This window comes from Microbacterium istanbulense (assembly GCF_037204145.1).
Taxonomy (GTDB): Bacteria; Actinomycetota; Actinomycetes; order Actinomycetales; family Microbacteriaceae; genus Microbacterium; species Microbacterium istanbulense.
The window spans coordinates 1-48,984 of record NZ_JBBDGN010000019.1 but is presented as its reverse complement, the minus strand read 5'-3'; the positions used below and the strand labels follow the sequence as shown (position 1 = coordinate 48,984).

Annotated in this window: 44 protein-coding genes and 1 tRNA gene; 27 read left to right on the top strand and 18 right to left on the bottom strand. The window is 67.3% G+C overall.

From position 1 onward, the window contains the following. Positions 1 to 44: 44 nt before the first annotated feature. From brig1 to WDU93_RS14620, 4 genes are all read right to left on the bottom strand, one after another. Complete coding sequence (gene brig1 / locus WDU93_RS14635) at positions 45 to 797, bottom strand: anti-phage DNA glycosylase Brig1 (protein ID WP_337321975.1); 753 nt, start codon at positions 795 to 797, stop codon at positions 45 to 47. Between the two features lie 60 nt (positions 798 to 857). Further along, a complete protein-coding gene (locus WDU93_RS14630) occupies positions 858 to 1,154 on the bottom strand; it encodes a hypothetical protein (protein WP_337321974.1) in 297 nt (98 codons plus the stop codon). Positions 1,155 to 1,226: 72 nt separating this feature from the next. After that, entirely contained in the window at positions 1,227 to 1,871 is a 645-nt protein-coding gene (locus tag WDU93_RS14625) for a response regulator transcription factor (protein ID WP_337321973.1), read from the bottom strand. Beyond that, positions 1,868 to 3,010: a sensor histidine kinase gene (locus WDU93_RS14620; RefSeq protein ID WP_337321972.1), complete on the bottom strand. Its 1,143-nt coding sequence runs from the start codon at positions 3,008 to 3,010 to the stop codon at positions 1,868 to 1,870. Before WDU93_RS14620 ends, WDU93_RS14625 begins: the two co-directional genes overlap by 4 nt. Before the next feature lie 132 nt (positions 3,011 to 3,142). Between WDU93_RS14620 and WDU93_RS14615 the strand changes: the two genes are divergently transcribed. Both WDU93_RS14615 and WDU93_RS14610 read left to right on the top strand, forming a co-directional pair. Continuing rightward, positions 3,143 to 3,934 carry an ABC transporter ATP-binding protein gene (locus tag WDU93_RS14615; RefSeq protein ID WP_337321971.1) on the top strand — a complete coding sequence of 264 codons (792 nt, stop codon included), beginning with the start codon at positions 3,143 to 3,145 and terminating at the stop codon, positions 3,932 to 3,934. Continuing rightward, entirely contained in the window at positions 3,934 to 5,334 is a 1,401-nt protein-coding gene (locus WDU93_RS14610; protein ID WP_337321970.1) for an FtsX-like permease family protein, read from the top strand. Before WDU93_RS14615 ends, WDU93_RS14610 begins: the two co-directional genes overlap by 1 nt. 85 nt (positions 5,335 to 5,419) lie before the next feature. Here WDU93_RS14610 and WDU93_RS14605 read toward each other — a convergent pair whose 3' ends face one another. Both WDU93_RS14605 and WDU93_RS14600 read right to left on the bottom strand, forming a co-directional pair. After that, complete coding sequence (locus tag WDU93_RS14605; protein WP_337321969.1) at positions 5,420 to 6,256, bottom strand: tryptophan-rich sensory protein; 837 nt, start codon at positions 6,254 to 6,256, stop codon at positions 5,420 to 5,422. A 2-nt stretch (positions 6,257 to 6,258) separates the two neighbouring features. Then, positions 6,259 to 8,583 carry an FdhF/YdeP family oxidoreductase gene (locus WDU93_RS14600; protein ID WP_337321968.1) on the bottom strand — a complete coding sequence of 775 codons (2,325 nt, stop codon included), beginning with the start codon at positions 8,581 to 8,583 and terminating at the stop codon, positions 6,259 to 6,261. A 125-nt stretch (positions 8,584 to 8,708) separates the two neighbouring features. Here WDU93_RS14600 and fdhD point away from each other — a divergent pair, with 125 nt between their 5' ends. From fdhD to WDU93_RS14585, 3 genes are read left to right on the top strand one after another with little or no spacing between them, the layout of a single operon-like run. Further along, positions 8,709 to 9,572: a formate dehydrogenase accessory sulfurtransferase FdhD gene (gene fdhD / locus WDU93_RS14595; protein WP_337321966.1), complete on the top strand. Its 864-nt coding sequence runs from the start codon at positions 8,709 to 8,711 to the stop codon at positions 9,570 to 9,572. Positions 9,573 to 9,581: 9 nt separating this feature from the next. After that, positions 9,582 to 10,076, top strand: a complete 495-nt coding sequence (locus tag WDU93_RS14590; protein WP_337321964.1) for a hypothetical protein — start codon at positions 9,582 to 9,584, stop codon at positions 10,074 to 10,076. 32 nt (positions 10,077 to 10,108) lie between these two features. Then, positions 10,109 to 11,446 (top strand): LssY C-terminal domain-containing protein, encoded by a 1,338-nt coding sequence (locus WDU93_RS14585; protein ID WP_337321962.1) that lies wholly within the window; start codon positions 10,109 to 10,111, stop codon positions 11,444 to 11,446. Position 11,447: 1 nt separating this feature from the next. On the opposite strand, the gene WDU93_RS14580 is transcribed toward WDU93_RS14585, so the two are convergent. After that, positions 11,448 to 11,927, bottom strand: coding sequence for an Lrp/AsnC family transcriptional regulator (locus WDU93_RS14580; protein WP_337321959.1), 480 nt, complete (start codon positions 11,925 to 11,927; stop codon positions 11,448 to 11,450). A gap of 114 nt (positions 11,928 to 12,041) precedes the next feature. On the opposite strand from WDU93_RS14580, the gene WDU93_RS14575 reads away from it, so the two are divergent. From WDU93_RS14575 to pepN, 4 genes are all read left to right on the top strand, one after another. Beyond that, positions 12,042 to 13,232 carry a trans-sulfuration enzyme family protein gene (locus WDU93_RS14575; protein ID WP_337321978.1) on the top strand — a complete coding sequence of 397 codons (1,191 nt, stop codon included), beginning with the start codon at positions 12,042 to 12,044 and terminating at the stop codon, positions 13,230 to 13,232. Between the two features lie 96 nt (positions 13,233 to 13,328). Continuing rightward, complete coding sequence (locus WDU93_RS14570; RefSeq protein WP_337321977.1) at positions 13,329 to 13,787, top strand: ion channel; 459 nt, start codon at positions 13,329 to 13,331, stop codon at positions 13,785 to 13,787. A gap of 2 nt (positions 13,788 to 13,789) precedes the next feature. Further along, positions 13,790 to 15,064 carry a chloride channel protein gene (locus tag WDU93_RS14565; protein ID WP_337321957.1) on the top strand — a complete coding sequence of 425 codons (1,275 nt, stop codon included), beginning with the start codon at positions 13,790 to 13,792 and terminating at the stop codon, positions 15,062 to 15,064. A 40-nt stretch (positions 15,065 to 15,104) separates the two neighbouring features. After that, positions 15,105 to 17,609 carry an aminopeptidase N gene (pepN, locus tag WDU93_RS14560; RefSeq protein ID WP_337321955.1) on the top strand — a complete coding sequence of 835 codons (2,505 nt, stop codon included), beginning with the start codon at positions 15,105 to 15,107 and terminating at the stop codon, positions 17,607 to 17,609. Positions 17,610 to 17,699: 90 nt separating this feature from the next. On the opposite strand, the gene WDU93_RS14555 is transcribed toward pepN, so the two are convergent. Continuing rightward, positions 17,700 to 18,338 carry an MBL fold metallo-hydrolase gene (locus WDU93_RS14555; RefSeq protein WP_337321953.1) on the bottom strand — a complete coding sequence of 213 codons (639 nt, stop codon included), beginning with the start codon at positions 18,336 to 18,338 and terminating at the stop codon, positions 17,700 to 17,702. A 143-nt stretch (positions 18,339 to 18,481) separates the two neighbouring features. On the opposite strand from WDU93_RS14555, the gene WDU93_RS14550 reads away from it, so the two are divergent. Continuing rightward, positions 18,482 to 18,557: transfer RNA gene (locus WDU93_RS14550), tRNA-Glu, on the top strand. 62 nt (positions 18,558 to 18,619) lie between these two features. Here WDU93_RS14550 and WDU93_RS14545 read toward each other — a convergent pair. After that, entirely contained in the window at positions 18,620 to 19,747 is a 1,128-nt protein-coding gene (locus tag WDU93_RS14545; protein ID WP_337321951.1) for a tyrosine-type recombinase/integrase, read from the bottom strand. A gap of 11 nt (positions 19,748 to 19,758) precedes the next feature. Continuing rightward, positions 19,759 to 19,971, bottom strand: coding sequence for a hypothetical protein (locus tag WDU93_RS14540; RefSeq protein ID WP_337321950.1), 213 nt, complete (start codon positions 19,969 to 19,971; stop codon positions 19,759 to 19,761). 120 nt (positions 19,972 to 20,091) lie between these two features. Between WDU93_RS14540 and WDU93_RS14535 the strand changes: the two genes are divergently transcribed. Then, complete coding sequence (locus WDU93_RS14535) at positions 20,092 to 20,796, top strand: hypothetical protein (RefSeq protein WP_337321948.1); 705 nt, start codon at positions 20,092 to 20,094, stop codon at positions 20,794 to 20,796. A gap of 17 nt (positions 20,797 to 20,813) precedes the next feature. Here the strand turns inward: WDU93_RS14535 and WDU93_RS14530 are convergent, their stop codons facing one another. From WDU93_RS14530 to mobF, 3 genes are read right to left on the bottom strand one after another with little or no spacing between them, the layout of a single operon-like run. Further along, the gene (locus WDU93_RS14530; protein WP_337321947.1) at positions 20,814 to 21,137 is read right to left on the bottom strand and encodes a type II toxin-antitoxin system RelE/ParE family toxin; all 324 of its coding nucleotides are present in this window, start codon (positions 21,135 to 21,137) and stop codon (positions 20,814 to 20,816) included. Continuing rightward, positions 21,134 to 21,373, bottom strand: coding sequence for an addiction module protein (locus WDU93_RS14525; RefSeq protein ID WP_337321946.1), 240 nt, complete (start codon positions 21,371 to 21,373; stop codon positions 21,134 to 21,136). The genes WDU93_RS14530 and WDU93_RS14525 overlap by 4 nt, the downstream gene beginning before the upstream one ends. A 44-nt stretch (positions 21,374 to 21,417) precedes the next feature. Continuing rightward, positions 21,418 to 24,864, bottom strand: a complete 3,447-nt coding sequence (gene mobF, locus WDU93_RS14520) for a MobF family relaxase (RefSeq protein WP_337321945.1) — start codon at positions 24,862 to 24,864, stop codon at positions 21,418 to 21,420. Between the two features lie 273 nt (positions 24,865 to 25,137). Here mobF and WDU93_RS14515 point away from each other — a divergent pair, with 273 nt between their 5' ends. Both WDU93_RS14515 and WDU93_RS14510 read left to right on the top strand, forming a co-directional pair. Continuing rightward, positions 25,138 to 29,970, top strand: coding sequence for a DUF4011 domain-containing protein (locus WDU93_RS14515; RefSeq protein WP_337321944.1), 4,833 nt, complete (start codon positions 25,138 to 25,140; stop codon positions 29,968 to 29,970). 207 nt (positions 29,971 to 30,177) lie between these two features. Then, on the top strand, positions 30,178 to 30,726 hold the full coding sequence (locus tag WDU93_RS14510; protein ID WP_337321943.1) for a hypothetical protein: 549 nt from the start codon (positions 30,178 to 30,180) through the stop codon (positions 30,724 to 30,726). Between the two features lie 514 nt (positions 30,727 to 31,240). Here WDU93_RS14510 and WDU93_RS14505 read toward each other — a convergent pair. The 3 genes from WDU93_RS14505 to WDU93_RS14495 are packed head-to-tail and all read right to left on the bottom strand — an operon-like array spanning position 31,241 to position 33,724. Further along, a complete protein-coding gene (locus tag WDU93_RS14505) occupies positions 31,241 to 32,047 on the bottom strand; it encodes an SDR family oxidoreductase (RefSeq protein ID WP_337321941.1) in 807 nt (268 codons plus the stop codon). A 16-nt stretch (positions 32,048 to 32,063) separates the two neighbouring features. Then, positions 32,064 to 33,170: a DUF4349 domain-containing protein gene (locus tag WDU93_RS14500; RefSeq protein ID WP_337321939.1), complete on the bottom strand. Its 1,107-nt coding sequence runs from the start codon at positions 33,168 to 33,170 to the stop codon at positions 32,064 to 32,066. Continuing rightward, on the bottom strand, positions 33,167 to 33,724 hold the full coding sequence (locus tag WDU93_RS14495) for an RNA polymerase sigma factor (protein WP_337321976.1): 558 nt from the start codon (positions 33,722 to 33,724) through the stop codon (positions 33,167 to 33,169). The genes WDU93_RS14500 and WDU93_RS14495 overlap by 4 nt, the downstream gene beginning before the upstream one ends. Positions 33,725 to 33,955: 231 nt before the next feature. Between WDU93_RS14495 and WDU93_RS14490 the strand changes: the two genes are divergently transcribed. The 7 genes from WDU93_RS14490 to WDU93_RS14460 all read left to right on the top strand — a co-directional run bounded on the left by WDU93_RS14490 (position 33,956) and on the right by WDU93_RS14460 (position 41,499). Further along, positions 33,956 to 34,951, top strand: a complete 996-nt coding sequence (locus WDU93_RS14490) for a TerC/Alx family metal homeostasis membrane protein (protein WP_337321937.1) — start codon at positions 33,956 to 33,958, stop codon at positions 34,949 to 34,951. A gap of 163 nt (positions 34,952 to 35,114) precedes the next feature. Further along, the gene (leuC, locus tag WDU93_RS14485; protein WP_337321935.1) at positions 35,115 to 36,536 is read left to right on the top strand and encodes a 3-isopropylmalate dehydratase large subunit; all 1,422 of its coding nucleotides are present in this window, start codon (positions 35,115 to 35,117) and stop codon (positions 36,534 to 36,536) included. A gap of 2 nt (positions 36,537 to 36,538) precedes the next feature. Further along, positions 36,539 to 37,156, top strand: coding sequence for a 3-isopropylmalate dehydratase small subunit (leuD, locus tag WDU93_RS14480; protein WP_337321932.1), 618 nt, complete (start codon positions 36,539 to 36,541; stop codon positions 37,154 to 37,156). A 104-nt stretch (positions 37,157 to 37,260) separates the two neighbouring features. Next, positions 37,261 to 38,625 carry a UDP-N-acetylglucosamine 1-carboxyvinyltransferase gene (murA, locus tag WDU93_RS14475; protein ID WP_337321930.1) on the top strand — a complete coding sequence of 455 codons (1,365 nt, stop codon included), beginning with the start codon at positions 37,261 to 37,263 and terminating at the stop codon, positions 38,623 to 38,625. Positions 38,626 to 38,629: 4 nt separating this feature from the next. Then, positions 38,630 to 39,379: a lysophospholipid acyltransferase family protein gene (locus WDU93_RS14470; RefSeq protein ID WP_337321927.1), complete on the top strand. Its 750-nt coding sequence runs from the start codon at positions 38,630 to 38,632 to the stop codon at positions 39,377 to 39,379. Next, a complete protein-coding gene (locus tag WDU93_RS14465; RefSeq protein WP_337321925.1) occupies positions 39,369 to 40,505 on the top strand; it encodes an NAD(P)H-dependent glycerol-3-phosphate dehydrogenase in 1,137 nt (378 codons plus the stop codon). The genes WDU93_RS14470 and WDU93_RS14465 overlap by 11 nt, the downstream gene beginning before the upstream one ends. Next, positions 40,411 to 41,499 carry a D-alanine--D-alanine ligase family protein gene (locus WDU93_RS14460; RefSeq protein WP_337321923.1) on the top strand — a complete coding sequence of 363 codons (1,089 nt, stop codon included), beginning with the start codon at positions 40,411 to 40,413 and terminating at the stop codon, positions 41,497 to 41,499. The genes WDU93_RS14465 and WDU93_RS14460 overlap by 95 nt, the downstream gene beginning before the upstream one ends. Before the next feature lie 28 nt (positions 41,500 to 41,527). On the opposite strand, the gene WDU93_RS14455 is transcribed toward WDU93_RS14460, so the two are convergent. Then, the gene (locus WDU93_RS14455; protein WP_337321920.1) at positions 41,528 to 42,001 is read right to left on the bottom strand and encodes a DUF3515 family protein; all 474 of its coding nucleotides are present in this window, start codon (positions 41,999 to 42,001) and stop codon (positions 41,528 to 41,530) included. A gap of 23 nt (positions 42,002 to 42,024) precedes the next feature. Here WDU93_RS14455 and thiL point away from each other — a divergent pair, with 23 nt between their 5' ends. Then, positions 42,025 to 43,017 carry a thiamine-phosphate kinase gene (thiL, locus tag WDU93_RS14450; protein ID WP_337321918.1) on the top strand — a complete coding sequence of 331 codons (993 nt, stop codon included), beginning with the start codon at positions 42,025 to 42,027 and terminating at the stop codon, positions 43,015 to 43,017. Here thiL and rsmD read toward each other — a convergent pair. After that, complete coding sequence (gene rsmD, locus WDU93_RS14445; protein ID WP_337321915.1) at positions 42,987 to 43,601, bottom strand: 16S rRNA (guanine(966)-N(2))-methyltransferase RsmD; 615 nt, start codon at positions 43,599 to 43,601, stop codon at positions 42,987 to 42,989. The two genes, thiL and rsmD, sit on opposite strands and share 31 nt — an antisense overlap. A 57-nt stretch (positions 43,602 to 43,658) precedes the next feature. On the opposite strand from rsmD, the gene WDU93_RS14440 reads away from it, so the two are divergent. The 6 genes from WDU93_RS14440 (at position 43,659) to mutM (ending at position 48,846) form a co-directional block, all read left to right on the top strand. After that, positions 43,659 to 45,830, top strand: coding sequence for an ATP-dependent DNA helicase RecG (locus WDU93_RS14440; protein ID WP_337321912.1), 2,172 nt, complete (start codon positions 43,659 to 43,661; stop codon positions 45,828 to 45,830). An 82-nt stretch (positions 45,831 to 45,912) separates the two neighbouring features. Next, positions 45,913 to 46,410, top strand: coding sequence for a pantetheine-phosphate adenylyltransferase (gene coaD, locus WDU93_RS14435; RefSeq protein WP_337321909.1), 498 nt, complete (start codon positions 45,913 to 45,915; stop codon positions 46,408 to 46,410). Between the two features lie 112 nt (positions 46,411 to 46,522). Next, complete coding sequence (locus WDU93_RS14430) at positions 46,523 to 47,017, top strand: YceD family protein (RefSeq protein ID WP_337321905.1); 495 nt, start codon at positions 46,523 to 46,525, stop codon at positions 47,015 to 47,017. A gap of 2 nt (positions 47,018 to 47,019) precedes the next feature. Continuing rightward, on the top strand, positions 47,020 to 47,229 hold the full coding sequence (rpmF, locus tag WDU93_RS14425; RefSeq protein ID WP_050721097.1) for a 50S ribosomal protein L32: 210 nt from the start codon (positions 47,020 to 47,022) through the stop codon (positions 47,227 to 47,229). Between the two features lies 1 nt (position 47,230). Next, a complete protein-coding gene (gene rnc, locus WDU93_RS14420; protein WP_420064182.1) occupies positions 47,231 to 47,932 on the top strand; it encodes a ribonuclease III in 702 nt (233 codons plus the stop codon). An 8-nt stretch (positions 47,933 to 47,940) separates the two neighbouring features. Then, on the top strand, positions 47,941 to 48,846 hold the full coding sequence (gene mutM, locus WDU93_RS14415; RefSeq protein ID WP_337321881.1) for a bifunctional DNA-formamidopyrimidine glycosylase/DNA-(apurinic or apyrimidinic site) lyase: 906 nt from the start codon (positions 47,941 to 47,943) through the stop codon (positions 48,844 to 48,846). Positions 48,847 to 48,984: the final 138 nt, after the last annotated feature.

Here is a 48,984-nt window from a genome sequence, read left to right as displayed (position 1 = left end):
GGTTTGAGGCTGAGCGGGCGCGGCGAGTCTTCCGCAAGGAGGCCTTATCGAAGACCCAACGCGCGAGCGAGCGTCAGCGTGTCCTCCGCACCAGGCGGGCCCGCGTAGCCGTTCTGTGACATAACGATGAGATCCTGCCCGCCAGGAAGGGCGTACGCGCGGGCAACCCGGCTCGGTGTTCTCCACGACGCAGCAAAGTCGCGACCGGAGCCGAGACCGAGGCGTTCAGCGACCGCAAACCACGGCTTGCCAAACGCGAAGACGTGGGACGCATCGAGGCCCGCGATTGGTTCGAACAGGTACTCCCGGACAAGACTGGCGGGAGGATTCATTGCGGCCGTAACGCCGGATGAATGCCAGGGGTACAGCTCGAAGAAGACGCCATCGGCTGACGGCCAATCGTTGTCATCGAGCAGCCGACGGGCAAAGCTGAACCGGTTTTGGTAGAAGCGGTTCGGGCCCGCGAACGACTCCCATTCGGTGCTTGCGTAGGGAACTGTGGAGGCCCACTCGTGGTAGGCGCTGGACTGAAGCTGCTGGAAGAACACGCCCCCCGGAGACTGGAAGCGAGGAACCGCGGCGCCGGGGTTCAGGCCGAGCATCACAATTGGGGCAATGTTCCCGAGGAGGCGCCCGGTATACGGCTCCGGGAACACATCAACACGGACTTCGCCGCGGCCACTGCCGCGGTACGAGTCAAACCATGGGGTCAATTCAGCCGGCACATCTGTGTCGCCATCGATCCAGCGGCGGATGTGCTGATCCCAGTACTCCACCAGTCCGCGTAAGTCGGTCATAGCTCTGACCTTAGTTCCGACCGCTCGCCTGCCCTCACGCTGTCGGCTGCTCGCCTCTGCTCAGGACGGCTTCGGAACCCACTTCCAATACGTCAGCGAGAAGCCGTACTTCTTCGTGGAGCCGAAGTAGTTGCAGTTGTCGCCGGCGTAGATGTACCCACCCGACGCAGTGATGGACTGCGCGGTCACCTTCTTGCCGTAGTCGCAGAGGGCCTTGGACGAGTAGCCGTACTTGTCGACCCTGAAACTCTGCTTCACCATCTCATACGCCTGCGCAGGCGCCGCCACGGCGATGCCGCCGCCGACAGTGAGACAAGCCGCCAACGCTGCGGCCGCGAGACGATTCTTGATGATCATGTGATCCCCCCGATTGTTTCGTGTGCGCACATTGTGGCACGGGCGCGGCCAGCCGTCACCCCCGCAGCGCCGTCACTCCGCATCCCGCACCAGCAGCGCCAATCGCACGCGATTCGCCTCGCCCAACTTCGCGAACACGTGCGTCAGGTGGGTCTTCACGGTCGCCTCTGAGCAGAACAGGCGCGCGCCGATCTCGGCGTTCGACAGGCCCTCACCAACTGCGAACGCGACCTCTCGCTCGCGGACACTCAACTGCGCCAGCAGCGCCTGCGCGGCCTCGCGCCGCACCTCGCGCCCATTATCGGCGAACCGCTCGATCAACGCCCGCGTGTGCGCGGGGCTCAGCATCGCATCGCCGGCGGCGACGATCCGTACCGCGTCGATGAGCTCGCGCGGGGGAGTGTCCTTGAGCAGAAAGCCGCTCGCGCCCGCCTCGATCGCCGCGAACACATGCTTGTCGAGATGGAATGTCGTGAGCACCAGCACGCGCGGTGCATCCGCCATCCCCGCCAGTCGCCGCGTCGCCTCGATGCCATCGACCTGCGGCATCCGAATGTCCATCACCAACACCTCGGGTCGGGTGCGCGCCACGAGGTCCGTCACTTCCGCGCCATCGGATGCCTCCCCGACGACTTCCACATCGTCCGCCGACGACAGGATGCCGCGTAGCCCCGCCCGCACCAGCGCGTCGTCGTCGACGAGTCCCACCCGGATCATGCGTTCTCCTCCCACGGCAATCGCACCCGCAGGTCGAACCGGCCCTGCAGCGCCCGCGCCTCGACTATTCCACCTAGTACCTCCACGCGGCTGCGCAGGCTTGCCAGCCCCGTGCCCGCACCACGCTCACCGCCGGGCGTCAACGGATTGCTGACCCGCACCTCAATCCCGGCCCCTGGTGCCCCCGACAGCACGATCTCCACCGGCGCGCCCGGCGCATGCCGGTGCGCATTTGTCAGCGACTCCTGCACCGCCTGATAGATCACTCGTCCGGTCGACGAGGGCACGCCGGCCCCGCCGGCATCCAGCTCGTCGCGCAGGGTCACCTCGGCACCGGCTGCGCGGCTGGCCTCGACCAGCTGCGGGATTGTGCTCAGCGCGGGCGCCGGATCGCGACGTGCATCCGCCCCCAACGCTCGCACCACCGCCCGCAGTTCAGCCAGCCCTGACCGCGCCGTCTCGCGGATCTGCTCGGCGGCCGAGACCACGGTCGCCTCCTTCGCATTCACCTCGAGCGCGCCGGCCTGCATCGTCACCAGCGCGAGTACATGTCCGAGCGAGTCGTGCATCTCCTGCGCGATGCGCTCGCGCTCGGTGTGCACGGCTCGCTGTGCCGCCAGCTCCCGTTCGACCTCGGCCCGCACCGCTTGCTCGGCCGCGGCCTCCGCGAATTCTCGTCGCCGCCGGATGTACTGACCCACGAGCGTGGGGGCCACACCCACGATCACCACGGTCAACGGCACCCCGAGCGTCACCCCTACCGGCGTCGCCCCGGCCAGCGTGTCGCGGTAGGCGATCACGGCGCTGGCGAGCAGGCCACCGACCGTGGCGATCGACCACACCCAGGCCCCGCGCCGTCGGATCGCCAGACTCATCGCGCCCACCATGAAGACGGAGAACGTGCCAGACACGATCGCGATCAGTCCCAACAGCGGCAACGCGAACGGCATCCGCACCCGCAGCACGACGGCGGCGATCACCGGAACCAGCAGCACCAGCTGCACCACCAGCTGCCATCCTTCGGCGAAACCCAGCGGACTGCTGTTGATGTACAGCAGTCCGATCGTCGCGAGATAGAGCAACAGGGCGCCCCACTGCATCCTGCGCAGCGACTTCCGAGTCTCGACGGCGGCGTCCATGCCCCGAGCATAGGTGGCCGTGCCGTGCCGCCGAATGCCACCCACGGCGCGGCGACACTACGACTTTCGTCGCAGCGCGCCGTCGCCGTCCAGGCGATGTGCGGACGGATGCTGCACCGCGAGGCTGAAGGCATGACGAATCCAGCGATGAACCCCTCCGGCGCCCTCATCGTCGCCGAGCACGTGAGCAAGTCGTACCCCGTCGGGGCGTCGACCGTCGAGATCCTGCACGACGTCTCCTTCACCGTGAGCGAAGGTGAGGTCTGCGCGATCATGGGCCCCTCCGGCTCGGGCAAGTCCACCCTGATGTACTGCCTCGCCGGCCTCGAACCCCCGACCGCAGGCGCGGTCAGCCTGCTCGGAGATGGCATCGTCGGGCGCTCCCGCACGCACCTCGCGCACCTGCGCCGCAGCGACCTGGGATTCGTGTTCCAGTCGTACAACCTCATGCCCACCCTCTCGGCGTTCGAGAACGTCGCCCTGCCCTTCCGGCTCCGCGGCGACCGCATCGACCGGGAGCGCATCGAGGCCGCCCTCGCCGCCGTCGGTCTCGCCGGCCGCGGCAGCTCGCTGCCCCCGGCGATGTCGGGCGGTGAGCAGCAGCGCGTCGCGATCGCCCGCGTGCTCGCCCAGCGCCCCCGCATCCTCTTCGCCGACGAGCCGACCGGCGCGCTCGACTCGCACTCCGGGGCCCTCGTCTTGTCCGAACTGCAACGCATCGGCTCCGCTGAAGGTCAGTGCGTGCTCGTCGTCACTCACGATCCGGGTGTCGCGGCGGCCTGCGATCGTGTCGTCTTCCTGCGTGACGGGCACCTCGTCGACCAACTGCTCGCACCCACCGCCGAGGCGGTGGCCGCACGACTCGCGAGCCTCGAGACACGCCCCGCAGCCACACCGCAGCGTGTCGCCGAGGAGGTGCAGTGATGCGCACCCTCGTCTGGGCCGAGCTCCGCGGCGCGTGGTCATCGTGGCTTGCCGTGCTCATCGCCTTCATCGCCACGAGCTTCGCGATCGTCCTCGCCCTGCTGCTGCTCGACAGCATGAACGCCACCATCGCGACCGGACAGGTGCCCGCGGTACAGGCCCCGGCCCTGCAGTTCATCCCCGCGTGGAATCTCGCCCTCGCCGCGATCGGCACCCTCAGCGTGATCGGTGCCGTGACCGGCCTGGTCGTGCAGTCCCGTCGCGGCGCGCTCGCGCGGCTCTCCCTCGCCGGAGCGACACCCGGGCAGGTATCCCGGATCGTGTTGGCGCAGCTACTCATCGTCTCGATCGGCGGTGCGGTGCTCGGCTCCCTCTTCGCCATCGCCCTGCAACCCGCCGCCATGCAGATGATCCTCGGTGACCGTGGCGTCGCAGCGGAGGCCGCCGTCATCCGCGTCAGCCCGCTCTCCATCGCGATCGGAAGCATCGGGTTCGTGCTCTTCGCGCTCCTCGCAGGACTCCGTCAGGCTCGGGTCGCCGCCGCCATCGCGCCCGTTGAGGCCCTGCGCGCAGCCTCCGGCGTGCCCAACAGGCGCCGCGGCGTCGCCCGCTGGATCGGCGCCGGTCTGCTGACGCTGGCCATCATCGGTCTCGCCGTCGGCACCACGACCCTCGCTCCCGAACTCGGCCCCGACGGTGCCGACTCGGTGCTGCAGGTCTCGGTCATCTGCATGCTGCTCAGCGGCGCCGTGCTCTCGCTGTGCGCGCCCCTCACCGTCGGCCTGCTCACCCGGGCGTGGACGGCTCTCATCCCGTCGCGCTCTGCACCCTGGGTGCTCGCCCGCGCCGCGGTCATCGCCAAGGGCGAGCGCCTCGCTCGCACCGTCACGCCGATCGCGCTTACGATCGGGCTTCTCGTCGGACTGGGCACCATCGTCGCCTCGACGGTGGCGCTGCTCGCCGCGATCGGACACCCCGGCATTGAGGGCACCACCCTCGTGTCGATGCTGGTGCTCATCGCCCTCGTGCTCATCGTGTCGATCTCGGGCGGCATCAGCGTGGTGCTGATGATGTCGCGTCAGCGCGAAGCCGAACTCGCCCTCGCCGGTGTCGCTGGGGCCACGCCGCGGCAGCAGGTGCTCATCACCGTGTTCGAAGGCGTCATCATCTCGATCACCGCGACCCTGCTCGGGCTCGTGATGACAGCCGTCGGAATGGCCGTGTTCATCAGCGGACTCGCCGCGCTGGGCCTGCAGGCACCCTTCGTCGTTCCCTGGGGCGACTTCGCCGGCGTCACCCTGGTCTGCGCGGCGATCGTCATCGCGGCCACCACGCTGCCGATCCTGCGTTCCCTGCGCCGACCGGCGCGGCAGGTCGTGGCACAGCTCGCCGCCGAGTGATGACGGATGCCGTCGCGGGAGGTCAGGACAGGCCAACCTGCGGCGGCCTCATACGCACCCGGATCGATGTCAGGCGACGCCTCGGTCAGGTGCGGCGGCGGTCGTGCCGCAGCCGAGCGACCACCGTCGCGGCGGCCACGATCGCGGCGGCGACGATAGCGGCGACGCCGGTCGTGACCGAGTACGGCTCATCTCCCAGTCGCGCGACGCCCACCCACGACAGCCCCCAGCACAGCGACAGCGCGGGAGCGATGCGCCCGCCGCCCCAGAGGGCCAGCGCGACGCCGACTCCCGCTGCGACGGCCAGCACGAGCACCGCCCAGAGCTCGGGGTCGAGGCCGAAGCCGTCGAAGCCGGCCGCGACGAGCACGGCTGTGGCGTTCGCCGCGGTCGCGACGATGACCCATCCCAGGTAGAGGCCGATCGATCCGTCGGCGACGACCGTCTCGACTCGGTTCTTCGGGGGCGTGCCGCGCAGCACGACGAAGAGCCGGCAGAGCACGGCGAGCAGAACGACGATGATCGGCAGGCTGAGTGGGAGCAGGTCGAGCTGCACGCTCGCGATCCATACCGCGTTCAATACGAGCGACGCGGTCACCCACCACCCGAGACGCCGCTGGCGCTCGTCGTGGCGTTGCGCCGGCAACACCTGCCAGATCGCGTACGCGAGCATGCCGGTGTAGATCACGCTCCAGATGCGGAACGCGCCCGTGCCCGGGGCGATCAGGGTCGAGTCGGCATCCAGCGCGCCGCCGGCCGCGTCTTGGATCGGCGTGCCGACGATGACACCGGAGCCGATGAACGCCGCCACGATCGCGAGCACCGAGCTGACGAGCACGATGATCTGGCGGGAGAGGTCACGACGCTCGCGGGAAGCGGTACCCTCGGTGCCGACCGTGGTGGGCGGGGCGGATGCGGCCATCGTCACTCCGCCGACGGTGCCACGCGCACCCGGATCGACTTCATCAGCGGCTGATCGCTCTGCGCGCTGTAGTCCTTCGCCCCGATGAGCACGTTCAGCTCGGGCATGTACCCGGCCGCACTGCCGCGAGGGATGTCGTACTCCAGCGCACGGAAGCGCTGCACCGACCGCGTCGTGCCGTCCTTCGAGTACGAGACGATGTCGACGAAGGCGCCCTCCTTGATGCCGCGCATGCGCATGTCCTTGCGGTTCATGAAGATGAGCTCGCGGATGTTGCGGATGCCGCGATACCGGTCGTTGTTCGAGTAGATCGTGGTGTTCCACTGATCGTGGGAGCGCATGGTCTGCAGCACGAGGATGTCGGCATCCTCGGGGATCACGTTCGGCAGGGGAGCCAGCGAGAACTCCGCCCGCCCGGACGGCGTGCGGAAGTCCCGCTCGCGCGCCGGCTGGGGAATGCGGAAGCCATACGGCTGTTCGACGAGCTGGTTGTACCCCTCGAAGCCGGGCAGCACCTTCGCCATCACGTCGCGGATGCGGCTGTAGTCGTCGATGTAGTCCTGCCAGGGCGTCACCGAGTTCTCGAGCGTCGCCATCGCGATGCCGGCGACGATCGCCGGCTCGCTGCGCAGGTGCTCGGATGCCGGGCGGCGCGTGCCCGTCGACAGCTGCACCGAGCTCATGGCGTCTTCCATCGAGATCGACTGCGGGCCGTTCTTCTGCAGGTCGGCCTCGGTGCGGGCGAGGCACGGCAGGATCAGCGCGTTGCGGCCGTGCACGAGGTGGCTGCGGTTGAGCTTGGTGCTCACCTGCACCGTGAGATCGCACTGGTTCAGGCCCGCGGCCGTGAACGGAGTGTCCGGTGCGGCCCGCACGAAGTTGCCACCCATGCCGACGAAGACCTTCACGGCGCCGGCGTGCATCGCGGCGACGGTGTGCACCGTGTCGAGTCCGTGCGTCCGCGGCGAGGTGATGCCGCACACCTCGTCGAGCCGGTCGAGCCAGGCGGCGGTGGGGTTGTGATTGATGCCACAGGTGCGGTTGCCCTGCACATTGCTGTGGCCGCGCACGGGCGAGGGGCCGGCACCGGGGCGCCCGATGTTGCCGCGCAGCAACAGCAGGTTCACGATCTCGCGGATCGTATCGACCGCGTGCTCGTGCTGACTGACCCCCAGACACCAGCTGATCACCGTGCGGTCGGCGGCGAGGTAGATCTCGCCGGCCCGGCGGATCTCGGGCTCGCCGAGACCGGCCTGTTCGACCAGCTCGGCCCAACTCGTCGCCTCGACGATGCGGCGGTAGGCCTCGAACTCGTGCGTGTACTCGTCGATGAACGCCTGGTCGAGCACGGAGGGATCGCTCTCGGCCGCCTCGAACACGACCTTGGCCATGCCGCGGATGAGCGCGAAGTCGCCGCCCGGTCGCACCTGCAGGTTGTCGGTGCTCGTCGGGGTGGTGTGGAACGTCGCCATGTCGATGATCTCGTGCGGCACGATCGTGCGCGTGGCGCCTGCCTCGATGAGCGGGTTCACATGCACCACCTGTGCGCCCCGATCGACTGCGGCCGCAAGGGTGGTGAGCATGCGAGGCGCGTTGGATGCCGCATTCACGCCCATCACGAACAGGGCATCGCACTGGTCCCAGTCCTCGAGGTCGGCGGTGCCCTTGCCCGTCGCGATCGAGGCGGTCAGCGCGCGCCCGGAGGCCTCGTGGCACATATTGGAGCAGTCCGGCAGGTTGTTCGTGCCGTACTCGCGGCTGAAGAGCTGGTAGAGGAAGGATGCCTCGTTGCTCAGCCGCCCAGAGGTGTAGAACGCGGCCTGATCGGGGCTCTCGAGGGCGCGCAGCTGCTCGCCGATCATGGCGAAGGCGTCGTCCCAGCTGATCGGCTCGTACCGGTCGGTGGCGGCGTTGTAGACCATCGGTTCGGTCAGGCGCCCCTGATCCTCCAGATCGAAGTCGGTCCAGTTCGCCAGTTCCGTGACGGTGTGGTTCTGGAAGAACTCGCGGCCCACCCGCTTGTGCGTCATCTCCCAGGTGACGTGTTTGATGCCGTTCTCGCAGATGTCGAGCGTGACACCCTTGTCATCCGGCCAGGCGCACCCGGGACAGTCGTAGCCGCGCCCCGGGTGGTTCATCACGAACATCGCCTTGGTGCCGGCGAACGGCTCGCGGGTGCGGATGAGCACATCGGCGACGGAGAACGCCGCACCCCAGCCAGCGGCGGGGTGGTCGTATCCGCCCTTGCTCACCCAACGTCCGTCGGTGGCGGGACCGAAGCCGCCTTGACGGGGGACATCCTGCATCAGGCCGAAAGCTTCACCCATACCTGCTCCTCGGAGATCTCGACCGCGGAGCCCTCCGCGACGAGGTGACTGGCACTTACTCGAAGCATACGCTCCAGCCGCCTGCGGGCAACGGACCCCGCCGCACGGGGGAGTAGGCTCCCGGCATGGGCCGGATCACGACACGACGATCTGTCGTGAAGATCATGGTCGGCGACGGTGCGCATCGCCGCGCCGACACTCTTGCCGTCGAAGAGCCGCTCGAGATCCGCGTCGAGGGTGAGCCGCTCGCGGTCACCATGCGCACACCGGGCCATGACGTCGAGCTCGCGGCCGGATTCCTCGTGTCGGAGGGGATCATCACCGACGGCGAGGGCTTCCGCTCGGCCATCCACTGTGGCGGCCCCGGCACCGGCGGGCAGGAGAACACGTACAACGTGCTCGACGTCGCCCTCGCGCCCGGCACACAGGTTCCGGATGCCGCGGCCCGGCGCTTCTACACGACGAGTTCCTGCGGCGTGTGCGGCAAGGCGAGCATCGACGCGGTCGAGACCGTCTCGCGCTACGACGTCGCTCCCGACGACCTCGTCGTGGATGCCGAGTGGGTCGCCGCTCTTCCCGACCGGCTGCGCGCTGAACAGGCTGCGTTCGACAAGACGGGCGGTCTGCACGCCGCGGGGTTGTTCGATGGTCGCACCGGTGAACTGCTGGTGCTGCGTGAGGACGTCGGTCGGCACAACGCCGTCGACAAGGTCGTCGGCTGGGCCGTGCTGCAAGACCGGCTTCCGCTGCGCCAGACGGTGCTGCAGGTGTCGGGGCGGGCGAGCTTCGAACTCGTGCAGAAGGCCGTCATGGCGGGCATCCCGATGCTCACCGCGGTGTCGGCGCCCTCGTCATTGGCGGCCGAACTCGCCGATCGGGCCGGTCTGACGCTGGTCGGCTTCGTCCGCGGACGCACGATGAACGTCTACGCCCACGCGCACCGGATCTCCATCGAAGGAGCGATCCGGTCGGGCGCCGGCCCCGAATAGGCTCCGAGCATGGCCCTGGAAGATCTCCTGCTCCGACTCGACGCGCTCGCCGGCGGGCGGCAATCCGGCATCCGCATCGAGGACACCGACCGCACCCATCCCGCCACCAGGCGGGCCTTCGTCTGGATCATCTGGCTGCTCGCACTGGAACTGCTCATCGGTGTGGCCGCGGTGGTCATCGCGCTCGTGCTCTTCGCCCAGGGATATGAGGTGCCATTCAGCGTTTGGATGCGCACGGTGATCGTGCTCGGCATGACCGCGACGCTGTTCTACTTCGCCTGGCGCGCCTCACTCGGGTGGCGGTGGGCGTATCAGCGTCTGCGGCTGTTCGCACAGATCTTTCCCGTCATCACGCTGGTATTGGCGGCCATCCCGGGGCTCTATCCGACCTGGATGGTCACCGAGCAGATCATCTTCAGCCTCATCATGATCGGCATCGCCGACTTCCTCACGAGCGACCACATGCGTCACGCATTCCGCAAGCCGGAGCCCACGGCGCCATGACGCACGCGCCCGACAGAAGGACCCCACCGCCGGTGACCGAGACGCGCGAGGCTCAGGCGCACCGGCGGCGACTGAGCCTGCGCATGCAGCAGCCGCTGCCGACGGCGACGCTGCTGGATCGCATCTTCTTCCTCATAGCCACGGCATCAGCGATCTGGCTCGCGGTGATCGTCGCGATCCAGGGCGTCGGCTCCTGGTGGCGCCTGCTGCTGTTCATCCCGGTGTGGGGCATCCTCGCCTACCTTGCGCTGCCGCGGCTGCACAAGATGCTGTCCGATCTCTACGTGCCCGACTACTTCTTCGGCCGCACCCGCACACCCGACGGGCTGCTCGGCGACCCGGTGAACATGGCCGTCGACGGATCGTTCGAGCAACTGGATGCCACGATGCGGCGCGCTGGCTGGCATCGCGCCGAGGAGATCACGGCGCGATCGACGTGGCTGATCATCGTCTCGACGCTCACCGGCAGGAGCTATCCGACGGCTCCGGTCTCGACCCTGATGCTGTTCGGCCGCCGCCACGATGTCGCCTATCAGCAAGAAGTCGAGGGCAACCCCAAGCAGCGTCACCACGTGCGCTTCTGGCACACACCCGAGGGGTGGCTCCTGCCCGGCGGCGCCGCAGTGGACTGGCTCGGAGCCGGCACGTACGACACGGCCGTCGGCTTCTCGTGGTTCACGCTGCAGGTGACCCATCGGATCGACGAGAACACCGACATCGAGCGGGACTACGTCGTCTCGTCGATGGTCGAGGCCGACCCCGCGGGCGGCGTCGAGAGTCTGCCGAACTTCACCACCGGTTACCACTCGCGCAACGGGGGCGGGGATCGCTTCATCACCGACGGTGCGTTGCCGATCGTCGATGTGTCGCAGGTTGTTCCGGCACCCGGCGATGAGGTCGAGATCGAGCCTCCCGCCTCCACTCGCAACGCGTACAAGCGCGCTCCACTGTCCGCGATCGCCGCCGCCGTGCTCACGATCGGCGTCGCCGTGCTCGACATCGTCGTGCTCGCCGTGGGTGTGTTCACAGCCTCGAGCGATGGCGCCGATGACAGTACCCTCGTCCTCGTCCGCGTCGTGCTGCTGACGTTTCTCGGCATCCTGCTCACCGTCGAACTGCTCCTCGTGCGCGCGTTCCTGCGGCGCGGCCGGCGAGCACGCGTGGTGCTCATGTCGCTGCTGACGCTGTCGATCCTCTCGGCAGCACTCAACTACCTCTACGGCATCTCCACGCTGCAGTTCGACTGGACCCTGCTGTCGGCGAGTCTGCAGTGCATCGCCCTCATCTCGTTCGCGACCGACTCCACCGCGCGCTGGGTGCGCAGCCGCGGAGATGAAGATGCCTCTGGCGCGTCTGCCGTGCGCGACTGATTCAGGGGCGCGGAATCACGCCCGCGCCCTCACGCAGCTCGAAGACGAGCTGCGTCTCGGTCGCGCGCACGACATCGTGCACGGTGATGCGCTCGAGCACGATGTCGCGCAGTGCGGCGGCATCCGCCACGGCCAGGTGCACCAAGAAGTCGTCGGCGCCGGCGATGTGGAACACCTGCAGCACGCCGGGGGTGGCCGCCAGATCGTCGAAGAGCGCCTCGACACCCGGCTTGCTGTGGTTGCCGAGTCGAACCCGGATCACGGCCTGCACCGGATGACCCACGGCGGCCGGATCGATCAGCAGGCGCGTACCGCGAATCACACCACGATGGCGAAGTGAGCGCAGCCGGAACGCGCAGGTGGAGGCAGGAATGCCCAGCGCGGCGGCGATCTCTTTCACCGTGGAATCGGGGCGTTCGGTCAGCGCTCCGAGGATGCGAAGGTCGAGGGCATCCGCCGTGCCGGCTTGTGCATCGGACAACGCGAGCCTCCTGTCAGCGCCAGATGTTGTGTCTTGACCAAGGTACGGCGGCAATTCATGTTGAGGCAACAGCCTCTCTGGACAATCGCTGTCGTGGAGCGCACGCTGGGCGACATGCTTGATCAGCCGCTGCATCCCGACACGCTCGCCGTCCACGCCGGCCGCTCAGACTTCGCCGCCCTCGGCGTGCACGCCGCTCCTATCGACCTGTCATCGACGAACCCGCTGCCGGACATCCTGCATGGCGGCGACTCCTACGAGTCGATGGCCACGGGCGGGCACCCATTGCCTGACGGCGGCAACGTGTACGCACGGCTCTGGAACCCCACGGTCGCCCGGTTCGAGGAGGCTCTGGCCGAGCTCGAGCACGCCGAGACGGCAGTGGCGTTCTCATCGGGGATGGCAGCGATGACCGCCGCGGTCCTGTCGCACACCACGGCGATCGGCAAGCGTCACGTCGTCGCGGTGCGTCCGCTGTACGGCGGTACCGACCATCTGCTCGATTCGGGGCTGCTCGGCGCCGAGGTCACCTTCTGCGAGCAGGATGACGTGGCCGCGGCGGTGCGCGCCGACACCGGCCTCATCGTGCTGGAGACACCGGCGAACCCCACGCTCGACCTCGTCGACATCGCATCGGTCGTCACGCAGGCGGGCGACGTACCGGTGCTGGTCGACAACACCTTCGCCACCCCGCTGCTGCAGAACCCCCTCGACCTGGGGGCTGCGATGTCGCTGCACAGCGCGACGAAGTACATCGGCGGTCACGGTGACGTCATCGCCGGGGTGATCGCGTGCGCCGAGCCGACCGCGCAAGCACTGCGCCGCGTTCGGGCGATCACCGGTGCGCTGCTGCATCCGCTGGGTGCCTACCTGCTGCACCGGGGGCTGGCGACGCTGCCCGTGCGCATGGAGCGCCAGCAGCGCAGTGCCCAGCGCCTGGCCGACTGGCTGGCGGAGCAGGATGCCGTGTCCGAGGTGTTCTATCCGGGAACACACGATCCCCGCGGACTCGTCGGCACGCAGATGCGGGGGAGCGGGGCGATGATCGCGGTGCGGCTGCGCGGTGGATACGCCGCAGCCGAGGCGCTCACTGGTGCGGTCAGCCTGTTCACGCACGCCGTCTCCCTTGGCGGCGTCGACTCGCTCATCCAGCATCCGGCCGCGCTCACCCACCGCCCCGTCGCCGCCGAGGCGCGCCCCGGCGCCGACATCGTGCGGCTGTCGGTCGGTCTCGAAGACGCCGCCGACCTCATCGCCGACCTGCAGCACGCCCTCGCGAAGGCAGAGGTGGTTGCCGCGGTGTGACGGCGAACGAGGGCCCGACGGCTGTGCGACAATTCGGTCGTGTCTGTGGAATCGCCCTCGTCTTCTACCCGCCAGCGAAGCCTCTCCCGTGACGTGATGCACACCTTGGGCGTCGCGGTCGGACTGCTCGTGCTGTACTTCACCGTGCCGCTCACGCGGCGTGATGTGACAGACGTGTGGCTGGTCCTCATCGCCTGCGCGGCCTTCGCACTGTTCGCCGTTGCCGTCATCCGGATGCTGGCTCGCGGCGCAGGACTGTTTCGACTGCTCACCCTGCTGATCACCGTGGTCATCGCCGTCTCGCTGGGCTTCTACGCGCTCGCGGTCAACAGCCCCGCCGAGATCAGCGGACTCGACACGCGCATCGACGCGTTGTACTTCACGCTCACCACGATGACCACGACCGGGTACGGAGACATCCATGCGACCGGGCAGCTCGCCCGGGTGCTGGTCTCGGTGGTGTTCGTCTTCAACATCGTCTTCATCGGCATGCTCGGGTCGCAGCTGTCCAAGAGCGGGTTGCTCGATCGCTTCCGCCGGGATCCGAAGGAGTGAGCGTGCGCCCGGCCGCCGCGCTCATCGTGCTCAAGCCCGCACTGACCGCGATCATCGCGGGAGGCCTGGCCGGGCTCGTGGCCATCCTCACCTTCCAGCTCATGATGGGCGCGCAGCACCTGATCTGGGAGACCGGAGCGCCGGTGGACGGCCCGGGGCCGGTGCGCATCGTCGTGACGATCCTGATCGGGGGAGCGCTGCTCATCCTGCTCGCGCGGATCAGCCCGTCGGAGACCGTCGATGAGCTGCTCGACGACGCCGACCAGCCGTGGGTGCAGTCCTGGAAGAAGATCCTGCTGACAGCACTAGCAGCCACTGTCGCCGTCGCCTTCGGCGGCGCGATCGGGCCCGAGGCCGGTCTGTTGGCGGTGGTCATGGGATGCGGCGCCATCGTGTCTCGGCGAATCGCGCACAGTGAGGCGCGGGCCATCGCCCAGGCCGGTGTCGCCGGTGCGCTGGGCGGGCTTTACGGATCGCCGCCCGCCGCGGCGGCCATCGACGGCAGGGGAGACCGGCTCACGCCGAGCAAGCTGATGTCGTTCGTCGCCGGCATCTCGGGCTTCCTCGTGTTCGTCTACTTCGCGACGAACGTCTTCGGCGGCCATGGTCTCGCCGGCATCCCCCTCCCGCAGGGGCGAGAGGGACAGGATTGGCTGGTCATCTTCCCGGTGATCGTCGGAGCGTTCTGCGGCATCGGGTTCCGCGCCCTGCACGGCGCCGCCGACCGTGTCACCGCACGCATCACGCGGCCCTGGCTGGTCACCGTCATCGGCACCGTACTCTTCGCTGCGCTCGCGGCGGCATTGCCCCTGGTGCGCTTCTCCGGGCACGACGAACTCGATGACATCCAGACGCTGTTCGCACAGGGGGAGGGTGGCCAGCTCTGGTTGCTCGCCGCCGCAAAGATCGTCGCCGTCGTGCTGTGCCTCTCGTCGGGCTGGCGGGGCGGTGAGATCTTCCCGCTCATCTTCGTGGGTGCTGCCGCAGGCTCGGCCACCGCGCTGCTGTTGCCAGATGTCGACCCGGCCGCGGCCGTGGCCGGGGCCCTCGCAGCGACCATCACCGTGGGCTGGCGGCGGCCGCTGGCTGCGTTGCTGCTCCTGCTGCTGCTCATCGATCTCAGTGTGGCCATGCCCCTCCTGGTCGGCGTGGGAGCGGGGGTCGCCCTGGATCGCATTGTCTTCGGCACTCCCGACGAGACCGACGAGGACGCCGCGGATGGTGCTGCGGACGACAGCGCAGAGGGGGATGATTCACGGCCTACTGCGGCGCCGTGAGCGACGTGCGGCATCCCGGCGTGCATGTCACGATGGAGGGATGACTTCCGCGAATCTCACCAGGGACGAGACCGCCGCGCGATCCGCGAGCATCACCGTCCACAGAGTGCGCGTCGAGCTCGACCTCACCGGGGCACCCGAGCACGCACGCACTGGTTTCCCCACCGTCACCACCCTCGAGTTCACCGCCGACGGCACGCAGGAGACCTGGATCGACTTCATCGGCGAGCGGGTCGAACGCGTCGTCGTCAACGGTGATGACCGCCCAGTGCAGTACGACGGCGCGCGGATCACGGTCGAGGGGCTGGCAGCCGAGAACACCGTCCGCATCGAGGCGGTCGGTGCGTACAGCCGTTCGGGAGAGGGGCTGCATCGCTTCCACGACCCTGTCGACGGCGAGACCTACCTGTACACCCAGTACGAGCCGGCTGATTCCCGGCGGGTGATGGCCTGTTTCGAACAGCCCGACATGAAGGCGAGCTACACGTTCGATGTGACGGCGCCGGCGGGGTGGCAGGTGCTGTCGAATCAGGCCCCGGCAGAGGTCTTCGAAGGCATCGGGATGCAGCGCATCGAGTTCGCGCCGACCCTGCCGATCTCGAGCTACATCACGGCGGTCGCAGCCGGTCCCTACGCGCGCATCGACGGGGAGTGGTCGCGCGGTGATCAGCACATCGCCCTCGGCGTGCTGTGTCGGGCGTCTCTGGCCGAGCACCTCGAAGCCGACGAGATCCTCGAGGTCACCCGCCAGGGGCTGGACTTCTTCACCGATGCGTTCGCCTATCCCTACCCGTGGGGCAAGTACGACCAGATCTTCGTGCCCGAGTACAACCTCGGCGCGATGGAGAACCCGGGGCTGGTGACGTTCACCGAGGCATACATCACACGCGGCGCGGCGACGGACGCGCAGCGTGGCGGCCGGGCGAACACGATCCTGCACGAGATGGCGCACATGTGGTTCGGCGATCTCGTCACCATGCGCTGGTGGGACGACCTGTGGCTGAAGGAGTCGTTCGCCGACTACATGGGCACGCACGCCTCGGCCGCGGCCACCCGGTTCACCGACGCCTGGGCGCGCTTCGCCAACCAGCGCAAGGCGTGGGCATACCAGCAGGACCAGTTGCCCTCGACGCATCCGATCGTTGCCGACATCCCCGACCTCGAGGCCGCGAAGCTGAACTTCGATGGCATCACGTACGCCAAGGGCGCCTCGGTGCTCAAACAGCTCGTCGCTTTCGTCGGGGAAGACGCGTTCTTCGAGGGCGCACGCCGATACTTCGCCGAACACGCGTTCGGCAACACCACCCTCGATGACCTGCTCACGACACTCGCCGACGTCTCGGACAGCGATCTGCGCGCCTGGGCGCAGGCATGGCTGCAGACCTCGGGGGTGTCGTCTCTGTGGCTCGAGAAGGCTGCGGACGGGCGCCGCGTGCTCGTCCAGCACGACCCCACGCAGCAGGCCCCCCGCCCGCACCGCTTGCGTATCGGACTGTACGACCTGCACGAGGGTCGGCTGGTGCTGCGCGAGAAGATCGAGTTGGGAATCGACCAGGAGCGCACCGAGGTCGACCTGCCGGATGCCGACCTCGTCCTGATCAACGACGATGACCTCACCTATGCGAAGGCGCGTCTTGATGAGACATCGCTCGCGTCTGTCACCCAGGCCCTGTCGACGCTCGATGATGCGCTGGTGCGCGGTCTGGTGTGGTCATCGCTGTGGAACGCGACGCGTGACGGCGAGCTTGCCACGACCCGTTTCCTCGACATCGTGCGGCGGCACGCGCCGGGGGAGACGAGCATCGGCCTGCTCACGGGTGTGCTCGCCAACGCGGCGTTCGCGGTTGCGCATTACACGACCGATGGCACGCGCGCGGCAGAGCGGGCCTCGTGGCTGGAGACGACCTGGAGCGCGCTGCAGGGAGCAGATCCCGGCAGTGACGCCCAGCTCGCCTGGGCGCGCGCCTTCGCCACGGCCTCGGCCTATGACGATTCCCGCGCCACCGAGGTGCGGGCGATCCTCGATGGGAACGCCCCCACGGGTCTGCCCATCGACGCCGATCTGCGCTGGATGCTGCTGACCGCGCTGGCCACGACCGGGCACGCCGATGCGGAGACCATCGCCGCCGAACATGCGCGAGATGACACCGCGACTGGGCGCACCGCCGAACTGCGCGCGCTGGCATCCCGCCCCACCGAGGCGGTCCGCGCCGAGGACTGGCACGCCGCGTGGACCGACGTCACCCTGTCGAACGACCACCTGGATGCCGTGATCGGGGGCTTCCGGGCAGGTGGACGCCGCGACCTGATCGCGGGCTTCGACGATGAGTACTTCAGTCGCATCCGCTCGGCATGGGCCGAACGCAGCATCGAACTCGCCCAGCGTCTGGTGGTCGGGTTGTTCCCCGCTGCCGACGACCTGACGGCGGTGGATGCCTGGCTCGCCGCCAACGACGACGCGCCGGCCGCGCTGCGCCGACTCGTGATTGAGCAGCGCGATCACCTCGCGCGTGACCTGCGCGTGCGGGCGGCTCAGCCGGCCTGATGCGTTCCGCCTGTTCGCACTGAGACACTGCTTCTGCATCGACGCGCCTGCGCTGAGTCGGCGCGTCGACGCAGAAGCCGCGCGTCGCCGTCAGACCTCAAGCGCGTCGCCCGGATCGAGGTCGAAGAACTCGCCGCCGCCTTTCTCCGTCGCCCAGCGGAGTCGAGCCCGGTGCATATCGCGGCCGACCTCTGACAGCGTCATGTCATGCGTGCCGAACGCTCGTCGCGGCGCGATGGCGAGGACGAAGTCCATCGCCTCACCGATCTTCAGCCACGGCGCGCCGAGCGGGGCGGCGAGAGTGTGCACCGCGACCCCGGAGGGGATCGCGTAGGAGTCGCCCGGGTAGTACAGCTCGTCGTTGACCAGCACCCCGACATTCTCGACCAGCGGTAGTGAGCGGTGGATCACCGCATGCTCGCCGCCGAAGAACCGCAGGGTGAAAGCCCCCACCTGCACGGTCTCGTCGGGCGCCACCACGGTGATGCCGAGGCCGGGTGCGACAGCTGCCGCTTGCGCCGTGCCGTAGATCGGCGCGTCGGGAGACGCTGACCGTACGCGTGCGAGGTTGTCGGGGTCGAGATGATCAGGATGCTCGTGCGTGATCACGACGGCGACGACAGCATCCAGATCGGCGGGCAGCGTGGTGAACCCACCGGGGTCGATGAGCAGGGACTGCCCCTCGTCGTCGATGCGGAGTGCGGCATGTTCGTACTTCGTGATGCGCATACGTCGAGTCAAGCGCGCCGCCCGTGTCGGGGCAAGGGGCACGCGACACGCCCGCGCTGCAGACGGTCCGGTGCCGATTTGGACGCGTGCGAATGGCCGTGTCATACTTGTACGGTTGCAAGGACGGCCTGAAAAGGCCGGACGGCCCCATCGTATAGCGGCCTAGTACGCCGCCCTCTCACGGCGGTAACGCGGGTTCGAATCCCGCTGGGGTCACCAACAAGAAAACCCCCGCTGAGGCGGGGGTTTTCGCATTGCTGCCGTAGGTCGGCGCAGGGGCGCTACGCGGCCTTTGGCAACAGATTGGCAACATCTGATTTCATCGCCGCCAGATCGAGCGCCGTGGCAACACTGTCGAGGTCGTCATCGAACATGTCGGCGTACACGTCGAGGGTGACTGCGGCCGAGGCGTGCCCGAGCATCCGTTGCACTGCCTTGACGTTGGCTCCGGCGCTCACGGCGAGCGATGCCGCCGTGTGGCGCAGCTCGTGGGGCGTCAGTCCGTCGAGGCCGACCGCCGTGGCCGCAGGATCGAACCAGCCGACCCGGTAGACGTGGTTGCGCAGCCAGGTGCCCGTGCGGATGCCGTAGAACACGGGAGCATCAGTGGGGAGTCCGGTGATTTGCGCGCGGAGCAGTCCGACGAGGAACGCCGGGATCGGGATGCTCCGGTGCTCGTAGTCCTTGGGCGGTTCGATGCGCTGATAGCCCTTGTCGGCCACGACGGTCTGCGCGACCGTCAGCCGTGGGTTCTTCGCGTCGAGGTCGAGGTCACCGACGCGAAGCCCCGATAGTTCACCCCAGCGCAGTCCGCAGTAGGCCAGCACGAGCACGACGAGGCCGTAGCCGTGTTGCCGACCTTCCTTCGCCGCGTCGATCGCCTGAGCGAGCGCGGCGACCTCGTTGTGTGACAAGTAACGCTTGCGCGTCTTCGTCGGTTTCGGGAGCTTCAGCCGTTGTGCGGCGTTCGACGGTAGCCGCCCATCTTCGACCGCGAACCGCAGCGCGCCAGAGAGCACGTTGACGATCTTCCGCACCGTCGCGGGAGCACCGGGCAGCGCCGAGGCCCACTCCTGCACCCGCAGGCGAGTGAGGTTGCCAATCGGGATCGAGCCGAGTTCGGGCACGATGTGCTTCTCTATGATGTTCTCGACCCGGCTCCGAGTCGTCGCGCGCAGATCGCCCCGAGCTTTGATCCAGGTGTCCAACCAGTCAGCCACGGTCACTCGGGCGAGAGACGGGTCGAGGTAGCGACCCTGAGCGATGTCTACCTCGGTGGTGGCCAGGAACAGCTCAGCCGCCTTCTTGGTTCTGAACCCGCGCTTCTGCGTCTGCTTCCGATCCGGCCGCCGGTACAGCGCGCGATAGCGGCGGCCTTGGGTCGTCTCGTAAGGTTCGACGCTTCCCATCGTCGCCTCGCCTACTGCCTCAACCCGGCGAGGCGTTCGACATCAACACGGCGATAGACACGCTTGTGCTGGGTGAGCCGAATCGGCTCCACCGGAGAGCGCCCCTCCAAGGCGAGAGTGCGCAGCGTCGTGCGATGGATTCCGAGTAGCGCTGCCGTCTCCACCTCGGAGTAGAACAGCGGGGCGCGCCGGTGCTTGTCTGTCGGTGCGGTGCTCTGACCCATCGTGTCCTCCGATCTAGCTCAGATGATAGCTGCGATAGCAGCGAGTATCTTAGATTAGATCACAACACGCCGATAACAGCAAGTGTTTTAGTTGCTCGTGTTGCTCGCTAGAATCGGGACATGCCCACATCCTCCGGTCAACGCCCCGGCGACCAGTCCTATGACGGACTGCTCGTGCAGGACGACCTGCCCGACGGATGGCATCTGCCCGACCGTTTTCCGGGGGAGCGGGCCGAGGATGCGAGCGCGTTCCTCGATGAAGCGCTCGGCTACAATGATCAGATCGTGACCGCCGAGGATCGGCAGGCGCAGCTCGGCTCGGAGCAGAACGAGACGATCGACGGCCGTTGGCGTTATATCGAGCACGCGGCGACTGCGACGCGCGTGTTTATTCGGCTCCAGCGTCAGCAGTTCGCCGTGCCGGAGGAAGTGAAGATCACGGGCGTCGTGTACCTTCCGTGGCGGCCGGGTGATCCCATCTCCAGTCAAGATCTGCGTGCGCTGCCGACCGCTCGGATCGAGGCGGCGATCAACGAGCGGCTGTTCGCCATGAAGCGGACGGTGACGATCACGGGCGGAAAGATCGTGCTGCCGTCTGGCCGGAAGATCAGCGAGCGTGATCTGCTCAAGCCGCTCGGGAATCCGAAGCAGACGCCGGACTTCTACGAACTCGTCGCGCTCCAGTACGGCAAGCTCACGTCACAGGGTGATGAGGCTCCGGCGGTCACCATGGCGAAGATCAATGATGTTGCTCACGCCACGGCGCAGGGCTGGCTTGTTCGCACTCGCGCTCGCGGGCTGCTGCCTCCCGGTCGCCGGGGATAGCTCGCTGCGCGGGTCGCTCAGAGATCCTTGAGTCGCCTTCTCCAGTACCCAGGGCGGCGGCGCTCGTGCGCGTACGCGACAACGATGACCTCGTCGTCGCGGACGAAGTAGATGATGCCGTAGGGGAACACATCGGTGCCCTTGCGTCGAAGACGAGGGATGCGCTGGCGACCGCGATAGAGCGGCCCGGAATCCGGCCACTCCCTGATGAAGTCCACGGCGTTGTCGAGGTCATCACCAAGACGGTTGCCGAGTCCTGCTTCCTGGTCGTCATACCAGGCGAGGGCGTCCAGATATTCTTCGCGAGCGGCCGGATGCTCGCGCCAGGGTAGCGCGCTCACTTGCGGCGGGCCGCCAGCATTGCTCGGGCCATGCGTCGGGTCTCTTCGCCGTCAACAAGTTCGACCTTGCCGGTCAGAATCTCATCCACCCGAAGGTCGACCTCTTCATCCCACGCGGCATCGACTTCTGCTTGCTCCGTGTCGCTGATCTGCTGGAGCGCGAGCGCAGCAATCTCGCGCTCATCGGCGGAGAGGGTTCGACCCTCTGCGATGTAGTCTGCGAGCTTCGGCGTCATGCTCCAAGTCTACCGCTGAGGTCTGACATTCGGGGCGAATCTCGTTACAGGCTTGGAGCGTCGCGGTGTGGAACACTGTGACCGGAGCGACGTCCAAACGGATCGTGGGAAGCGTGGAGCTGCCTTGCGCGGGCCTCTCGTTCGAGCCGTGCCCGTTCTGCCGCCTCCCGCTGGGCAGCGATCCGGGTAGCGGCATCCTGCACTGACATGCCTCGCAAAGCGGCCACTTCCTGTCGTGCTGTTGCGGCGGTGCGGTGGGCGTTGGAGGCTTCTCGGTCGGGGTGGGTGAACTCGTAGCGCAGTGGATCGCGTCGTACTCGTTCGGCTCCGAAGATGTCGGCGTGGAGCGCGCGGCGTTCGCTGCGGTGTCGCTTGTCCATCTCCTCCCCGGCAGCGCGGGTAGCTTCGGCGTGCTGTTCGGCTTCGATCACGCGCGGGTCGCGGGCGGCGGCCCGTTCTGCTGCGCGCGAGGCCCAGTCAGTGAGGGTGTCGGCGTCGCGGGGAGTGGTGCCCCAACGGTCTGCGACGCGGGCGCGGCTCTTGCCCGCGAGTGCGGTGGCGGTCTGGTGGTCTTTGCGTGCGGCGCGTCTCCCGAACCTTCCTGCCGTGTTGAGTTTTGTCTGTGCTGCTGCCTCGCGGTCGAGCGCGGCCAGGTGCTCGGTGCCTTCCTCCAAGGCGACCACCGTGAGCGGTTCCTGTACCTCGACGCGCACTCGTCCTGCCGCCTCTGTCGAGGACTGGATCACTGCGGCTTGGTCGTCCTTTTCCGCCTGCTGGTGTTCGTGCTGCTGGTTGAGGCGCGCACCGACGCGCTCCCACCATGCGGCGCGGTGCTCGGCCTTCTCCGCGTCTTGGATGAGTTGTGCGACGCGGGTGTTCACGAGCTTCACTGGGCCGTCGTCAACGAGGCCACGCACGGCCTCCGCTGCGCGCTCGGTCGCGTCTGCGAGGCCGAGGTCGGCGCGGTCGCGTTCCGTCGCGTCGATGAACAGTGCTCGTGCCTCGGCGCGGCTCTCCGCGATGATGTGCAGGGCGTTCTTGCCTCGGCCTCTCGTCATGCCGACATACACAGCCGCACCATTGATGCCGTCGCTGAGGATCGTGTTCGAAGCGGGGGCGGTGACGCCCTGCACGCCGTAGGCGGTCGCCGCATAGGACAGGTGCGCGTGCTCGTGGACGTATGCGGCGGGGAGGTGCCGCGTATGCTCCCGCTTGCGCTCGTCGTGCGCGTCGCGCACCCAGACTGAGCCGTCCGGCTCGACGCGCTGCACGATCCACTGCTGCCGGTTCGCCACCCCCAGCGCAGCGTCGTTGCGGCGGGTCTGGATCAGATCACCCGCACCGATACTCAGCCCATCACCGCCCGTCGTCGTGACGGCGTCCTCGACCAAGCCCCGAGCGATCCGCTCCTCCCGGATGCGCTCATTCAGTCGCGTCGCGTCCTCATTGGACGCGACCGTGATCGTCTCCCCATCGCGGACGCTCTGCGCAATGTGCTCTTGCAGTTCGTCGCCGTCTGCGTGCAGGCGGATGAGGCCGAGCCGTTCGAGTTGGTCGAACACGTCGCCGGGGTTGCGGCGGTCACGCATTCGCACGGTGAGGTCGGCGTAGTCGGGGTCGGTGAAGCGGTGCACCTCGGCCATGTCGAAGGTGCAACCCCGAATCTGTGCCGCCATGTCGAGGACGCCGCCGCGCCCCACCGCCGCGAGCTGCGCACGGTCGCCCGCGAGCGCGACCGTTGCACCCGCCTCCGCTGCAACAGTGAGCAACGCGAGGGCAGCGTCTTGGTCAAGCATCCCCGCCTCGTCAACCACGATCCGATCCCCGCGCCGCATCACGGCAGTGGGCGGCGGGCCGATGAACTTCGCGCCTGTCGCCGAATCAGTCGCCCCCGGTGTGAGCCGCGTCCATACGCCGTCCTCGTTCCACCGATAGCCATGCGCGTGCACGAGAGCAGCAACCGACGTGGCGGGCACGCCGAGTTCCTGGCGTGCAACGTCGGCAGCGCGCTTGGTCGGCGCGACGACGCGCACCCGTCGGCCCTGATCGTTCGCGGCGGCGATCGCCGTGGCAAGCATGGTCGTCTTGCCGCTGCCCGCTGCGCCTTCCACGATCACAAGCGGGTCGGTGGATGCGACCGCTGCGGCCGCGTTGAGTTGGCCTGCGTCGAGTTGCTGCCCGAGCCGCGCCGTGACATGCGACACGTCACGATAGCGCTGCTCCGTCTGCGGTTTGCGGGCGGTGAGCAGGTCGCGCAGCTCGGTCTCGACCTGCACCACGCGCAACGATGTGAGATGCGCCACATGCTCCGGCGCGGCTGCGCCGGTCGGCAGGATCGAGAAGCAGTCTTCGAGTGCGAGCGCCGTCGAGAGCGCGATCAGCTCCCGCAGCTCTTCGCGGTGAGCGCGTACGCCGTGTTCGGTGATGATGCGGGTGGCGTGCTCCTGCACGTCGTGGCGCGTCCACGCCGATGATCCGGCGGCGCAACGATCCAGCGCGCGCGACGCAATCTCCTGCACTGAGAGTTCGTCGGGTTGCGTCGGCGCGCTGACGGTCTTGCGGGTGAGGGTTTCGGGGTCGTAGCCGGCCTCTCGTAGTTCGGTCAGCCACTCGGCTTCTTCTCGCATCGTGGTCGGCTTCTTTGCGGGGCGCTCGTATGCCCACGCCTTCGCCGTGAGCCGGGACGACACCACTGGCCCCATCGTCTCGCCCGGATGCGCGGCCTCCCATTCGGCTTCGAGCCGTTCCAGGTTCTTCCGCACCTGTGCGCCACGCTTGCTCATCAGCGCGTTGAACGGCTCCAGCTCTGTCACCTCTCCCGTTACCGGGTCGAGAGTGAGGTCATACCTGTTGAGCACCGCCGCAAGCTCAGGGCTGGCGGCGATCACGGCAGACCCGAGCGCCCGGATTGCGCCCTGCTGCCTGAACATCGCCGCCGTATCCAACGCCCGCCACGCACCTGCCGCCCAAACCCTGGTGCCGACCTGCATATGGATGTGGCGGTGCGGGTCACCCGCGCGGGAAGTGTGGTGTGTGATGCCGACGATCTGCATGTGCTCGATAGGTACGACTTCCTGCTTCCCGCGAGGGCCGACCCGCGTCACCGAGTGCTGTGCGAGCCACCGCTGAATCTCCGACAGTGCGCCCTGCTGCGCCGCGTCCAGGGACTCGGACACTTCGGGGTGGAGGGCGGCGGCGATGGAGAGAGACTTCGGGGTGTTGATGACCATCTCTGCGAACCGCGGCGAGCCTTGACGATCCGATCCCGCAAGCCGTGGCCTGCCCATTCGTTCGCCGGTGTCGGCGTTGATCCAGTCCACCCAGCCTGCATAGTCATCAACGCTGAGCGGACGGCTGATTGCCTCGCCGGATGCGTCGAGGACGGTGTAGGAGATGCCGGTGGCGTCGCCAAGGTAGTAGTCGTCTGCTCGGGAGCGGTCGGCCTCGACATAACGCATGGCATCGGCTCCGGTGCCCCGGAACAGAACCACGCCGCCATGCATCCCGGCTCCTATCTAAGATGACTGCTGTCATCGTAGCATACGTCCATCCGTTGAGAGGCGCTGGATCGGTGACCGACGAGGGCAGGAAAGAGATAGGCACGATGAGGAAGGTTGCTATGCAAACAGGGATTGTAAGCGTCGGCGTCTGCGTGAATGAGCGTGGGCTCTCACCGTCCCGCGGTCAGTCCGCCGACGCGCGATCGAGTGTCGTGCTCCGTCGCTAGAATCGTGACCATGCTGTGAATCGACCGAATGAGGAATATGAACGCGGAGCAGGCCGGGGCAATCCAAGACGACGATGTCGTCGAGTATGACGACGCCTCGCTTCAGTCGGCAGACCCGGTCGAACGCCAGCTAGCCGCGGCACGCAAGGACCTCTTGGATATGTCCTTGCGAAATAAGATGCTCAATTATCGGGAGACCAAAGCAACGTCTCTCCGGATTCACAACCGAGACTCCGCGAGCGTCTGGCAGTCGCTCTATGAAGAGAGCGGGGATCTGCCATTCCTGGCGACGACGAAGCAAGCTGCTGCCGCTGCCGAAGGCTCCGACGTTGACGCCCCTCTCGATCTCAGCGACGACTTGGGCGGCACGTTCGACGCCGCCTCCGACCCGGAAAACGTGCATGGTCGGGCGCTGGCAACTCGCCTGGACAGCGAAGCGTTGTTCCGTCGCCTGCTTCGTATCAGTGCTACGGCCCACACGCTTCTAGAGGAACAAGGCGTCAACTCGCTGTTCTTAGCGATCGGCTTCCTAGTTTGGTACGAGAGCGACACTGCCGATACCCCGAGGCGAGCACCGCTAGTGCTCCTGCCCGTCCAGTTGGTACGCACCCGTCGTGGCGAAAGCTTCTCGCTGGCGCACGACGGCAACGACGTTACCGAGAACCTCTCGCTGCGCGAGAAGTTGCGCCTGGAGTTCGGGATCGAGTTGCCGGACTTCCCGTTCGAAGGAGATGGCGACAACACCCCAGAACTTGAGGACTACTTCGCGGACGTTGCGGCTGCTGTTTCGGTGCAGCCACGTTGGTCTGTTGACACCGAGGCAGTCCAGCTTGGCTTCTTCTCATTCACCCGCTTCCTCATGTACAAGGACTTAGACCCGAAGTCCTGGCCCGAGAACGAAAGCCCAGCCCTCCATCCGGTGCTTCGCAAGCTCCTGTCGCCGGGGGGTGGCTTCGCTAACGATCCGTCCTCAAACATTGACTTCGAGGCATTCGATGAGGAGTTCGACATTACGACCTCGGGTTTTGTCATGGATGCCGATGGCAGCCAGGCGCGTGCTGTGCTGGAGGTGGCTGCGGGAGCCAACCTCGTCATCCAGGGACCACCGGGTACAGGTAAGTCGCAGACCATCACCAACGTCATCGGCAACGCACTCGCCCAGGGCAAGCGTGTCCTCTTTGTCGCGGAGAAGCTGGCGGCCCTAAACGTCGTGAAGCAGCGCTTGGACGAGGCTGGCATCGGCGTGGCCGCCCTGGAGCTCCACAGCAGCCGAGCAACCAAGGCTGGTGTCATCGCAGAGATCGAACGCACGCTGGCGGATGCCCGCGTCGCTGGCGGCTCAACTCCGTCGAGCCCGGCCGCAGAACTGGCTCGGACGAAGTCCACCCTCAACGCCTATGAAGCGGTGGTCAGCGAACGCCGAGGGCCGACGGCATCAACGTTTGTCGAGGCCCTCGGTCAGCAGTTGGCGCTCGATGACAAGGTCGGCGCTGACTACGAGTTCGAAGACGGCTCCCTCGTCGGAATGTCGAAAGACGACCACGAGCTTGCGCTGACGACGCTTGCCGAGGCAGATCAGGCGATCGCCTCCTTGGGCGACCCGTCGCGTTCAGTGTTCCGCCACACCGCGCTGGAGGCGGCACCTGTGTTCTTCGAGGACACGGCACCCAAGAAAGTCGATGAAGCTCTCAGCGCGCTGACGACGCTGGATGAGCGCGGGGTGGCACTCGCCACAAGTCTCGGTGTTGAGTGGGACGGTCGATGGGGCACGGTGGAGACCCTGGCACGAACAGCCGAACTTCTTGCCCGGCGGCCGGATCTCACTGGGCTGGCGCTGGACGGGCAGGTCTGGAAAGCGCGGTCGGCAGAGCTGGTTGACAGTTTCACGACCGGGCTCGCCGGTGCGGAGGTTCGAGAAGGACGAGACGGTCAACTCAACGAGCTCGCCTGGTCGGTGCCCGACGCTTTGTCCCACATCCAGAACTTGCGGGACGGACAGCGCGGCTGGTTCGCCCGTCTCGGGCGACGCTATCAGGGGAGTCGCCGCTGGGCACAGGCGCTCTATCGGGAAGCACCGCCGAAGGATGCCAAGTCTCTCACTGATCTGGCACAGGACATCCTGCGGGCACAGGAGTGCGACGAAGTCCTCCGTCAGCAAGGCGGCTTGCTGGGTGCGGCGTTCAGCGGCGACCTGCCGAAAACGGCCCAAGCCTGGCGACAAGCAGCGCAGGCGTGCGAGTACCTAACTGCATTCTTCGAGGCCGTGCAATCTGGAACGCTCGTGCCTGGTGCCGAGTTGTCGCTCGGACGCGACTTCGATGCCAATAGGCTGCCGAGCGACGCGGTCGACCTAATCGCCGCTGATTCCGAGGCTAGGCGACTGCTCGCGGACCTCTGGGCCTTTCTCGGCCTGACCGAAGCGGACCAGATCGCGGAAACACCCGAGATTCGGCAGACGGCGTATCTGGCCGAGCGTGTGGGCAAGGAGCTCGCTGCGCTACGATTCGCACCGCGACTTACTAAGGCGTCCAACGCCCTGCGGGGTCTCGGACTGACGCGCTATGCCGACATGCTTTGGGATTGGGAACCCAAGCCCTACAGCGCAGTCGATGTCTTCCGTCGTTCCTACTACCGTGCGCTGACGACTCAGACGTTCGAGTCGAACTGGGGTCTGCTCGCGGATCTCGACTCCGACGCCCATGACCGTGTCGCCGAAGAGTTCCGCACGCTGGACAAGAGGACTTGGCAAGAACATGCCCGGCGCGAACTGGCTGCCGCCCTGCGGGAACAGATGCCCGCTCAGACCGGCGTCGGGGAGATGCGGATCATCGCCCGCGAGATGGCCAAGAAGAAGCGACACCTCCCGATCAGGAAACTGCTCGAGCAGGCGGGGCCGGCTCTGCAGCTCATCAAGCCGGTCTTCATGATGAGCCCGCTGTCCATCGCGCAGTTCCTGCCTCGTGGTGCAGTCCACTTTGACCTCGTGGTGTTTGACGAAGCATCTCAGGTCCGGGTAGCCGATGCGCTAGGTGCGATCGTCCGCGGCCGCCAGGTTGTCGTCGTGGGCGACAACAAGCAGATGCCGCCGACCAACTTCTTCAACAAGATGGTCGAGTCGGACGACGAGGACAGCGAGACGGCCGACATCGAGAGTGTGCTCAGCATGTTCCAGCTCGCCGGAGCACGCGAAGCCTCGCTCCAATGGCACTACAGAAGCAAGGATCCGACACTTATCTCGGTGTCGAATCAGGAGTTCTACAACCGCAGCCTGATCCTGTTCCCCTCCACGCAACACGGCTCGGACAAAACGACGGGCCTGCATTTCCACTACGACCCGACAGCCCTCTACGAGCGCGGTCGTACCCAAACCAATCCGCAGGAAGCAGAAATCGTGGCAGCAGCGGTCATCGCCCACGCCCGTGACAACCTCCAGGCCGCCACTCCCAAATCGCTCGGCGTCGTAGCGCTGAGTCTGAAGCAGCGGGAGGCCATTGAGTTCGCCGTCGAGCGGCAGCGTCGCCTCAACCCCGATGTCGAGAGCTTCTTCGCTGAAGGCAAGCTCGATTCGTTCTTCATCAAGAACCTCGAAAGCGTCCAGGGGGACGAGCGTGACGTGATCTTCATCAGCGTTGGTTACGGACGCTGGGAGGGCGGGCGCGTCGCGCAGGAGTTCGGCCCAATCAACCGGGACGGGGGTGAGAAGCGACTTAACGTCCTGATCACGCGAGCCAAGGAGCGCATCGACGTGTTTAGCAATTTCCGCGGCGGTGATCTGCAACTGGCAGCAGGAGCAAGCAAGGGCCTCACCGTTCTCAAGCGATTCCTCGCCTATGCCGAGACGGGCGAGCTGGAAACCTTTGGTGAGACCGGCCGAGCCACCGACTCTCCCTTCGAGGATCAGGTGCGTTCGGCCGTAGAAGCGCTCGGCTACAACGTCGAGCCACAAGTCGGAGAGGCTGGATACTTCATCGACCTTGCTGTGCGTCACCCCGAGCTACCCGGCAAATATATCCTGGCGATCGAGTGCGACGGTGCTGCCTACCACAGCTCCCTCTGGGCTCGGGATCGTGATCGGCTACGCCAAGAAGTGCTAGAAAGCCTGGGCTGGCGATTCCACCGCGTCTGGAGCACCGACTGGTTCCGTGATGCTTCCCGCAAACGCGAGATCGAGAAGATTCGCCTGGCCATCGAATCAGCCATTGATGCCGACGCCGCGAAGCAATCGACAGGCCACCTCAGCATGGTCCCATCCGCAACGGAACCCTCCACTTTCCAAGGAGATCCTGCTCCAGTTGAAGTCATGGCGGAGGCCCCTGCGTCGGTTGCTCAGTCCTATGTTGTGAAGGACATCGTGCGCAGCAACGGCTACCTCGATCTCCACGAAGTGCAATACCAACCCCTGCTAGATCGCACCGTTGAAGTCTTGACGGTCGAGACGCCGATGCACTTCGATCAGCTCGTCAACCGATTCAAGGATGCCTGGGGGATGGGGCGCGCGGGGGATCGGAGTCGGAATCACCTGAGGCGCATGGCTCAATTCGGACACAAGGCTGACCGCTTCATTGTGGACGGCGACTTCCTGTACCTCGATGAGTCGCGTTCCGCCACCGTCCGAAATCGCGCAGAACTCGCTACTGCCGAACGTCGGATTGAGTACGTAGCGCCGGAAGAGCTGGACGCGGCTATCAAGCAGATCGTCCGTGATGGCGTCAGTGCGAGCGAGGACGAGATCTGCACCCTCGTAACTCGTCTGCTCGGATTTGCCCGAACAAGTCAAGACATGCGTGACGTGCTGGTTCGCCGCATCGAAGCCCTCTCGGACGGTGCGGCCCTCACCAAGATCGGTGACCGATACTCTTTCCCGCGCTAGTGGATCAGGTGTAGTGGTGGCTCTGTGTCCTCTCGCCATACTCGACAAATGCGCGGCAGTCACCCTGATCGGCCGCCTCCGAGGGGCAGCAACGTGGAACCCGAACCGTCGTGGATTTCTGTTCTGGATCGGCATCGAACCGCGGACGGTTCAGAGTGCCGTCGCGTGCGGCTTGATCATGCGCTTAACCCACGCCAGAATGCTTGGATGGGAACATCTTTCGAGCAATTCAGGGCCGTGTTGGGCAATGACTTTGCTCGGCGCGCGGTCGGACTCGATATCTCAACCAGTGAGGCGGAGCGCATCGTTGCCGACCCGGTGCTCGCGCGGGCGTACTACGACAACTGGAGCAGAATCCAACCCAAAGTAGTTCCGACTCAGCACGTCATACTGCCACCCGCGAATCAGGAGCGGCAGTCGCCCCCGAATCCGCAGGCGCCACAAAATATATCGACGTCAACGGCACCCTTTGGGCGGCCGGATCATGTTTCGGCGTCGATTGGACATCCCCACAAGTTAGGGTCATCGATAACTGGGATGGTGCTCGCCATTGTAGGGTACTTCTTTACGGGCACATGGCTTTCTCTCATCGGCGTGGTCGGACTTGGCATTAGCATTTATGCGATCGTCGCCGCGAGAGCCGCAAGGCCAAGACCGGGGTGGAAGGCCGGTCTTACGTTAGGCATCATCGGCACCGTTGCGGGCGGCTGCGCACTGATCCTCTTCTTTGCTTATCTCTCCGGGTACTACTACTGATGACATGGCAAGTGTCCACCGTCCGCGCAGCTGGTGCTTGAATCGCGGCAGCAGGCAAGGTGACCAAAGGTGCTAAGGAAGGCGCGAGAGGCCGAGGTCAGACCAACTCCGTGAGTAGGGTGAGCGACTGGCGTTCTCTCAGCGTCCGATGCTTGGCGGCTCGTGATCGGGCGGGTCAGGCGACTGGAGAGTACGACCAAGGTCACGCGGGAGTGAGTGCCGCATGGTCTACTCGATCCGTCCGATGATCCATGACGGCTCAGGCACAGCGACCTTTACCCCGCAGGGGCGCAAACGTGGCAACATCCTGGCAACGAACGCTGGCGACAAGACTTTCCGCGTCGCACTCCACGCACTCCAAACTGTTGAAAACACAAGCCGAAACGGGGTCGGAGACTCCGTCGCGGGGGAGTCGATTCCCCTCTCACGGCGGTAACGCGGGTTCGAATCCCGCTGGGGTCACAACACCTCGAAAGCCCCCGGTTCGCCGGGGGCTTTCGTCATTCCCGGGCGCTCACCCCTGTCGCCAGGCGTCATCGGGAAGATGCGATCCCGCCTGCGGCCCCATCTGCAGCATCCCTCCGTCAACGGTCCAGCTGGCGCCCGTTACGTACGAGGCGGCCGGGGAGGCGAGGAAGGCGATCACTCCGGCCACCTCTTCGGCCGTTCCCGGGCGTCCGAGCGGAATTCCCGGCCGCGGAGTGGTCCAGGCGTCCTCGGAGGTCATCCCATTGGCCACGGTCGCGATCTCACCCGGGGCGACCGAGTTGGCGGTGATGCCGTAGACGCCCAGCTCCTGCGCCATGGTCTCGATCAGCCCGGTCAGGCCATGCTTGGCCGCGATATACGCACCGAGCCCGATTCGCGGCTGGTGGGCATGCACGCTGGTCACGGCGATCAGCCTGCCGCCGGTGTCCTGTGCCACCATCCGCCGGGCGGCGGCCTGCAGCCCCACGAACGCTCCGTCGAGATTCAACGCCACAGTCTCACGCCACTCGGCAACCGGGATCTCGAGCACGCTGCGTCGCACGCTCGCACCGGCGTTGTTGACGAACACGTCCAGACCGCCGAGCGTGTCGGCCAGCCGGTCCACCACCCCGGCCACCTCGTCGAGCCGTGTCGCATCGAAGTGCGTGACCACCGCCCTCCGCCCGCGCTCCCGCACCCTCTCGGCGGTGCGCTCTGCGCCGGCCTCGTCGGTGTGCCAGGTGACACCGACGTCCATCCCGGCATCGGCGAGCGCCACTGCGGTCGCTGCGCCGATCCCGGAATCGGATGCGGTGACGATGGCGAACCGGGGTGTGAATTCGGCGGCGGTCATGCCGTGACGCTACCCGTCAGTCGGCATCGGCGGTAGGGGCGGACCTCTGAGTGCGTCGACGGCGCCGGACGAGCCAGATGACGAGGATCACGACTCCGGCGATCAGCAGCCAGGGGAGCAGGAAGCCGAGGCCGATCACCAGGCCATTGAGCGTGGCGACCAGGCCGTTCCATCCGGCGAGCAGACCGTCGGTGAAGCCCGCGGGATCGGCGTCGGCGACCGCCGCCTGTTCGCTGAGCTGCACCGAGATGGTCGACATCGCCACCTGCTCCTGCAGGCTCTTCAGCTCCTGCTGGTAGCTCTCCAGCTGCGCCTGGCGATCGGTCAAGGCGGTCTCGGCGGCGATGAGGTCGCCCACGGAGCCCGATTGCGACATCAACTCGGTGAGTCGGTCGACCGAGGTCTGCGCCGCGTCGATGCGGGCCTGCAGGTCGACCGAGACGGCGGTGACGTCCTGGCGGGAGATCGACGAACGCGTGACCTCGCCGAGCCCGTCGAGCTTGCCGGTGACGTCGGTGAGATCGTCTGCGGGGATACGGATCGACACCCAGCCGGTGCCCTGGTCGATCGGTGCAGGCATGCTGGCATCCGTCTGGTTGTACCCACCGATCTCGGATGCTTCGACATAGCCGCCGAACTGGGCAGCGATCTCGGCGACCTCTTTCGCGCCGGCCTCGACATCCGCGACGACCACGCTCAACTCCGCGGTCGTGATGATCTCGCGGTCGGCGGTGGCTTCTTCGGCCGTGGGCGCCGTATCAGCAGAGACCGCACCGCCCTCCGAGGAGGTGAGGGCGTCACCTCCGGCCGCCGAATCGGCGCCCTCGAGCTCAGACAACCTGCCATCACCGGCCGAATCGCCCGCCGCGGGCGCGGGCAGGGAGTCGCTGCCGGCGCCCGTGCTCGAGCCCAGGTTGAGGAGGGCAGGAGAGACCATCGCGCCGATCGCGAAGGCAGCGGCGATACCGAGGCCGGTGATCCAGCGTCGACGCGCACGATGCGGGGGAGCTGTGGCCGAGGTCTCGCGGGGCTCGTCTTCGACGACGTCGAACACTGCGCGTTCCATGCGCTCGATCGTCGTGTCGCTCAGTGGGGGCAGTTCGCCCCGGGGATCGTCGTTCATGCGTCCTTCGCCTCCGTCACTGTCTCACGCAGATGCGTGCGTACTCGGGAGAGACGATTGCGGACCACACCGTGGGTCACGCCCAATGCGTCGGCGGCGGCTCGGTAGCCGTATCCGTCGACCGCGCACAGGCGGAAGATCTGCTGGTCCAGTTCGCTGAGGCTGCCCACCTCAGCGGTGATCAGATCGGCGAGGGCCGACGAGATGACCTGCTCCTCCACGCTGATGGTGTCGGGCAGGCGCTCATCGAGCAGTTCCGCGGTGTTGGCACGGTCGCGACGCAGCACGCGCAGCCGATTCGCCGCCTGAAAGCGGCAGATCGTCGCCAACCAGGGCAGAAGCGACTGCCCCGCCAGTTCCATGCCGGGCAGCTTGCGCCACGCGACGATGAACGTCTCCTGGGTGACGTCCTCGGCATCCCCGGTGGTCCCGAGAATGCCGTGGGCGATCCAGTAGACCGGCCGGACGTGGGCGCGATAGATCTCGCGAAAGGCCTGCTGGTCTCCCGCGGCGGCTCTCGCCGCCCACTCCTGGTCCTCGCTGCGCTGCGGCATCATGCTCCGATCGGTGTCTCTCACACAGACAGTGTCGAAGGATGCCCCATCGTCTCAGATCTGTGCGGCGACTCCCATCCGGTAGCATTGCAGCGCGAGAGGGAGTATCCCAGTTCCGCGCGTTACGTCATCACGAGCACCGCCATCGTTGCTCCGGACGCGCGACGCACCACCAGTGCGGGGGAGAGACTTTCGATCCTCATCAACCCCCTCGAAAGGTGCGTCACGCCCTTGGTTCCCATCTGGTTCGAGGTCACCTCGATGATCGTGCTGACGGTCATCCTGATCGGTGATCTCCTGCTCATCAAGCTCCGTCCGCACATCCCGTCCACCAAGGAATCGACCCTGTGGGTCGTCTTCTACGTCGCCCTCGCCCTGCTCTTCGCGGTGCTTCTGGGCAACGTCGCCGGTTGGAGCACAGCCGGCGACTTCATCACCGGTTGGGCGTTGGAATACAGCCTGTCGATCGACAATCTGTTCGTCTTCGTGCTGATCATGGCGCAGTTCGCTGTGCCGCGCCGTCTGCAGCAGTTCGTGCTGATGATCGGCATCATCATCGCCCTCGTGCTGCGCGGCATCTTCATCCTCGTCGGTGTCGCAATCGTCGAGAACTTCTCGCCGATCTTCTACATCTTCGGCGCATTCCTCATCTGGACGGCGATCCGCCAGGCCATGCCCGAGGGTGAGCACGAGAGCGACGCGCAGGCCGAGAACTTCATCGTGCGCCTGCTGCGTCGCCGCATCGACATCAGCGACGGCTATGACGGCTCCAAACTGCGCACCACTGTCGACGGCAAGCGCATGTGGACGCCGCTGATCATCGTGCTGATCACGATCGGCGTGACCGACCTCATCTTCGCGATCGACTCGATCCCCGCGATCTTCGAGATCACGACCAACGGCTTCATCGTGTTCGCGGCGAACATCTTCGCGCTCATGGGGCTGCGCCAGCTCTACTTCCTGCTCGGCGACCTGCTCGACCGCCTGCGCTACCTGCACTACGGCATCGCGGTGATCCTCGGCTTCATCGGCATCAAGCTGATCCTGCACGCGCTGCACGTGAACGAACTGCCGTTCATCAACGGCGGCGAGCACGTGGAGTGGGTGCCCGACATCAACAACATGGTCTCCCTCGGCGTGATCATCGTGTCGATGACGGTCGCCACCGTCGCCAGCCTGATCGCCTCGGCCCGCGATCGACGCCGAGACAAGAAGCTCACCAGCTGACGGCTTCGTCACGGTGGGAGGACCACCCGTCGCGCCGGTGTAAACTCACACCCATGCGGCGGGTGGTTCTCCTTCTTAGCGGCCGCGACGAGACCTCGAACTAGGCCTTCCTCGTCGCGGAGTCCGTTGCGGGCCGATCATCGAGCCAGAAGGAACAGACCGCATGACCACCGAGCATTCCCCTCGCACCCTCGCCGAGAAGGTGTGGGACGACCACCTCGTCGTGAAGGGCGAGAACGGCGAGCCCGACCTCATCTACATCGACCTGCACCTCGTGCACGAGGTCACCAGCCCCCAGGCCTTCGACGGCCTGCGCGCCGAGGGACGCCCGCTGCGCCGCCTCGACCTGACGATCGCCACCGAGGACCACAACACCCCCACCCTCGACATCGACAAGCCGATCGCCGACCTCACCAGCCGCACGCAGATCGAGACGCTGCGAGGCAACGCGGCCGAGTTCGGCGTGCGCCTGCACTCACTGGGCGACGCCGAACAGGGCATCGTGCACGTGGTCGGCCCCCAGCTGGGACTCACCATGCCTGGCATCACGGTCGTCTGCGGTGACTCGCACACCTCGACGCACGGCGCCTTCGGCGCCATGGCCTTCGGCATCGGCACCAGCGAGGTCGAGCACGTCATGGCCACCCAGACGCTGCCGCTGAAGCCCTTCAAGACGATGGCGATCAACGTCGAGGGCGAGCTGCGACCCGGCGTGACCGCGAAGGACATCATCCTTGCGGTGATCGCCAAGATCGGCACCGGCGGCGGGCAGGGCTACGTGCTCGAGTACCGCGGCAGCGCGATCCGCGCCCTCTCGATGGAGGGCCGGATGACGATCTGCAACATGTCGATCGAGGCCGGTGCTCGCGCGGGCATGGTCGCCCCGGACGAGACGACCTTCGCCTACCTCGAGGGCCGCCCGCACGCGCCGCAGGGCCAGGACTGGGATGACGCGGTCGCGTACTGGCGCACGCTGCCCACGGATGAGGGCGCCGCCTTCGACGCCGAGGTGTTCATCGACGCGAACACGCTCGAGCCGTTCGTCACCTGGGGAACCAACCCCGGCCAGGGCAGCTCGCTGTCGGCATCCGTTCCCGACCCGGCCGAGATCGCCGACCTCAACGAGCGCACCGCGGCCGAGCGGGCGCTCGAGTACATGGATCTCACGCCCGGCACGCCGCTGAAGGACGTCGCGGTGGATGCCGTGTTCATGGGCTCGTGCACGAACAGCCGCATCGAAGACCTGCGCGCTTTCGCCTCGATCGTCAAGGGTCGCAAGAAGGCCGAGGGCGTGCGGGTGATGGTCGTGCCCGGATCGGCGCGGGTGCGCCTGGAGGCCGAGGCCGAGGGCCTTGACAAGGTGTTCACCGACTTCGGTGCCGAGTGGCGCTTCGCCGGATGCTCGATGTGCCTCGGCATGAATCCCGATCAGCTCGCCCCGGGGGAGCGTTGCGCCTCCACCTCGAACCGCAACTTCGAGGGGCGTCAGGGCAAGGGCGGTCGCACGCACCTCGTCTCACCCCTGGTCGCCGCGGCGACCGCCGTGCGCGGCACCCTGTCCAGCCCGAGCGACCTGGAGGCCTGATCATGGAGAAGACCACCACCCACACCGGCATCGCCGCGCCGCTGAAGCGCTCGAACGTCGACACCGACCAGATCATCCCGGCGGTGTTCCTCAAGCGCGTCACCAAGACGGGCTTCGAGGATGCCCTCTTCCACGGCTGGCGTCAGGACCCCGACTTCGTGCTCAACCAGCCGGCCTACGCCGGTGCTTCCGTACTCGTGGCCGGGCCCGATTTCGGCACCGGATCCTCGCGTGAACACGCGGTCTGGGCGCTGCGCGACTTCGGCTTCAAGGTCGTGCTCAGCCCCCGCTTCGCCGACATCTTCCGCGGCAACTCGGGCAAGCAGGGCCTGCTCGCCGCGACCGTCGATGAGGCCGACATCGAGCGCATCTGGGCACTGCTCGACGAACAGCCCGGACGTCAGATCACCGTCGACCTCGAGGCTCGCACCGCGACCATTGCCGACCCGGCGACGGGGGAGACGGTGTTCCAGACCCCTATCGGGATTGACGATTACACTAGGTGGCGGCTCCTTGAAGGGCTCGATGACATCGGGCTCACGCTGCGCAACGAAGACAAGATCGCGCAGTTCGAGGCCCGCCGCGAGTCGTGGCGGCCACGTACGCTCCCTGTCCGCTAGGCAGGGAAGCCGGTGGGCCCGGGGCCACGAGCCCCTCGGTGAAAGCCGGGAAGACATGAGATCCTGCGGCAACCGCCGAGGACGCAGACGAAGAAGAGGGCCGAATGACGACACCCGTGCGCGACGCTGACCTTGACGAGAAGCCGGTCCCGGCCGGATCCGTCCTCGCGATCCGCGGCGGACGTCCACTGCGTGGGCGTGTGGACGTCAAGGGAGCGAAGAACATCGCCACCAAGGCGATGGTCGCCTCTCTGCTGGGCGAGACCACGAGCATCCTGCGCGACGTGCCGGACATCAGCGATGTCGCCGTCGTGAAGTCGCTGCTCGAGGTGCACGGCGTCGGCGTGACGGAGGGCGACGAGCCGGGCTCGCTCGTGCTCGACCCCAGCGCGGTCGAGTCGGCGCACTACGAGGAGATCGACGCGCACGCGGGTGCGTCTCGCATCCCGATCCTGTTCTGCGGTCCGCTGCTGCATCGCCTCGGCCAGGCGTTCATCCCCGACCTCGGCGGATGCCGCATCGGTGACCGCCCGATCGACTTCCACCTCGACGCACTGCGCAAGTTCGGCGCCGTCGTCGAGAAGCAGCCCAGCGGCATCCGCCTCTCGGCGCCGAACGGCCTCAAGGGTGCGAACATCCACCTGCCGTACCCGAGCGTCGGCGCCACGGAGCAGGTGCTGCTCACTGCCGTCCGCGCCAAGGGCACGACCGAGCTGCGCAACGCGGCCATCGAGCCCGAGATCATGGACCTCATCGCGGTGCTGCAGAAGATGGGCGCGATCATCTCGTACGAGCCCAACCGCGTCATCCTCATCGAGGGCGTCGAGCACCTGCGCGGCTACGATCACCGCAACATCTTCGATCGCAACGAGGCTGCCTCGTGGGCGTGCGCCGCGCTGGCGACCGACGGCGAGATCTTCGTCGGCGGCGCCAAGCAGCAGGAGATGCTCACCTTCCTCAACGTGTTCCGCAAGGCCGGCGGCTGGTTCGACGTGCAGGAAGACGGCATCCTCTTCCGTCGTGATGGCGAGCTCAAGCCCGTCATCGTCGAGACCGACGTGCACCCCGGGTTCATGACCGACTGGCAGCAGCCGCTCATCGTCGCGCTCACCCAGGCGAATGGTCGCTCGATCGTGCACGAGACGGTGTACGAGAACCGCTTCGGATTCACCGCCGCGCTCGTCAAGATGGGCGCCGACATCGTCGTGCACCCGCACGGACTGCAGGACGGTCCGCGCCGAGTTCCGCGCCGCGAGCTCGAGCAGGCCGCAGTGATCACGGGCCCGACGGCCCTGCACGCCGCCGACATCGTCGTGCCCGATCTGCGCGGCGGCTACAGCCACGTGATCGCCGCACTGACGGCCGAGGGTGAGTCGCGGGTGTCGGGTGTCGACATCCTGAGCCGCGGCTACGAGAAGTTCCTCGACAAGCTCTCCGCACTCGGCGCGGACTTCGACGTCGTTCGGTGATCTGATGGCTGCCTCTGAACGTGGTCGGGCGCCGCTGTTCTGGCCGCTTGCGGCAGTGGTGATCCCGTTCATCTCGTATCTGGCCAAGATCCGCATCACCGGCGGCGAGAAGCTGCCGGCGCAGGGCGCCTTCGTCCTGGCGCCCAACCACTACTCCGAGTTCGACCCGCTGATCGTCGCGGTCGCGGTGTGGCGGATGAAGCGTCTGCCGCGGTTCATGGCGAAGGAGAGCCTGTTCCGGGTGCCGGTGCTGGGGTCGATCCTGCGGGCGACCGGCATGATCCCGGTCGCGCGCACGTCGTCGGCTGCCTCGGCCAAGCAGACCATGGCGCAGTCGCGGGATCTCGTGGAGCACGGGCGTGGCGTGATCGTCTACCCCGAGGGCACGCTCACCCGCGACCCGGAGCTGTGGCCGATGCGTGGCAAGTCCGGGGCGGTGCGTCTGGCGCTGGCCGGCGACATCCCGCTGATTCCTATGGCCCAGTGGGGCACGCAGCGCATCATGGGTCGCTACCAGAAGGGCCTCAGCTTCTGGCCTCCGCGTAAGCCGGTGCAGATCATCGTGGGCGACCCGGTGGACCTGTCGGACCTGCGCGAGCGGGCGCATGAGCCGGCGGCGCTGAACGAGGCCACGCGCCGGCTGATGGATGCCATCACCGGGCTGCTCGAGCAGGCGCGAGGCGAGAAGGCTCCGGCTGAGCGCTGGAACCCCTCCGACCACGGACAGAAGGAGACGGGGCGTCTTGACTCCTAGACGACAGGTCGAACCCGCGGGTCCGCGCGTCGCCGTCATCGGCGCCGGCAGCTGGGGCACCACGTTCGGCAAGATCCTCGCCGACGGCGGCGCACAGGTGACCATGTGGGCGCGACGCCCCGAGCTCGCGCACGAGATCGCCGAGGCCAAGCGCAACTCCAAGTACCTGCCGGGCATCAACCTGCCGCGCAACATGGGCGCCACGCACGAGCTTGCCCGCGCCCTCGACGGTGCCGAGCAGGTGTACCTGTCTGTCCCCAGCCAGTCGCTGCGGGAGAACCTCAAGGCGCTTCGCCCCCTGCTCGATGGCACGGACACACCCGTGGTCAGCCTGATGAAGGGCGTGGAGCGTTCGACCGGGTTGCGGATGAGCCAGGTCATCGAGCAGGAGCTGCGCTGCGACCCGCTCTTGATCGCCGTGGCATCGGGCCCCAACCTCGCTCTCGAGATTGCCCGCGAGCAGCCCACCGCCGCCGTGATCGCCTCACGCAGCCAGGAGACGGCCGACATGGTCGCTCGCACGGCGCGCAACCACTACTTCCGGTCGTTCGTGAACACCGATGTGATCGGTACCGAGTTCGGCGGCGTGCTGAAGAACCTCATCGCGGTGGCGATCGGCATCGTCGACGGCGTCGGCTATGGCGAGAACACCAAGGCGTCGATCATCACGCGCGGTCTGGTCGAGATGACCGACTTCGCTGTCGCGAACGGCGCACAGCCAGAGACGCTGCAGGGGCTCGCAGGGCTCGGCGACCTGATCGCCACCTGCCAGTCGCCGCTGAGCCGCAACAACACCGCCGGCCGACTGCTCGGCCAGGGCTACAGCTTCCAGGATGTGGTGAAGCAGATGGAGCAGACGGCCGAGGGCCTGGCATCCGTCGCCCCCGTGCTGCAGCTGGCCCGGGAAGCCGACGTGTACATGCCCATCGTGGAGCAGGTGAAGATGGTGCTCGACGGGACGATGAACCCGCGCGACATCGCACCCCACCTGACCACCGACGACGACACCCCGCAGGGGGAGAGGACCAATCTTGGAGAAGCAGACCGTGGCGGTGCTCTTTGGCGGGCGATCGAGCGAGCACTCGATCAGTTCCGCCACGGCGGGCGGAGTGCTGACCGCGATTGATCGCGATCGGTATGACGTGATCCCGGTCGGGATCACCCGCGAGGGCGCCTTCGTGCTCGAGCAGGATGACCCCGCCAAGTTCGCCCTCGACGCCGCGAAGCTGCCCGAAGTAGTCGACAACGGCACCCGGGTGAGCTGGCCGCAGCCGAACGGCGACCGTCACCTGCGGGTGACGCTGGACGACGGCTCCGACGTCGACCTCGGCGAGATCGACGTGGTGCTGCCGCTGCTGCACGGCCTGCACGGCGAGGATGGCGCGATCCAGGGCTTCTTCGACGTGCTCGAGATACCCTACGCCGGTGGCGGCATCCTCGACTCGGCCGTCAGCCTCGACAAGCACTTCACCAAGCTCGCCCTCACCGCTGCCGGCATCTCGGTCGCCCCCGGCATCACCCTGCGCCGCGCCCAGTGGGAGCGTGATGCGGATGCCGTCCGCGCGGCGATCGACGCCCTCGGCGATGTGGTGTTCGTCAAGCCGGCCAGCGCGGGCTCCAGTGTCGGCGTGTCGCGGGTTGTGGGCGGTGTCGAGCTCGACGAGGCGCTGCGCATCGCCTTCGATGAAGACGACAAGGTGCTCGTCGAGACCAGCGTCGCCGGTCGCGAGGTCGAGGTGGGTGTGCTCGCCGGCCGTGGCGGTGCGCCGGCCCGTGCCTCGCTTCCCGGCGAGATCGTGCTCACCTCGCGCAGCTTCTACGACTTCGAGGGCAAGTACCTCGGCGGCGAGGGCGTCGACGTCGTGTGCCCCGCCGATCTCGACGAGGATCTCATCGAGCGTCTGCGCGAGACCGCGGTGCGTGCGTTCGAGGCGGTCGACGGCAAGGGCCTGGCCCGGGTCGACTTCTTCGTCACCCCGCAGGGCGAGCTGGTCGTCAACGAGCTGAACACCATGCCCGGGTTCACCCCGATCTCGATGTTCCCCAAGTGCTGGATCGCGACCGGCCTCAGCTACGGCGAACTGATCACCGAACTGATCGAAACGGGTCTCGAGCGCTGAGAGCTCGCCTTCGGGCCCGCCGCGGGCGTCAGCCCTCGATGGTGTTGGGCGCCGTGCACGCGCGCTCCGCGGGGATCATCCGCAGCGCCGACACCAGCGACGGGTTCGAGAGCACCTCGTTCGAGCTCAGGCGCTCGGTGTCGACGTATACCTGCACGGCGGGATCCCGACCATAGGTCGTCATCCGCATCATGGGGGCTTCGGACTCGTCGACGAGCCAGTCGATGCCCTCCAGGGTCACGCACTGCAGCTCGGCGGTCGGCCCCGGCACCGTTACGCCGCAGGAGAGGATCACCGACACCGGGTCACCCCACGAACCGGTCGCCTGCGCGTCGGTCCAGCGCCGCTCCTGATCGGCGATCGCCTGCGGCAGGCGCACCGTGACTTCCGCGCACAGCGGGTTGTTGGCGTCATCCGCCGGCTCGAGGTGCACGGTACCGGCACAGCCGCTCAACACGAGGATCGCCAGCACCCCCAGAACGGATGCGAGACGGCGGAGCATGCTTCCAGGCTACCGTTGTGGGCATGGCATCCGAACCCGCAGGCGACCCCACGGTCGCCGAGATCTCCGAGGGTGAGGTGCTGCGGGCCATCCTCGCGCGCACCGCGCCGGCCGCCGCGACCGTCATCGGCCCCGGTGACGACGCGGCCGTGATCGCCGCGGCATCCGGCGCCGTCGTCGCCACGACGGACACCCTGGTCGAGGGGCCGGACTTTCGCACCGCGTGGTCGAGCGGTTTCGACCTCGGCTGGAAGGCAGCGGCGGTCAACCTTGCCGACGTCGCCGCCATGGGCGCCGCACCGACCGCGCTGCTGGTGGCACTGGCCGTGCCACGGAGCACCCGGCTGTCGTACATCACTGACATGGCAGACGGCTTTCGCGAGGCCTGTGCTGCCCTGGCGCCCGGCTGCGCGGTCGTGGGTGGGGATCTGACGGTCTCGGATGTGCTCACCGTCGCCGTGACGGCGCTCGGCGATCTGCGGGGCCTGGCGCCCGTCACCCGCTCCGGCGCGCGCGTCGGTGACGCCGTGGCGCTGGCGGGAGAGATGGGGGAGGCGGCGACCGGGCTCGCCCTGCTGTTCGGCCGCTTCCGCGACGGTGAGCACGCTGTCCCTGTCGACCGTTCGGCGCTCGATGCACGGGAGCGGCGCGCCCTGGACGCGCAGCTGCGCCCGGCGCCCCCCGTCGGACTCGGCCCGGTAGCAGCTGCGGCCGGTGCGACGGCGATGATGGACGTCTCGGACGGCCTGGCGCTGGATGCTACCCGCCTCGCGCGAGCATCGGCGGTGACGATCGAACTCGACCTGAGTGCGCTCGGCGCCGAGCCGCGACGCGCGTTGGCCGGCGGCGAAGACCACGCGCTGCTGGCGACGTTCCCCGACGGGATTCTGCCGCCGGGCTTCCGCCGGATCGGCACAGTGCTCGCGGCCGGCGAGCACCCGCTGATGTGCGGGGGAGAGCCGGTCGATCCCAGCGGGTGGGACCCCTACCGCGACTGGGACGCGACGGTCGCCTGAGCGGTCCCGGTCGCGGCATCCTCGACCGGTGTCGCCCACCACAGCCGCGTGTCGCCGTAGGTCTTCTCGCGCACAAGTTCGAGGCCGGCAGCGGCGAGGGCCGGTGCCGTCGCGCGCTTGCCGCGCTCGATCACGACGATCGCGTCCGGTGAGAGCAGCGGCGCGAGCGCCGCGAGATCGGCATCCATCGCCGCATCGTCGAGATCGTACGGTGGGTCGGTGAACACGAGGTCGTAGGGCCCCGCGGCGCGCCCGAGGAAGGCGTGCACGGTGCTCTGGTGCACGCGGCCGGCAGGGGAGACACCCATCGACTTGGCCACTGCCCCCAGGTTGCGGGAGACGACGGATGCCGCGGCCCGTCCGCGCTCGACGAGGTCGACGGTGGCGGCGCCTCGACTCCAGGCTTCCAGCCCGAGCGCCCCGCTGCCGGCGTACAGGTCGAGCACGCGGGCGCCGTCGATGGCGTCCATGGACTCCAGGGCGCCGAACAGGGATTCGCGAACCCGGTCGCTGGTCGGGCGGGTGCCGGCATCCGGCACATCGAGGCGGACGCCGCGGGCCGCTCCGGCGATGATCCTGGTCACCCGTTCACGATACGACACCAGGACGGGAGGGTCGGCGCCCCTCTCTAGACTCGTCCCATGGCCTACCTGCTCGACGCGCCCCTGTCTGAGGCGTTGGGTGCCGCACCGGCGAAGTCACTCGATCGTGCCTTCAGCATGAAGACCGTGGGCGACCTGCTGGCGCACTACCCGCGCCGGTACGCCGACCCGGGCGAGCTGACACCGATCCGCGACCTGCCGATGGGTGAGACGGTCACGATCGTGGCCGAGGTGCTCTCGTCGACCGTGCGCCTCATGCGCAACCGCAGGGGCGCCATGCTCGAGGTGATCATCGGTGACGGCATCGGCCGCATGTCGCTGACGTTCTTCGCCAAGAACGAGGGCCAGGCGAAGTGGCGGCAGAACGAGCTCGCCATCGGCCGCCGCGGGGTCTTCTCGGGCAAGGTGGGCATGTTCAACAACACCACGCAGTTCGCCCACCCCGAGTACGAGCTCTTCGACGACGCGGATGCCGCACAGCGCAGCGCGGATGCCCGCGCGAACGTGCCGATCCCGATCTACCCGGCGACGTCGGCTCTGCAGACCTGGCAGATCGCGAAGTTCGTCGGGTTAGCGCTGGATGGTCTCGGCCCGGTACCCGACCCCTTGCCCGACGACATACGTGTGCGTGAGGGGCTGCTCACCGCGCGGGAGGCACTCGATCGGATCCACCGCCCACCGACGCGCAACGACATCGACCCCTCCGTGCGCACGCTGCGGATGCATGAGGCGCTGACCCTGCAGACGGCCCTGCTGCAGCAGCGTGACCGCGTACGGGCGCTGACCACCTCGCCCCGGCGGGCAGCAGACGGGGGCCTGCTCGAGCGCTTCGATGCGGCGCTCCCGTTCTCGCTCACCCCCGACCAACAGGCTGTGGGCGAGCAGATCGCGGCCGACCTCGCCGGCGACCACCCGATGAACCGGCTCGTGCAGGGCGAGGTCGGTTCGGGCAAGACCCTCGTCGCGCTGCGGGCGATGCTGCAGGTCGCCGAGTCCGGCGGACAGGCTGCCCTCATCGCACCCACCGAGGTACTCGCCGCCCAGCACCTGCGCTCGATCACCCGCATGCTCGGGCCGCAGCTCGCCCCCGAGCTCATCCCGACGCTGCTCACCGGCCAGATGTCGGCGCCTGAACGTCGCAAGGCGGCGCTGCGGGTGGCCTCCGGTCAGGCGCGCATCGTGATCGGCACGCACGCACTGCTCTCCGACAAGACGACCTTCGCCGACCTCGGCCTTGTCGTGGTCGACGAGCAGCATCGCTTCGGCGTCGAGCAGCGCGAGACACTGCGTGCCAAGGGCACGAGCCCGCACGCGCTGGTGCTCACCGCGACCCCCATTCCGCGCACGGTCGCGATGACCGTGTTCGGCGATCTCGACACCTCGGTGATCCGCAGCATGCCGGCCGGCCGCGCCGGCATCGAGACCTTCGTGGCGCCGCTGGCCGATCACCCGAACTGGTTCCAGCGGGTGTGGGAGCGCGCCGCTGAAGAGATCGCGCAGGGGCGGCAGGTGTTCGCGGTCTGCGCGGCGATCGACACGGTGGGCGACACGACTGAGGCGGACGCCGCACCCCCGGCCGACGGTGACGCTCGCGGGCCGCGCTGGGGTGTGGTGCAGCTCGACGAGGCGCTCGCGACGCATCCGCGCCTCTCGCAGGTGCGCCGGGCCGTGCTGCACGGGCGGATGCCGGCGGATGAGAAGGATGCCGTGATGCAGGCCTTCGCCCGCGGCGAGATCGACCTGCTCATCGCCACGACGGTGATCGAGGTCGGGGTGGACGTGCCGAACGCCTCGACCATGATCATCCTCGACGCCGACCGGTTCGGTGTCTCGCAGCTGCATCAGCTGCGCGGCCGTGTCGGCCGCGGGTCGGTGCCAGGCTTGTGCCTGCTGGTCACCGAGGCCGAGCTCGGCACACCGGCCCGCGAGCGGGTGGATGCCGTGGCCGCGACCCTCGACGGCTTCGAGCTCGCCGAGGTCGACCTCGAACTGCGCGGCGAGGGAGACGTGCTGGGCGCCACGCAGTCGGGCGTGCGCTCCTCGCTGCGGCTGTTGCGGGTGGTGAAGGATGCCGGGCTCATCAGCGACGCCAGATGGCTCGCCGAGGGCATCCTGGCGGCTGATCCTGAGCTCGAGCATCACGGCGGTCTGCGCGCCGCGATCGAACGCCGCGTGAGCGACGATGACCGCGCGGCGCTGAGCAAGAACTAAGCGTTCTCGCGGCGTCGGTCCGGGTGATCGGTGTGTCTTAGGCTGAGAGCATGCGATGCACTGAGCGATCAAAGGAGTCGAAGTGAACAACAGGATCGCCGTCGTTCCCGGTTCTTTCGATCCCCCCACCCTCGGACATCTCGATGTCATCCGGCGCGCCGCGAAGCTCTATGACGAGCTGCACGTACTGGTGGTGCACAACCCGGGCAAAGAGGCGATGCTGCCGATCGCGCAGCGCCTGACCCTGCTTGAGCAGTCGATCGCCGAGGCCGGCATCGAGGGGCACATCATCGTCGGCTCATGGAGCATGGGCCTGCTCGTCGACTACGCGCGCGATGTCGACGCCGGGGTGCTGGTCAAGGGCATCCGCTCTCAGGTGGACGTCGCGTACGAATCCCCGATGGCGATCGTGAACCGACACCTCGCCGACATCGAGACGGTGTTCCTGCTGCCCGACCCCGCACACGCGCTCGTCTCGAGCTCGCTGGTGCGCCAGGTAGCCGGACTCGGCGGCGATGTGTCGCCGTTCGTGCCGCCGGTGGTCGCCGCCTTCCTCGACACCGGGGCGCGCGGGATCTGATCCACGACCCGGCCTTCTCGGCTGGTTCGGCGGGTAGCATGGCGGGGTGAGATCCCGACTGAACGGTCCCTTTGTCCTGCCCGCCCGCGACATCGTCCGCAAGCCGGGCGAGATGCGCGAACACGCCTTCTCGGTGACCCTGCCCGAGCAGTGGGGGGAGGGCATCGTCTCGATCCCTGCCGGCGAAACCCTCGACCTCGACGTGCGTCTGGAGTCGGTGCACGAGGGCATCCTGGTCTCGGGAACGGTCGATTCGGAGTACGTCGGAGTGTGCGGTCGGTGCCTCACCGACATCACCGCGCCTGTCGAAGTCGAGTTCCAGGAGCTTTTCGCGTATCCTGGTGAGGAAGAAACTGACTTCGAGGTTCAAGACGACCACGTGGATCTTGAAACTCTGGTCAGGGATGCGATTGTTTTGTCGCTTCCATTTCAGCCGGTGTGTCAGCCGGATTGCCTGGGTCTCGACCCGAACACGGGTGAGAAGTTGACCGAGAGCACTGGCGCAGAGAGCGAAGCTCCCATCGATCCTCGATGGAGCGCGCTCCGACAGATCACAGACCAAGACGGCACGGCAGAGAGCCGGGCCGCCGAGAAAGAAGAGAGCTAGTCATGGCTGGTAACCCCCCGAAGCGCAAGGTCTCCCGTTCGAACACCCGCTCGCGCCGTGCGCAGTGGAAGGCCGAGGCCCCCGCGCTGGTGAAGACCGTCGAGAACGGCAAGGTCGTCTACAGCCGTCCGCACCAGGCCAAGGTTGTCACCGACTCGCAGGGCACCGAGCTGTTCCTCGAGTACAAGGGCCGCAAGGTCGCTGACGTCTGATCTGACGAACGTGACCGAGGTCCCCACGGGGGAGCGACCTCTCACCGAGAAGCTCGGCGTCGACATTGACGCCGAGCTTCTTGAGCGAGCGCTGACGCATCGCTCGTACGCGTACGAGCACGGCGGCATCCCGCACAACGAACGGCTGGAGTTCCTCGGGGACTCGGTGCTCGGTCTTGCGGTGACGGTGATGCTGTTCACCACGAACCCCGATCTCGACGAGGGCGCGCTGGCGAAGCGACGCGCGAGTGTCGTCTCGACGGTGGCGCTGGCCGAGGTTGCGCGCGGGATCGGACTCGGTGCCTATCTGCGTCTCGGTCGTGGTGAGGAGAACACCGGCGGTCGCGACAAGGACTCGATCCTCGCCGACACGATGGAAGCGGTGTTCGGGGCGACGTTCCTGTCGGCGGGACAGGAAGCCGCGACCGAGCTCATCCTGCGGCTCACCCAGCCGCTGCTTGCCGACCCCGAACGCTACGGCGCGGCCATGGACCCGAAGACGAGCCTGCAGGAGCTGGCGGCGCGTTTGGGCTCCCCGGCGCCGCACTATGCCGTCGTTTCGTCGGGGCCCGACCATGACCGTCTGTTCACCGCGACGGTGACGGTGGGTGAGGTTAGCACGACGGGCGCGGGCACCAGCAAGAAGACTGCTGAAATGGCCGCAGCGCTCAACGCGTGGCGACAGCTCAGCCAAGACGTCTGAACGACACTGTGCCTGAGCTCCCCGAGGTCGAGGTCGTCCGCGCCGGGCTGGCACCGGCGGTCGTGGGCGCGCGCATCACTGCTGTCGACGTGATCGACGAGCGCGCGCTGACCCGGCATCCTGCCGGCGCCGCCGACTTCGTCTCGCGCCTGGAGGGCGCGCGGGTGGCGGCTGCGGCGCGCCGCGGCAAGTTTCTCTGGCTGCCGCTCGAGGGTGACGAGCAGGCCTTGATGGCCCATCTCGGCATGAGCGGTCAGATGTTGCTGCGGGTGCCGGATGCCGCGCCCGAGCGGCACGAGCGGGTGCGGCTGCACGTCGAGCATCCCGCGCACGGGCGGCTCGCGGTGGTCTTCAGTGATCAGCGCACGTTCGGTTCCCTCGCCGTCGACGAGCTGATCGACACGCCGGATGCCGCCCCTGGTGGCTTCGGGACCCCGCTCGCGCGCATCCCGACGCAGGCCGCCCACATCGCGCGCGATCCGCTGGATACGGCCTTCGACGATGCCGGGTTCATCGCTACCGTAGGTCGGCGATCCAGCGCGATCAAGCGTCTGCTGCTGGACCAGAACCTGGTCAGCGGCATCGGCAACATCTACGCCGACGAGTCACTGTGGGCGTCGCGTATCCATCCCGAAACGCCCGGTACGCGGTTGTCTGCGCGGGCCGTCCGTCGGCTGCTGGGCGAGGTGCGCCTGGTGCTGGAGAAAGCCCTGGCCGAGGGCGGGACGAGCTTTGACGCGCAGTACGTGAATGTCAACGGGCAGGCTGGCTACTTTTCCCGACATTTATGTGTCTATGGTCTGGCCGGACAACCCTGCCCTCGCTGCGGGACGCCAATCAGGCGCGTTGCCTTCATGAACCGCTCGTCGCACTTCTGCCCACGGTGTCAGCGCCTTCGCAAAAACAGCCTCTGATCTGCTGTTATGGGCGCAGTCGGTCGTCACGGATTCAGTGCCATCCTCTCCCAAACGCCCATCTTCTTGGGTTCGAACGGTGGGACACATCTGGACGCGTTTTGCCACATCAACGTGACATGGTGTGTAGAAGGATGA

Bases quoted from the DNA above. Each gene is read 5' to 3' on its own strand.
- leuC (WP_337321935.1), top strand. From the start codon at position 35,115: ATGACCACCGAGCATTCCCCTCGCACCCTCGCCGAGAAGGTGTGGGAC.
- thiL (WP_337321918.1), top strand. From the start codon at position 42,025: ATGGCATCCGAACCCGCAGGCGACCCCACGGTCGCCGAGATCTCCGAG.
- WDU93_RS14615 (WP_337321971.1), top strand. From the start codon at position 3,143: ATGACGAATCCAGCGATGAACCCCTCCGGCGCCCTCATCGTCGCCGAG.
- brig1 (WP_337321975.1), bottom strand. From the start codon at position 797: ATGACCGACTTACGCGGACTGGTGGAGTACTGGGATCAGCACATCCGC.
- fdhD (WP_337321966.1), top strand. From the start codon at position 8,709: ATGGGCCGGATCACGACACGACGATCTGTCGTGAAGATCATGGTCGGC.
- WDU93_RS14605 (WP_337321969.1), bottom strand. From the start codon at position 6,256: ATGGCCGCATCCGCCCCGCCCACCACGGTCGGCACCGAGGGTACCGCT.
- pepN (WP_337321955.1), top strand. From the start codon at position 15,105: ATGACTTCCGCGAATCTCACCAGGGACGAGACCGCCGCGCGATCCGCG.
- rpmF (WP_050721097.1), top strand. From the start codon at position 47,020: ATGGCTGGTAACCCCCCGAAGCGCAAGGTCTCCCGTTCGAACACCCGC.
- WDU93_RS14620 (WP_337321972.1), bottom strand. From the start codon at position 3,010: ATGGACGCCGCCGTCGAGACTCGGAAGTCGCTGCGCAGGATGCAGTGG.
- WDU93_RS14470 (WP_337321927.1), top strand. From the start codon at position 38,630: ATGGCTGCCTCTGAACGTGGTCGGGCGCCGCTGTTCTGGCCGCTTGCG.
- WDU93_RS14515 (WP_337321944.1), top strand. From the start codon at position 25,138: ATGAACGCGGAGCAGGCCGGGGCAATCCAAGACGACGATGTCGTCGAG.
- WDU93_RS14555 (WP_337321953.1), bottom strand. From the start codon at position 18,338: ATGCGCATCACGAAGTACGAACATGCCGCACTCCGCATCGACGACGAG.
- WDU93_RS14455 (WP_337321920.1), bottom strand. From the start codon at position 42,001: ATGCTCCGCCGTCTCGCATCCGTTCTGGGGGTGCTGGCGATCCTCGTG.
- WDU93_RS14430 (WP_337321905.1), top strand. From the start codon at position 46,523: ATGCGCGAACACGCCTTCTCGGTGACCCTGCCCGAGCAGTGGGGGGAG.
- WDU93_RS14625 (WP_337321973.1), bottom strand. From the start codon at position 1,871: ATGATCCGGGTGGGACTCGTCGACGACGACGCGCTGGTGCGGGCGGGG.
- WDU93_RS14510 (WP_337321943.1), top strand. From the start codon at position 30,178: ATGGGAACATCTTTCGAGCAATTCAGGGCCGTGTTGGGCAATGACTTT.
- WDU93_RS14610 (WP_337321970.1), top strand. From the start codon at position 3,934: ATGCGCACCCTCGTCTGGGCCGAGCTCCGCGGCGCGTGGTCATCGTGG.
- WDU93_RS14440 (WP_337321912.1), top strand. From the start codon at position 43,659: ATGGCCTACCTGCTCGACGCGCCCCTGTCTGAGGCGTTGGGTGCCGCA.
- leuD (WP_337321932.1), top strand. From the start codon at position 36,539: ATGGAGAAGACCACCACCCACACCGGCATCGCCGCGCCGCTGAAGCGC.
- WDU93_RS14630 (WP_337321974.1), bottom strand. From the start codon at position 1,154: ATGATCATCAAGAATCGTCTCGCGGCCGCAGCGTTGGCGGCTTGTCTC.
- WDU93_RS14545 (WP_337321951.1), bottom strand. From the start codon at position 19,747: ATGGGAAGCGTCGAACCTTACGAGACGACCCAAGGCCGCCGCTATCGC.
- WDU93_RS14590 (WP_337321964.1), top strand. From the start codon at position 9,582: ATGGCCCTGGAAGATCTCCTGCTCCGACTCGACGCGCTCGCCGGCGGG.
- WDU93_RS14540 (WP_337321950.1), bottom strand. From the start codon at position 19,971: ATGGGTCAGAGCACCGCACCGACAGACAAGCACCGGCGCGCCCCGCTG.
- WDU93_RS14500 (WP_337321939.1), bottom strand. From the start codon at position 33,170: ATGAACGACGATCCCCGGGGCGAACTGCCCCCACTGAGCGACACGACG.
- WDU93_RS14535 (WP_337321948.1), top strand. From the start codon at position 20,092: ATGCCCACATCCTCCGGTCAACGCCCCGGCGACCAGTCCTATGACGGA.
- WDU93_RS14495 (WP_337321976.1), bottom strand. From the start codon at position 33,724: ATGCCGCAGCGCAGCGAGGACCAGGAGTGGGCGGCGAGAGCCGCCGCG.
- WDU93_RS14525 (WP_337321946.1), bottom strand. From the start codon at position 21,373: ATGACGCCGAAGCTCGCAGACTACATCGCAGAGGGTCGAACCCTCTCC.
- murA (WP_337321930.1), top strand. From the start codon at position 37,261: ATGACGACACCCGTGCGCGACGCTGACCTTGACGAGAAGCCGGTCCCG.
- WDU93_RS14575 (WP_337321978.1), top strand. From the start codon at position 12,042: ATGCTTGATCAGCCGCTGCATCCCGACACGCTCGCCGTCCACGCCGGC.
- WDU93_RS14505 (WP_337321941.1), bottom strand. From the start codon at position 32,047: ATGACCGCCGCCGAATTCACACCCCGGTTCGCCATCGTCACCGCATCC.
- WDU93_RS14600 (WP_337321968.1), bottom strand. From the start codon at position 8,583: ATGGGTGAAGCTTTCGGCCTGATGCAGGATGTCCCCCGTCAAGGCGGC.
- WDU93_RS14570 (WP_337321977.1), top strand. From the start codon at position 13,329: ATGCACACCTTGGGCGTCGCGGTCGGACTGCTCGTGCTGTACTTCACC.